This is a genomic window from Saccharothrix isguenensis, from assembly GCF_052936305.1.
Window position 1 is genome coordinate 7091770 of the sequence record NZ_CP193626.1, and the last position, 57433, is coordinate 7149202.

The 57433-nt window shown below is 71.4% G+C and carries 51 protein-coding genes, 3 pseudogenes and 1 riboswitch (1 of these 55 cut by a window edge); of the genes and pseudogenes, 29 read left to right on the top strand and 25 right to left on the bottom strand.

Annotation, left to right across the window (positions count from 1 at the left end):
• The 12 genes and pseudogenes from ACRAKI_RS31775 to ACRAKI_RS31830 form a co-directional block, all read left to right on the top strand.
• Positions 1-164: the end of an SACE_7040 family transcriptional regulator gene (locus tag ACRAKI_RS31775; protein WP_447004179.1), read on the top strand. Its footprint begins 412 nt before the window's first position; only the last 164 of its 576 coding nucleotides appear in the window; the start codon falls outside the window, past its left edge; the stop codon is at positions 162-164.
• A gap of 147 nt (positions 165-311) precedes the next feature.
• Entirely contained in the window at positions 312-2465 is a 2154-nt protein-coding gene (locus tag ACRAKI_RS31780; RefSeq protein ID WP_447004180.1) for a phospholipase A2, read from the top strand.
• 855 nt (positions 2466-3320) lie between these two features.
• Positions 3321-3821 (top strand): hypothetical protein, encoded by a 501-nt coding sequence (locus tag ACRAKI_RS31785; RefSeq protein ID WP_447004181.1) that lies wholly within the window; start codon positions 3321-3323, stop codon positions 3819-3821.
• Between the two features lie 171 nt (positions 3822-3992).
• Positions 3993-5021, top strand: a complete 1029-nt coding sequence (locus ACRAKI_RS31790) for a Gfo/Idh/MocA family protein (RefSeq protein ID WP_447004182.1) — start codon at positions 3993-3995, stop codon at positions 5019-5021.
• A gap of 263 nt (positions 5022-5284) precedes the next feature.
• Entirely contained in the window at positions 5285-5593 is a 309-nt protein-coding gene (locus ACRAKI_RS31795) for a hypothetical protein (protein ID WP_447004183.1), read from the top strand.
• 61 nt (positions 5594-5654) lie between these two features.
• Positions 5655-6008, top strand: a complete 354-nt coding sequence (locus ACRAKI_RS31800; RefSeq protein WP_447004184.1) for an SSI family serine proteinase inhibitor — start codon at positions 5655-5657, stop codon at positions 6006-6008.
• Between the two features lie 501 nt (positions 6009-6509).
• Positions 6510-6923: pseudogene (locus ACRAKI_RS31805) on the top strand (AarF/UbiB family protein); the annotation flags it as partial.
• A gap of 94 nt (positions 6924-7017) precedes the next feature.
• Positions 7018-7686, top strand: coding sequence for an AarF/UbiB family protein (locus ACRAKI_RS31810; protein WP_447004185.1), 669 nt, complete (start codon positions 7018-7020; stop codon positions 7684-7686).
• A gap of 71 nt (positions 7687-7757) precedes the next feature.
• Complete coding sequence (locus ACRAKI_RS31815; protein ID WP_447004186.1) at positions 7758-8537, top strand: hypothetical protein; 780 nt, start codon at positions 7758-7760, stop codon at positions 8535-8537.
• Positions 8530-8844, top strand: a complete 315-nt coding sequence (locus ACRAKI_RS31820) for a winged helix-turn-helix domain-containing protein (protein ID WP_447004187.1) — start codon at positions 8530-8532, stop codon at positions 8842-8844. The genes ACRAKI_RS31815 and ACRAKI_RS31820 overlap by 8 nt, the downstream gene beginning before the upstream one ends.
• Positions 8841-9326 carry a glutathione peroxidase gene (locus ACRAKI_RS31825; RefSeq protein WP_447004188.1) on the top strand — a complete coding sequence of 162 codons (486 nt, stop codon included), beginning with the start codon at positions 8841-8843 and terminating at the stop codon, positions 9324-9326. The genes ACRAKI_RS31820 and ACRAKI_RS31825 overlap by 4 nt, the downstream gene beginning before the upstream one ends.
• Positions 9327-9536: 210 nt before the next feature.
• A complete protein-coding gene (locus ACRAKI_RS31830; RefSeq protein ID WP_447004189.1) occupies positions 9537-10037 on the top strand; it encodes a GNAT family N-acetyltransferase in 501 nt (166 codons plus the stop codon).
• A gap of 106 nt (positions 10038-10143) precedes the next feature.
• Here the strand turns inward: ACRAKI_RS31830 and ACRAKI_RS31835 are convergent, their stop codons facing one another.
• Both ACRAKI_RS31835 and gcvH read right to left on the bottom strand, forming a co-directional pair.
• The gene (locus ACRAKI_RS31835; protein ID WP_447004190.1) at positions 10144-11508 is read right to left on the bottom strand and encodes an L-serine ammonia-lyase; all 1365 of its coding nucleotides are present in this window, start codon (positions 11506-11508) and stop codon (positions 10144-10146) included.
• A gap of 2 nt (positions 11509-11510) precedes the next feature.
• Positions 11511-11891 carry a glycine cleavage system protein GcvH gene (gene gcvH / locus ACRAKI_RS31840; RefSeq protein ID WP_447004191.1) on the bottom strand — a complete coding sequence of 127 codons (381 nt, stop codon included), beginning with the start codon at positions 11889-11891 and terminating at the stop codon, positions 11511-11513.
• Between the two features lie 138 nt (positions 11892-12029).
• A riboswitch (glycine riboswitch) is annotated at positions 12030-12125 on the bottom strand.
• A gap of 193 nt (positions 12126-12318) precedes the next feature.
• On the opposite strand from gcvH, the gene ald reads away from it, so the two are divergent.
• From ald to ACRAKI_RS31870, 6 genes and pseudogenes are all read left to right on the top strand, one after another.
• On the top strand, positions 12319-13425 hold the full coding sequence (ald, locus tag ACRAKI_RS31845) for an alanine dehydrogenase (protein ID WP_447004192.1): 1107 nt from the start codon (positions 12319-12321) through the stop codon (positions 13423-13425).
• Positions 13426-13800: 375 nt separating this feature from the next.
• Positions 13801-13983: a hypothetical protein gene (locus ACRAKI_RS31850; protein WP_447004193.1), complete on the top strand. Its 183-nt coding sequence runs from the start codon at positions 13801-13803 to the stop codon at positions 13981-13983.
• Between the two features lie 5 nt (positions 13984-13988).
• On the top strand, positions 13989-14363 hold the full coding sequence (locus ACRAKI_RS31855; RefSeq protein ID WP_447004194.1) for a hypothetical protein: 375 nt from the start codon (positions 13989-13991) through the stop codon (positions 14361-14363).
• A 48-nt stretch (positions 14364-14411) separates the two neighbouring features.
• Positions 14412-15629, top strand: a pseudogene (locus ACRAKI_RS31860) (ABC transporter ATP-binding protein); the annotation flags it as partial.
• A gap of 42 nt (positions 15630-15671) precedes the next feature.
• Positions 15672-16526: pseudogene (locus ACRAKI_RS31865) on the top strand (hypothetical protein); the annotation flags it as partial.
• Positions 16527-16623: 97 nt separating this feature from the next.
• A complete protein-coding gene (locus tag ACRAKI_RS31870) occupies positions 16624-20376 on the top strand; it encodes an ABC transporter ATP-binding protein (RefSeq protein WP_447004195.1) in 3753 nt (1250 codons plus the stop codon).
• A 116-nt stretch (positions 20377-20492) separates the two neighbouring features.
• On the opposite strand, the gene ACRAKI_RS31875 is transcribed toward ACRAKI_RS31870, so the two are convergent.
• Entirely contained in the window at positions 20493-20978 is a 486-nt protein-coding gene (locus ACRAKI_RS31875; RefSeq protein ID WP_447004196.1) for an SRPBCC family protein, read from the bottom strand.
• Entirely contained in the window at positions 20975-21340 is a 366-nt protein-coding gene (locus ACRAKI_RS31880; RefSeq protein ID WP_447004197.1) for an ArsR/SmtB family transcription factor, read from the bottom strand. The genes ACRAKI_RS31875 and ACRAKI_RS31880 overlap by 4 nt, the downstream gene beginning before the upstream one ends.
• 361 nt (positions 21341-21701) lie before the next feature.
• Between ACRAKI_RS31880 and ACRAKI_RS31885 the strand changes: the two genes are divergently transcribed.
• Both ACRAKI_RS31885 and ACRAKI_RS31890 read left to right on the top strand, forming a co-directional pair.
• On the top strand, positions 21702-25430 hold the full coding sequence (locus ACRAKI_RS31885) for a multifunctional oxoglutarate decarboxylase/oxoglutarate dehydrogenase thiamine pyrophosphate-binding subunit/dihydrolipoyllysine-residue succinyltransferase subunit (RefSeq protein ID WP_447004198.1): 3729 nt from the start codon (positions 21702-21704) through the stop codon (positions 25428-25430).
• Between the two features lie 71 nt (positions 25431-25501).
• On the top strand, positions 25502-25681 hold the full coding sequence (locus ACRAKI_RS31890; RefSeq protein ID WP_447004199.1) for a DUF6104 family protein: 180 nt from the start codon (positions 25502-25504) through the stop codon (positions 25679-25681).
• A 237-nt stretch (positions 25682-25918) separates the two neighbouring features.
• Here ACRAKI_RS31890 and ACRAKI_RS31895 read toward each other — a convergent pair whose 3' ends face one another.
• The gene (locus tag ACRAKI_RS31895; protein WP_447004200.1) at positions 25919-26842 is read right to left on the bottom strand and encodes a LysR family transcriptional regulator; all 924 of its coding nucleotides are present in this window, start codon (positions 26840-26842) and stop codon (positions 25919-25921) included.
• Positions 26843-26913: 71 nt separating this feature from the next.
• On the opposite strand from ACRAKI_RS31895, the gene ACRAKI_RS31900 reads away from it, so the two are divergent.
• Positions 26914-27801 (top strand): dihydrodipicolinate synthase family protein, encoded by an 888-nt coding sequence (locus ACRAKI_RS31900; RefSeq protein WP_447004201.1) that lies wholly within the window; start codon positions 26914-26916, stop codon positions 27799-27801.
• On the opposite strand, the gene hutI is transcribed toward ACRAKI_RS31900, so the two are convergent.
• The 6 genes from hutI to ACRAKI_RS31930 all read right to left on the bottom strand — a co-directional run bounded on the left by hutI (position 27761) and on the right by ACRAKI_RS31930 (position 35741).
• Entirely contained in the window at positions 27761-28909 is a 1149-nt protein-coding gene (gene hutI, locus ACRAKI_RS31905) for an imidazolonepropionase (protein WP_447004202.1), read from the bottom strand. The two genes, ACRAKI_RS31900 and hutI, sit on opposite strands and share 41 nt — an antisense overlap.
• Before the next feature lie 328 nt (positions 28910-29237).
• Positions 29238-30509 (bottom strand): formimidoylglutamate deiminase, encoded by a 1272-nt coding sequence (locus ACRAKI_RS31910; RefSeq protein ID WP_447004203.1) that lies wholly within the window; start codon positions 30507-30509, stop codon positions 29238-29240.
• Positions 30506-31684, bottom strand: coding sequence for an allantoate amidohydrolase (locus ACRAKI_RS31915; RefSeq protein ID WP_447004204.1), 1179 nt, complete (start codon positions 31682-31684; stop codon positions 30506-30508). The genes ACRAKI_RS31910 and ACRAKI_RS31915 overlap by 4 nt, the downstream gene beginning before the upstream one ends.
• Positions 31677-33320 carry a urocanate hydratase gene (hutU, locus tag ACRAKI_RS31920; protein ID WP_447004205.1) on the bottom strand — a complete coding sequence of 548 codons (1644 nt, stop codon included), beginning with the start codon at positions 33318-33320 and terminating at the stop codon, positions 31677-31679. The genes ACRAKI_RS31915 and hutU overlap by 8 nt, the downstream gene beginning before the upstream one ends.
• Complete coding sequence (gene hutH, locus ACRAKI_RS31925) at positions 33320-34822, bottom strand: histidine ammonia-lyase (RefSeq protein ID WP_447004206.1); 1503 nt, start codon at positions 34820-34822, stop codon at positions 33320-33322. The genes hutU and hutH overlap by 1 nt, the downstream gene beginning before the upstream one ends.
• Positions 34823-35051: 229 nt before the next feature.
• Positions 35052-35741, bottom strand: a complete 690-nt coding sequence (locus ACRAKI_RS31930) for a hypothetical protein (protein ID WP_447004207.1) — start codon at positions 35739-35741, stop codon at positions 35052-35054.
• A gap of 88 nt (positions 35742-35829) precedes the next feature.
• Between ACRAKI_RS31930 and ACRAKI_RS31935 the strand changes: the two genes are divergently transcribed.
• Positions 35830-36600 (top strand): IclR family transcriptional regulator, encoded by a 771-nt coding sequence (locus tag ACRAKI_RS31935; RefSeq protein ID WP_447004208.1) that lies wholly within the window; start codon positions 35830-35832, stop codon positions 36598-36600.
• 88 nt (positions 36601-36688) lie between these two features.
• On the opposite strand, the gene ACRAKI_RS31940 is transcribed toward ACRAKI_RS31935, so the two are convergent.
• From ACRAKI_RS31940 to ACRAKI_RS31960, 5 genes are all read right to left on the bottom strand, one after another.
• On the bottom strand, positions 36689-38455 hold the full coding sequence (locus ACRAKI_RS31940) for a cellulose-binding domain-containing protein (RefSeq protein ID WP_447004209.1): 1767 nt from the start codon (positions 38453-38455) through the stop codon (positions 36689-36691).
• A 174-nt stretch (positions 38456-38629) separates the two neighbouring features.
• Positions 38630-39514: an ABC transporter substrate-binding protein gene (locus ACRAKI_RS31945; protein ID WP_447004210.1), complete on the bottom strand. Its 885-nt coding sequence runs from the start codon at positions 39512-39514 to the stop codon at positions 38630-38632.
• Positions 39511-40257, bottom strand: coding sequence for an ABC transporter permease (locus ACRAKI_RS31950; RefSeq protein ID WP_447008570.1), 747 nt, complete (start codon positions 40255-40257; stop codon positions 39511-39513). Before ACRAKI_RS31950 ends, ACRAKI_RS31945 begins: the two co-directional genes overlap by 4 nt.
• Positions 40257-40916: an ABC transporter permease gene (locus ACRAKI_RS31955; RefSeq protein WP_447004211.1), complete on the bottom strand. Its 660-nt coding sequence runs from the start codon at positions 40914-40916 to the stop codon at positions 40257-40259. The genes ACRAKI_RS31950 and ACRAKI_RS31955 overlap by 1 nt, the downstream gene beginning before the upstream one ends.
• Positions 40909-41958 carry an ABC transporter ATP-binding protein gene (locus ACRAKI_RS31960; protein ID WP_447004212.1) on the bottom strand — a complete coding sequence of 350 codons (1050 nt, stop codon included), beginning with the start codon at positions 41956-41958 and terminating at the stop codon, positions 40909-40911. The genes ACRAKI_RS31955 and ACRAKI_RS31960 overlap by 8 nt, the downstream gene beginning before the upstream one ends.
• Before the next feature lie 103 nt (positions 41959-42061).
• On the opposite strand from ACRAKI_RS31960, the gene ACRAKI_RS31965 reads away from it, so the two are divergent.
• On the top strand, positions 42062-43612 hold the full coding sequence (locus ACRAKI_RS31965; RefSeq protein ID WP_447004213.1) for a bis-aminopropyl spermidine synthase family protein: 1551 nt from the start codon (positions 42062-42064) through the stop codon (positions 43610-43612).
• Between the two features lie 346 nt (positions 43613-43958).
• On the opposite strand, the gene ACRAKI_RS31970 is transcribed toward ACRAKI_RS31965, so the two are convergent.
• The 4 genes from ACRAKI_RS31970 to ACRAKI_RS31985 form a co-directional block, all read right to left on the bottom strand.
• A complete protein-coding gene (locus ACRAKI_RS31970) occupies positions 43959-44741 on the bottom strand; it encodes a hypothetical protein (RefSeq protein ID WP_447004214.1) in 783 nt (260 codons plus the stop codon).
• Positions 44738-45265, bottom strand: coding sequence for a YbaB/EbfC family nucleoid-associated protein (locus ACRAKI_RS31975; RefSeq protein WP_447004215.1), 528 nt, complete (start codon positions 45263-45265; stop codon positions 44738-44740). The genes ACRAKI_RS31970 and ACRAKI_RS31975 overlap by 4 nt, the downstream gene beginning before the upstream one ends.
• Positions 45266-45316: 51 nt before the next feature.
• Positions 45317-48505, bottom strand: coding sequence for a sensor domain-containing protein (locus tag ACRAKI_RS31980; protein ID WP_447004216.1), 3189 nt, complete (start codon positions 48503-48505; stop codon positions 45317-45319).
• Between the two features lie 236 nt (positions 48506-48741).
• Positions 48742-49932, bottom strand: a complete 1191-nt coding sequence (locus ACRAKI_RS31985; RefSeq protein WP_447008571.1) for an NAD(P)-dependent malic enzyme — start codon at positions 49930-49932, stop codon at positions 48742-48744.
• A gap of 313 nt (positions 49933-50245) precedes the next feature.
• On the opposite strand from ACRAKI_RS31985, the gene ACRAKI_RS31990 reads away from it, so the two are divergent.
• Entirely contained in the window at positions 50246-50839 is a 594-nt protein-coding gene (locus tag ACRAKI_RS31990; RefSeq protein WP_447004217.1) for a dTDP-4-dehydrorhamnose 3,5-epimerase family protein, read from the top strand.
• Positions 50840-50917: 78 nt separating this feature from the next.
• On the opposite strand, the gene ACRAKI_RS31995 is transcribed toward ACRAKI_RS31990, so the two are convergent.
• Positions 50918-51232 carry a S24 family peptidase gene (locus tag ACRAKI_RS31995; protein ID WP_447004218.1) on the bottom strand — a complete coding sequence of 105 codons (315 nt, stop codon included), beginning with the start codon at positions 51230-51232 and terminating at the stop codon, positions 50918-50920.
• Between the two features lie 78 nt (positions 51233-51310).
• Between ACRAKI_RS31995 and sodN the strand changes: the two genes are divergently transcribed.
• The 4 genes from sodN (at position 51311) to ACRAKI_RS32015 (ending at position 53603) form a co-directional block, all read left to right on the top strand.
• Entirely contained in the window at positions 51311-51730 is a 420-nt protein-coding gene (gene sodN, locus ACRAKI_RS32000; protein WP_033442608.1) for a superoxide dismutase, Ni, read from the top strand.
• A gap of 139 nt (positions 51731-51869) precedes the next feature.
• On the top strand, positions 51870-52295 hold the full coding sequence (locus tag ACRAKI_RS32005; protein ID WP_447004219.1) for a DUF6941 family protein: 426 nt from the start codon (positions 51870-51872) through the stop codon (positions 52293-52295).
• A gap of 224 nt (positions 52296-52519) precedes the next feature.
• Positions 52520-53125: a histidine phosphatase family protein gene (locus tag ACRAKI_RS32010; protein ID WP_447004220.1), complete on the top strand. Its 606-nt coding sequence runs from the start codon at positions 52520-52522 to the stop codon at positions 53123-53125.
• Positions 53118-53603: an N-acetyltransferase family protein gene (locus tag ACRAKI_RS32015; protein WP_447004221.1), complete on the top strand. Its 486-nt coding sequence runs from the start codon at positions 53118-53120 to the stop codon at positions 53601-53603. The genes ACRAKI_RS32010 and ACRAKI_RS32015 overlap by 8 nt, the downstream gene beginning before the upstream one ends.
• On the opposite strand, the gene ACRAKI_RS32020 is transcribed toward ACRAKI_RS32015, so the two are convergent.
• The 4 genes from ACRAKI_RS32020 to ACRAKI_RS32035 form a co-directional block, all read right to left on the bottom strand.
• On the bottom strand, positions 53578-53796 hold the full coding sequence (locus tag ACRAKI_RS32020) for a hypothetical protein (protein ID WP_447004222.1): 219 nt from the start codon (positions 53794-53796) through the stop codon (positions 53578-53580). The genes ACRAKI_RS32015 and ACRAKI_RS32020 overlap by 26 nt on opposite strands.
• Before the next feature lie 14 nt (positions 53797-53810).
• The gene (locus ACRAKI_RS32025) at positions 53811-54623 is read right to left on the bottom strand and encodes an SAM-dependent methyltransferase (protein WP_447004223.1); all 813 of its coding nucleotides are present in this window, start codon (positions 54621-54623) and stop codon (positions 53811-53813) included.
• Positions 54624-54824: 201 nt separating this feature from the next.
• Positions 54825-55574 (bottom strand): S1 family peptidase, encoded by a 750-nt coding sequence (locus tag ACRAKI_RS32030; RefSeq protein WP_447004224.1) that lies wholly within the window; start codon positions 55572-55574, stop codon positions 54825-54827.
• A 175-nt stretch (positions 55575-55749) separates the two neighbouring features.
• Positions 55750-56181, bottom strand: coding sequence for a hypothetical protein (locus ACRAKI_RS32035; RefSeq protein WP_447004225.1), 432 nt, complete (start codon positions 56179-56181; stop codon positions 55750-55752).
• 219 nt (positions 56182-56400) lie between these two features.
• Here ACRAKI_RS32035 and ACRAKI_RS32040 point away from each other — a divergent pair, with 219 nt between their 5' ends.
• Positions 56401-57345 carry a diacylglycerol/lipid kinase family protein gene (locus ACRAKI_RS32040; protein WP_447004226.1) on the top strand — a complete coding sequence of 315 codons (945 nt, stop codon included), beginning with the start codon at positions 56401-56403 and terminating at the stop codon, positions 57343-57345.
• The last annotated feature ends 88 nt before the right edge of the window (positions 57346-57433 follow it).

Here is a 57433-nt window from a genome sequence, read left to right on the forward strand (position 1 = left end):
GCAAGACCTCGCCGGAGGTGGACGAGCCCACCGCCCGTGCCGCCGCGCACGCCGTCTTCGGCCTGATCAACTCGACCCCGCACAGCGCCCACCTGGACCGGGACCAGATGGCGACCCTGCTCTCGCAGATGGCCCTGGCCTCCCTGGCCGGCGCCCTCCCGTAGTGCTCCGAACGTCCGGGCCGCTCGTTCCGAACGTCCGAACCGCCCGTTCCGAGCGTTGAACTCGCGTGTGCCGAGCGCTGGCCTCGGTTGTTCCGACCTTAGGACGCACGCCGTCTGAACGTAGGACTCGCGTAACCTTGGCGGCCGATGAGCGACTTGGCGGTGAACACCACCGGGGGGTGGCCGGGACTCCGGTTGCTCGCCCGCCTGCCCTCCTGGTTCAGGTTCCTGCTCGTCGCCCTGGCCGTTCTCGTGTGCGGGGTGATCGCCTCCCGCCCGGCCGGAGCGACCGACACGACCCCCCTCACCGGTGACGTCGCGACCGCCGCCCGAGCCGTCGAGGCGATGGCGGCCCCCACCGGCGCCAGCCCGCTCACCGCGTTCCCCCCGGACTTCACCGAGGTGGTGAACCGCGCTCCGGTGCTCATCACCGCCCCGGACGGGACCACCCGGGCGATCGACCCGAACGGCGGGTGCTCCGGCCCGGCCGGCGACACCGAATGGGACTTCGGCGCCGGCTGCAAGGCGCACGACCTCGGCTACGACCTCCTGCGCTACGCCGAGCAGAAGGGCCGCCCGCTCGGCCAGGACGCCCGCAAGGCCCTGGACGCCCGCCTCGCCCAGGACATGCACGCCCAGTGCGACCACAACCCGCGCGGCCACGCCACCCGCTGCCACGCCACCGCGCAGCTCTACGCCGTTGGGCTGGAGTTCAACTCCTGGCGGCAGCGCTGGGGCCCGCCCGGCCACGAACCGGTCCTCGCCTGGGGCTTCGGCAGCGCCGTCGTCGTCTTCCTCCTGCTCGCCCGTCTGCCCCGACGTCCGGAACGACGGCAGGAGCGCGACACCGCGCCGCCACCGCGCATGACCGACGACCGCTACGCCACCTTCCTGCGGCTCGGCGCGCTCGGCGTGGTGATCATCAGCCAGTCCGTGCTCACCGTGCTGCACTGGGCGGGCGTGAGCGCGACCTGGCTCTGGCTGCTCACCTGGGCGCTGCAGGCCATCCCGGTCTTCTACTTCGCGGGCGGCCACGCGAACCTCACCAGTTGGCACGCCGTCCAGGCCGACCACGGCGGCTACGGCCGCTACCTGTCCGCCCGCGTCTCGTGGCTGCTCCGCCCGGTGCTGGCGTTCGTGCTGGCCTGGCTGGTCCTGCCGCTTCCCCTCGAACTGCTGGACGTGGACAAGTCCCGGGTGGAGATGTTCGGCCGGTTGATCGCCCACCCGCTGTGGTTCCTCGGCCTCTACGTGGTCGCGGTCGCCGCCACCCCCGTCATGGCCTGGCTGCACCGCCACGCCCGCCTGGTCACGCCGGTCGCGCTGGTCGCCGCCATGGTCGTGGTCGACCTCGCCCGCATCGCGTTCCAGTGGCGCACCGGCGGCTACCTCAACCTGGTGCTCGGCGCCCTCCTGCTCCAGCAGCTCGGCTTCTACTACGCCGACGGCAGCCTGCACCGGATCTCGCGCAAGGTGCTCGGCGCCCTGGCCCTCGCCGCCGTCCCCGCGTTACTCGCGCTGATCACGTTCGGCGGCTACCCGCGCACGATGATGTCGCTGCCCGGTGAGGGCGGTTCGAACCTCAGCCCGCCCACCATCTGCCTGCTGGTGCTCGGCCTGGCCCAGATCTGCCTGGTGCTGCTGCTCCGGTCGCGCGTCACGGCCTGGCTCGAAGGCCACCGCCAGTGGAGCGTGGTCGAGTTCGCCCGGACCACGCCGATGACCGTCTACCTCGGCTACCTCACCGTGCTGGCGACCGTGATCGGCCTGCTGGGGCTGCTCGACCCGCCCGCGGCCTACGCCTGGGTCGCCTCCCGTCCCCGCTGGCCGGCCGTCCTCGTGCTGCTGCTCCTGCCGGTCCTCCTGGCGTTCCACCGCTTCGAGCGCAACGCCGCCCTGAGCCCTTGCCGCACCCGCGAGACGCACCGCACCCGACTCGCCGTCACGCTCGGCGCGGGGTACGGCGTGCTGGGCGTCCTGGGGTTCGTCGTCACGGGTTTCGCGGGCGCGGGCGGCACGCTGGTCGTGTTCAAGGTCGACCCGCTGCAGAACCTGATCCACCTGCTGCTCGCCTGGTACCTGCTGCACACCGCCCGCGCCGGCACCTGCCACGACCGCCGCCCGTGGCTGCTCACCGCGCTGGCCTGCGTCCCGCCGCTGCTGGTGCTGGAGCCGACCGCCGCGATGGTCGCCCTGCACGGCGCGACGATCGTGGCCGCCCTGCTCGCGGCGATACCGAAGCAGGACCAGGCACGCGCAGCCGAACACGGGCAGCCACGTCCCGCGCTCCAACACCCATAGCGCTTCCGAAGGCGGGGTGTGCGGGCCGCGCAGCGGGCCGACCACCGACCCGACCAACGTCGCCACCGGCAACGCGCTCCGGTGCACCAGGAAGATCGTCAACGCCCGCGCGTTCAGCCCCCGCGCCCGGAACGACGGCCGCAGGACCAGCACCACCCCAACCCCAGCAGCACCGGTGTGAACGCCGTCAACACCACGTACACCGCCAGGAACCACAACGGCGTCACGACAGGTACCCGACCGTCGACACCGTCTGCTGCGGCAGCCCGCGCAAGGACAGTCCGGGAGGACAAGGCCCCACACGCCGAGGAGCACCGCCACCGGCAGCACGAGCTTCCGCGCCCGCAGCCACCACGGCGCCGCCGACCGCGCCGCCCCGAACCCGCCGACGAAGAAGAACAAGCCCAACGCCTGGAGCACCCAGCTCACCGGCACCAACCCGGGCATCCACCGCAGCGGGCTGTCCACCACCGTCCCGTCACCCGTCAGCACCACCGCCGTCACCAGCCAGTGCCCCAGCACCACCCCGACGACGGCGACCGCCCGCGTCGCGTAGATCACCGGATCGCGCATCACGGCGCCTCACCGACCCCCTCGAAGACCCGCGTGCGGTCGCGGAGCAGCACGACCAGGAGGAGAGTGCGGATCAGGGCCCCGATGCCAGGCCGCGGGTCGTGCCCGCACATGCCACCGTGGGCTGACCTACCCGGGTAGCACCCGGACCGGAACCCATACCCGAGACCGCACCCGCCGGACAAGCCGTTGCGGCAGGCGAACGCCACCAGGTAGGCAATACGGCAGAGCCGCGAATACGGCAGACCTGTGCGCCCCTACTCCGTGTTGGAAGATGGCTGAATGCACCCGCAGCAAGATCCGGATCGCTGGTCACGGCTCCAAGCCGTGGCCGGCGAGGCCCTGGCCGCCGCCAAGGTCGGGGAAGACGCTGTCGCGGTCGACCTGGTCACGGGCTTCCTCAGTGGTTCGCCCGAGGGCAACGAGGAGATCCGGGAGCTGGTCCTCCTGCTGTTCTCCGAGTGCAGCGCCATGGTCGCCGTCCTCGGTTCGGGCGGCGCGACGCCGGTGAAGATGCAGGTCTTCGACGAGGACGGGCAGGAGGTGCAGATCGACGACGCCGACCCGCCGGTGCGGACCGCGATCCGCACGCTGCTGGCCGAGGTGCACGGCGACCAGGAGGCGGCGGCCGAGCAGATCGAGATCGCGCTGGCCAACGGACAGCCCCAAGAGCTGGCCACGGTCGTGCTCCAGGCCCTCCGGTGGACGGTCAAGCTGGCCGTGGAGTGCGAGTTGCGCGAGCTGCCCGTGGCCGCCTGGATCGCCACCGCCCTGGACGAGTAGGTCGTCCTCACCACCACGGCCCCCCACCACCACGGCAGCAAGGGACCTTGCCAACCGGCAAGCGCTTGCGGGTGCGGCGTGCGGGTGCGGACCAGGAGGTCGCGCCCCGGAACCGGCCGGCGCCATCGGCACGGACCACCGAGACGAAGCCGGACGCCTAGGGTTTCGGCCATGCGCACAGCTCTGATCGGCTACGGACTAGGCGGCGCCGCCTTCCACGCCCCGTTCCTCTCCACCACCCCCGGCCTGACCCTGTCCGCCATCGTCACGTCCAACCCCGACCGCCGCGCCGAAGCGGCATCCCGCTACCCCGGCACCGAACTGATCGCCTCGCTCGACGACGTGTGGCGGCGGGCAGCCGAGTTCGACCTCGTGGTGATCACCACACCGAACCGCTTCCACGCCGCCCACGCCCGCACAGCCCTGGGACACGGCCTGAACGCCGTGGTGGACAAGCCGTTCGCCCCCTCCGCCCCGGAAGCGCGCGACCTGGCCGCGCTCGCGGCGTCACGCGGCCTCCTCCTCGCCCCGTTCCACAACCGCCGGTGGGACGGCGACTTCCGCACCGTCGCGCGGTTGATCGACGAAGGGGCACTGGGCGACGTCCACCGCTTCGAGTCCCGCTTCGAGCGCTGGCGGCCGGAGATCAAGGACAGCTGGAAGGAATCCGGCGACCCGGCCGACCTGGGCAGCATCGCGTTCGACCTGGGCACCCACCTCGTGGACCAGGCAGTGGCGCTCTTCGGCCGGCCGACGACCGTCTACGCCGAGATCCGGACCCTGCGCCCGGGCGCGAGGGCCCACGACGACGCGTTCATCGCCCTGACCCACCCGTCCGGCACCGTCTCGCACCTCTGGGCCTCGGCGCTGGCGGCCTCGCTCGGCCCCCGCTTTCGCGTGCTCGGCAACCGCTCGGCCTACGTGAAGCACGGCATGGACCCCCAGGAGGAAGCCCTGAAGGCGGGGCGGACCCCCGGCGGCGAAGGCTGGGGCGAGGACCCCGTCGACCAGTGGGGTGTGCTCGACACCGAGCCCGTGCCCACCGAGCCAGGCGCCTACCAGCAGTTCTACGCAGCCATCGCCGCCGGCCAGTCCCCCGTCCCGACCGCGGACGCGATCACCGGCCTGGAGATCCTCCAAGCGGCCCTCGAGTCGGCCCGCACCGGCGCCACCGTCTCCCTTGCGCAACGATCCTCTTAGTACCTGAGAGTCTTGACATGGAGGACAGGCGTGTGCGGGCCATCTCGGAGCACAGGGCATCATCGCCCCACCCGAAGGCGACCGGCCAGGTCTTCCACACGATCGTGCAAGAGTGCCACGACTGGGACACCGGGTGACGGTCGTTCGCCGACTACGTGCCGCGGTTCGCCCGCACCTGGCCGGCCCGGACGTGCCGGACGAGATCGACTACCTGCACCTGACCCCGCCGACCCCAGCGGCCGACCGGGCTTCCGCGCCCCCACGTGACGATCCACCACGACGGCACGACGAAGTCCACTGTGGACCTCACCACCTGGCCCCTGCTCACCCTCAAGGAGGCGTGGAAGGCCGACGTCCCGTCGCCGAACGTCCTCGACGTCCGGGAACCGACCGGCGAACTGGCCAAGCGGTACGGCATCGACACCGGGGGCGCCACCCTGGTCCGACCCGACGGCGTGCTCGCTCGGCGCACCACCGAAGGCACCACCCTCGAAGGCCCCACCCCGGCCGCCCGACTGACCACCACCCTGGCCACGCTCACGTCCGAGCCCGTTGACCCCCACCAACACTGACCACTACACGATCAGGTGAGTTCACTGGAGCCAGTGGCGCGAGGCGGTCAGGCTGAGCAGCATGGCACCACTCCCTCTGCTCGCGGCGTTGGCCGCCCTGGTCCCCGCCGTCTCCGCACCCGAGTCGATCCTCATGCTCAGCACGTCGCGCGGCATGACCATGCGCGCGACCACCCTGATGTGCGAACCCGCCGGCGGCATGCACGCCCACGCCGAAGACGCGTGCCGCGCACTCTCCGATGTGGACGGTCAGTTCACCGGCCTGGCCACCGGTCACGCCTTCTGCACGCTGGAGTACGACCCGGTGACCGTTCGCGCGTCGGGCACGTGGCGCGGTGAGACGCGCGTGTTCGAGGCCAGGTTCCCGAACCCGTGCGTGATGCGCGCCGAAACCGGCCCGGTGTTCGACTTCTAGGGTTTCGCAACGGGGGTCCGGCAACGGGTTCCGCCAACGCGTTTCGCGAAAACCCGCAGCGGGGCCCACGACACCGCCGCCGAAGTCATGGGCCCCGCCACGGGGTTCCTGCGAAGGTCCTAGGACCTCTGTTGCCGACCGTAGGGACTCCACTCCGGATCGTCAACAATCTTCACATTCGTGAAACTTTCACATTCGTGAACGGTAGATCCGCCCACCGTCTCAGTCCGTCCGCCCTATCCTCCGCCCGATCCGCTTGCGGGATGACGCATGGGTGATTCCGTGCTGCACACGGTGGGCGTTCCACTGATGTTCCCGCTCCTGGTGCTGGGCCTGGCACTGGCCACCCGGCACATCCTCGGGCTGCACGTCGGCCTGGTCCGCACCGCGCTCGCGTGCACGCTCGGCCTGTCGCTGAGCGAAGTGGCGCTGAGCACCATGCCGACCTCGGACACGATGCCCGCCCTGGCGACCGTGCAGATCGGCATCTCGCTCCTGCTGATGATCGCCCTGCTGACCTCCCCAGCTCGGCCACCAGCACCTCGCGCACGGCGGGCCACGGGGCGGCGGGGACCTTGCCCTGCAACAACATCAGCTCGTCGACGACGTCCGCGGGGAGCAGTTCGGGAGGTGCAGCGGCCGGGCGTGCGGCGGGTCGCCGAGGGCGACCTGGACATCGTGAACCGGCTGGCCTCGACGCTGCACGACAAGACCCGGTGGGGCAAGGCGATCGGCGTGCGCGACCTGGTCGCCGGGTTCTCCACCGCGCTGCGCGAGGAACCGGACTTCCGGGTGGAGGCGCGCAACCTCGCCGCCGTGCGCGCCGCGTCCACCGACTCGGACATCGTGCTGCCGGCCGTGCACCACGAGCTCTGCACGTCACGCGTGCTGGTGATGGAACGGCTGGACGGCGTGCCGATCCGGTCGGCGCCCCTGGACACGACCGGACCGCGACGCGCCGGCCCGCTCACTGCTGGACGCGCTGCTGCGCCAGGTCATGGTCAGCGGCGTGTTCCACGCCGACCCGCACCCCGGCAACATCATGCTGCTGGGCGACGGCCGGCTCGGGATGCTGGACTTCGGCTCGGTCGGCCGGCTCGACGCGCAGCTCCGGTCGGCGCTGGGCAAGATGCTGCCGGCGATCGACCCGGACGTGGAGATGTTCGGCGACCTGTTCACGCTGGTCCACCGGTACGGGTTGAGCGTCCCGCCGGAGGTCGCGGCGGTGTTCCGGGCGTTGGCGACGGTGGAGGGGACGCTGGCCGCGCTGTCGCCGGGGTTCGACATCGTGGTCGAGTCGCGGGTGTTCGCGGACAAGCATTTCAGCGCGCACCTCACGCCGGAGTCGTTGCGGCGGACGGTGACCGAGGAGCTGCACTCGATGCTGCCCATGCTGCGCCGGCTGCCCCGGCGGGCCGAGTGGATCTCCGGCGCGTTGGAGCAGGGTCGGCTGGGCTTGAGCATGCGGCTGTTCGCCGACGAGCGGGACCGGCAGTTCATCGTGTCGCTGCTGCACCAGGTGATGCCGACCGTGCTTGGCGCGACGGCGGGCCTGATGGTGGCACTGCTGCTGGGCGCGGACGGTGGACCGCAGGCGGGCCCGGGCGTCTCGCTGTCCAGGTGCTCGGCTACAACCTGCTGGTCATCAGCGTGCTGCTCGGCATGCGGGTGGTGGTGACGATCTTCCGACCACGCAGTTGACCGGGTTCCGCGGTTGACACCTCAGGTTTGCGGTGCAAACCTGACTGCATGGCAGACTTGTTGGGGGATCTGGACGCACTGCGTCGCAGGGCACGGAAAGACCGCCATGCCTACCCGTTCCCGCTCCTCTTCTTCGGCATCGCGTCGTTCCTCGCGATACCGCTCTACCAGCCGTGGGGCCCGGAGGCGCTCGACTGGGGGTACACGGCAAGGTGGGACCCCCTGCCGTCGCTCGGCACGGGCCACGCCATGCGGTACCCGATGGCGCTCGGCCTGTACTGGCTGACCGTGCTCGTGGTCGGAGCCCTGGTCACCGCGTGGTGGTACCGCCGGCGAGGCCGCCGGGTCGGCATCGAGACGTCCACCGGCGGTTACCTCGCGGCCGTGGCGATCGGCGTCGGCTCACCGCTGGTCAGCGAGACCATGCACCGGTACGTGCCGATGTCCAAGTGGGGGCAGCTCCAGCAGGGGCCGGCCACGGCGGTCGGCCTGATGCTGATCGCGGCGGCCACGGTGCTGTGGCGCTGGAAGGCGCCCCGCGCCCTCACCGCCGTGATGGCGGTGCTCGGCACGGCAACGCTGCAGTACGCCCAGGGCTGGGTCGGCCAGTTCATCGTGATCGGCCTCGGCCTGGTGGTGCTGGCGGCGGTGGAGCGCAGCACCCGGTTCACCACCACCACGGCCGGCTACCTCGTCGCGGTGTGCCTGTCCGCCGGTTTCACACCGGTGCGGGACGGGCCGGCGACCCTGTGGTCGATGGCCTCCGTGGTGCTGTTGCCGGGATTTGTGCTCGTCGTGGGAGGTCTGGTGGGGTTGCGGCGTGAGTGACCACCCGACCGCGTCGCTGGACGACGTGGTGCACCAGAAGCACCGGCTGGGCATCCTGACCATCGCGGCCGAGGCGAAGCGAGTCGAGTTCGGGTACCTGCGGTCGACGTTGGAGCTCACGGCCGGGAACCTGTCGCGGCACATCACCGTGCTGGAGCAGGCCGGGCTGATCGCGGTGGAGAAGGGGTACGACGGCAAGCGGCCCAGGACGTGGGTCAGCGTGACGCCGGACGGGCGGGCCGCGTTGGCGGCGGAGATGAGCGCCCTGCGCGCGCTCGTGGAGCGCCACGTAGCCTCGGGCTCATGAGCATCCACGACATCCCCGTGCACACCTTGTCCGGCGAGCCGTCGAGCCTGGGTTCGTTGGCGGGCAAGGCGTTGCTGGTGGTGAACGTCGCGTCCAAGTGCGGGCTGACGCCGCAGTACAAGGGGTTGGAGCGGCTCCAGGAGCGGTACGCGGCGCAGGGCTTCTCGGTGGTCGGGTTCCCGTGCAACCAGTTCGCCGGGCAGGAGCCGGGCACGGCGGAGGAGATCGCCACCTTCTGCTCCACCACGTACGGCGTGACGTTCCCGCTGTTCCAGAAGATCGACGTGAACGGCCCCGAGCGGCACCCTCTGTACGCGGAGCTGACCGCTTTCGCCGACGCCGACGGCGCGGCCGGCGACGTGCAGTGGAACTTCGAGAAGTTCCTGGTGACCCCCACCGGCGACATCGCGGCCCGATTCCGCCCCGCCACCGACCCGGAGAACGAGGCCGTGGTGAAGGCGATCGAGTCCGTCCTCCCGTAGCGAGTCCGCACTCCCACACCGAAGTCCGCCCTCCCCCGAAGTCCACCGAACTCCACCGAACGACGCGCGGGAGGTAGCCCAACCGAGGGCCGCCTCCCGCACCGCACCCGTCAACCGGTGGAACGACCCGCCAGGACGGCAGGACGCGTGACCGACCAACCCGCCCCCGAACAGCCCGGATCCTGCGCGGCAGGGCAACTGGTCACCTCAGTGCCGGGACTGGTCCTCACCGCGTTGACCGCCGCCGACGCCGAGTCCTACTACGCCGTCCTGGACCGCAACCGCGACCACCTCAACCGCCACGGCGACCACGTCAACGAGGCGCACGCCACCCTCGCCTGGGTCACCGATCACCTGGCCCGACCTGGGCCCGACTGGTACGGGATCCGGCTAGAGGACCGCCTGGTCGGCCGCGTCGACCTCGCCCACGCCGCCCCACCCGGGTACGGCCTCGGCTACTGGCTCAGCCACGACGCCACGGGACACGGCTACGCCACCGCCGCCTGCACGGCCATCGTCCGGCACGCCCGGACCTTCCACGGCGCCACCGACATCTTCGCCGGAGTCACCCACGGCAACCACCGCAGCGTCGCCCTGCTGGGTCGTCTCGGCTTCCGACCCATCACCGAGTTCGAGACCTACACCCGGTTCCACCTGCCGCTGAACCCGCCACCACAGCGCGCCCGCGACGACGTGCCCCTGCTGCCGTAGCCACCGAGGAGTCCGGCCACACCACCGCTGACCCGGTCCACGCCAACGGCAACGGGCTCCACCCCGCGTCAACGAGGTGGAGCCCGTCAGGTGCGGCTCACGGCCGTCAGCACTCGATGACGTTCACGGCGAGGCCGCCGCGTGCCGTCTCCTTGTACTTGCTCTTCATGTCCTTGCCCGTCTCACGCATGGTCTTGATGACCTTGTCCAGGGACACGAAGTGCGACCCGTCCCCGCGCAGCGCCATCCGCGCCGCCGTGATCGCCTTGATCGCCGCCAGCGCGTTCCGCTCGATGCAAGGGATCTGCACCAACCCGCCGATCGGGTCGCACGTCAACCCCAGGTTGTGCTCCATCGCGATCTCGGCCGCGTTCTCGACCTGCTCCGGCGTGCCGCCGAGCACTTCCGCCAGACCACCGGCCGCCATCGAGCACGCCGAGCCGACCTCACCCTGACAACCGACCTCGGCGCCCGAGATCGACGCGTTCTCCTTGAACAGCACGCCGACCGCACCCGCCGTCAACAGGAACCGCACCACCCCGTCGTCGGACGCGCCCGGCACGAACCGCGTGTAGTAGTGCAGCACCGCCGGCACGATCCCGGCCGCTCCGTTGGTCGGCGCGGTCACCACGCGACCGCCTGCGGCGTTCTCCTCGTTCACCGCCAGAGCGAACAGGGTCACCCAGTCCATCACCCGCAACGGGTCGGTGGCGAACTGCTCGGCCGCCAACGACTGCCGCATCTCCGCCGCGCGCCGCCGGACCTTCAGACCTCCCGGCAGCACACCGGTCTCGTTGCACCCGCGCTCGACGCACTCCTGCATGACGTTCCAGATGTGCAGCAGCCCGGACCGGACGTCGGCCTCGCTCCGCCACGACGTCTCGTTCGCCAGCATCACCTCGGAGATCGACGACCCGGTCTCCCTGGTCCGCGCCAGCAGCTCGTCACCGGTCCGGAACGGGTGCGCGAGCGGCGTCTCGTCCGCCTTGATCCGGTCCGTCCCGCTGGCCGTGTCGTCCACGACGAACCCGCCGCCGACCGAGTAGTACACCGCCGAGTCGACCACGGCGTCACCCGAGTGGGCGGTGAAGCTCATGCCGTTGGGGTGCAACGGCAGCGACTTCCGCCGGTGCATGACCAGGTCGGTGTTCTCGCTGAACGCGATCTCCCGCTCACCACCCAACCGCAGCCGCCCGGTGGCACGGATCTCCGCCACCCGCCGCTCGGCCTCGGCCGGGTCGACCTCCTCCGGCCGGTGCCCCTCCAACCCGAGCAGCACCGCCTTCGGGCTCCCGTGCCCGTGCCCGGTCGCGCCGAGCGACCCGAACAGCTCCGCGTGCACCCGGTCGACCGACGCCAGCACCGGACCCAAGCGGCCCGCGAACATCGCCGCCGCCCGCATCGGACCCACGGTGTGCGAACTGGACGGTCCGATCCCGACCGAGAACAGGTCGAACACGCTGATGGCCATGCTCAGTCCCCGGTCAGTTCCGCGTACTTCGCGGCGGTCAGCAACCCGGTCGCGTCCTCCACGGCCACCTTGAACAGCCAACCGCGGCCGTACGGGTCGTTGTTGATCAACGACGGGTCGGCCACCGCCTCCGCGTTGACCTCCACCACCTCGCCGCTGACCGGCGCGTACAGGTCGCTCACCGACTTGGTCGACTCCAGCTCGCCGCACACGTCGCCGGACTTCACGCGGGTGCCCGGTGCGGGCAGCTCCACGAACACGATGTCGCCCAGCGACTCCGCCGCGTACGAGGTGATGCCGATCGCCACGGGGTCCTGGGTACCCGGCGCCCAGTCCACCCATTCGTGCTCGGGCGTGTACAGCAGGTTGTCCGGAAAGGTCATCGCAGCGCTCCCTGGGTGAGGTTCGGATCCCCACTCTGTCCTGGGACCTGAGAGCTTCGCCGGGTCACGACGGCCGACCGTCGAACCGATCCCGGCTTGCACCGTGGGTGCGCGCCGAAGCACGCTTTCCAGAGTTGCCTCACCCGTGCGGTTCTCGCTGCCTGAGAGTGTGCGGGGTGGCTTGCTCCTTCGGCGCCCCGGCACGAACACCGAGGTCTCTCCCGCGCGGGTTCCGGCGCTCGACAACGCGCCGCGGCCGATGTTCAGTTGGTGTGCGCACGCTAAGCCCCGCCCGGACGGGTGTCAACGCGCCGCCATGTTTGTTCGAGGAGCACAACTGGGAACCCTGCCGTTAGTGCCGGCAGCACGATGACACCGAAACCCCGGTACCGGACCTTTGGTGTAACAAAGCCCGAAGGAGCCCACCGTGCGGATCGCCGTTCCCCGCGAGATCAAGAACCACGAGTACCGCGTCGCGCTGACCCCGGCGGGTGCCCATGAGCTGACGCAGCGCGGTCACGACGTGGTGGTCGAGGCCGGCGCGGGCCTCGGCTCCGCCATCACCGACGAGGAGTACCTGGCCGCCGGCGCGAAGGTCCTGGCCACCGCGGACGACGTGTGGGCCGAGGGCGACCTGGTGCTCAAGGTGAAGGAGCCCGTCGCCGAGGAGTACCCGCGGCTGCGCAAGGGCCAGGTCCTGTTCACGTACCTGCACCTGGCCGCCGACCGGCCGTTGACGCAGGCGCTGGTGGACTCCGGCACGACCGCGATCGCCTACGAGACCGTGCAGGCGCCGAACGGCGCGTTGCCGCTGCTGGCCCCGATGTCGGAGGTCGCGGGCCGCCTCGCGCCGCAGGTGGGCGCGTTCGCGTTGATGAAGCCCTCCGGTGGGCGCGGTGTGCTGCCCGGCGGCGTGCCCGGCGTGCACCCGGCGCGCGTGGTCGTCATCGGCGGTGGCGTGGCGGGCCTGAACGCCGCCGCGATCGCCGTCGGCATGGGTGCGGACGTGCAGATCCTGGACACGAACGTGGACCGGCTGCGCCACATCGACGCGCTGTACCAGGGCCGGCTGCGCACCCTCACGTCCAACCGCTTCGCGGTGGAGCAGGCCGTCCGCGAGGCCGACATGGTGATCGGCGCGGTGCTGGTGCCCGGCGCGAAGGCGCCGAAGCTGGTGTCCAACGACCTGGTGGCCCGGATGCAGCCCGGCTCGGTGCTGGTGGACATCGCGATCGACCAGGGCGGCTGTTTCGCCGACTCGCGGCCGACCACGCACGCCGACCCGACGTACGAGGTGCACGACTCGGTCTTCTACTGCGTCGCCAACATGCCCGGCGCGGTGCCGCGCACGTCGACCTACGCGCTGACCAACGTGACGCTGCCGTACGCCGTGGCGCTGGCCGACCAGGGCTGGCAGGCGGCGCTGCGCGCGGACGCGTCGCTGGCGCTGGGCCTGAACGTGCACGAGGGCCTGGTGACCAACCTGCCGGTCGCCGAGGCGCACGACATGCCCCACACCGCGCTCGACCTCTGAGCGCCGCGAACCGCACCTCGCCGCGCGCCGCGAACCCGTCCAACGCAGAGGGCCCCGCTCACAGCACGTGAGCGGGGCCCTTCGACGATAAGACGGCCCGCTCAACCAGCCTGGGGGTCACTGGGAGCGGGCCGCGCTACCAATCTTAGCCGGGAACCACGTTCCCTGCCCAGCGACCCCACCGATTCAGCCGACATTTCCCCGTCACTTGGCAACACACCGTGCGCGTTCTCAAGCGAACGAGTGAATTCGCGTCGTAACAGGTAAGTCACGACGACTGGCCGGCCGATGCACAGGACGGGGCTCCGCGGCTACGCAGCGGGGTCGTCCGCCAGCGCGGCGGCACTCTGCCGCGCCACCCCGATCGGAGCGCAGATGGCTGAACCCCAGGGTTGGATCGACTGCCACGACCCGTTCGGACGGGACCGGTCGATGACCGTCCTCGTCGAGAACGACCGGGTCCTGCTGGTCGCACCACCAGGCGAGTCCGCCGTGATGTCCGTCACACAGACGCGGAGGCTGCACCACCTGCTCGACCAAGCCGCCGACAGGATGTGACCCGGGTGGACGAGGCACTGCGGGCCGCCGTCATGCGTCGGCTGGCGCAGCTTGACGAGGTCGTCGAGAGCGGTGAGGCGGAGGCACTGGTGCCGCTGGCCCGCTCCGAGATCCACCGCCTGGCCGACGGCTGGCGCCTGCTGTTGACCGTGCACCAACCGGATCCGGACGGCCGCTGCGGCGCGTGCCCCGGCATCGTGCGGCACAAGAAGTGGCCGTGCCAGGTGTGGAACATGGCGCACCAGCACCTCATCGGCGAGGGCGTGCCGCACCGCGAGCGCCGCCGCCCGCTGCGCCCGCTGCGCCGCCCGAACGACGCCGGGACGACCGCCGAGATCCCGACCACCGGACCGAAACCCCGACATGCCCTACCCGAGTGAACCGCCTAAGGCAGGATGACGCCCGGTAGGAGTAATCGGGAGGGACGCGTGCACGACGGCACAGGCCGCATCGTGGTGCAGAACTTGACCAAGCAGTTCGGTCCGGTCGCAGCGGTGCAGAATCTCAGCTTCACGGTGGAACCCGGGTCGGTGACCGGGTTCCTCGGCCCCAACGGATCGGGCAAGACGACGACACTGCGCATGCTGCTCGGCCTGGTGACCCCGACCGCGGGCACCGGACTGATCAACGGCACCACGTTCGCGCAGCTCGGCAACCCCGCCAGGGTGGTCGGCGCGGTGCTGGAGGCGCAGGGCTTCCACCCGAAGCGCACGGCGCGCAACCACCTGCGGGTCTACGCCGCCGCCATCGGCGTGCCGGACTCTCGCGCGGAGCAGGTGCTCCAGCTCGTCGGCCTCGGCGCGGCGGGCTCGCGCAGGGCGGGCGGTTTCTCGCTGGGCATGAAGCAGCGCCTGGCCCTGGCCACCGCGCTGCTCGGCGACCCCCAGATCCTGGTGCTGGACGAGCCGGCCAACGGGTTGGACCCGGAGGGCATCGCGTGGCTGCGGTCGTTCCTCCAGTCCTACGCGCGCAGCGGGCGGACGGTGCTGATCTCCAGCCACCTGCTGGCCGAGGTCGAGCAGACGGTCGACCAGGTGGTGATCATCAGCCGCGGCCAGACGATGTACTACGGGCAGCTGGACCACCTGCGCGCCCAGCGGCAGAGCCGGGTGCTGGTGCAGCCGTCCGACGCGGGCGCGCTGGTCGTGGCGCTGCGCGAGGACGGCATCCACGCGATCGAGCAGTTGCCGGACGGCCGGATCGCGGTCACCGGCGCGGAGTCCAAGCAGGTCGCGGACACCGCGTTGAAGGCGGGCGTGTCGATCTACGGCATCCAGGAGGAGAAGGCCGACCTGGAGCAGCTGTTCTTCCAGCTCACCAACGGCCAGTACGCGGCGCCGGGGCAGAACCAGTACGGCCAGCAGCCGGGCTACCAGCAGCAGGCGTACCAACAGCAGGGCTACCAGCAATTGGGCTACCAGCAGCAACAGCCCGGCTACCAGCAGCAGCCCGGTTACCAGACGCCGCCGCAGGGCCCGTACCTCCAGCCGCCGGCCGGGTACGAGCAGCAGCAGTACCAGCCACCGCAGGCCCAGCAGCCACCGCCGGGGTACGAGCAGCAGTACCAACAGCCCCCACAGGGCCATGAACCACCGCCGGGACAACAGCCGCCGCCCCAGGACAACCCGTACGGTCAGCAACACGGAGGGCGGCCACGGGGGCGGTGCGTGATGGGCAACCTGATCAAGTCGGAGTTCCGCAAGACGACGACCACCGGTCTGTGGTGGGGTCTGATGATCCCGACCGTGCTGATGGCGCTGGGCTGGGCGCTGGCCACGGGGGCCATCTCCACCAGCGTCAGCGACGTCATGAGCAGCGCGGAGGCCGAGGACCTGACCCTGATGCTCGGGGTGGACCCGTCGCAGTGGCAGCTGTCGCTCTTCGGGATGGCGCGCAGCATCAACATCGCCACGATTTTCCCGATGATCTTCGGTGGGCTGGCGATCTCGAACGAGATCAACCGCCGGACCATCACCACCACGTTCCTCACCGCGCCGACCAGGGTCTCCGCGATGCTGGCGAAGATGGTCGTCTACATCGCGTGGGGCGCGATCTTCGGCGTCGCGATCGTGGCGTCGGTGAGCATCGGCATCGGGCTGACCTCGGACGCCAGCAACCTGCCGGACGCCGGGGGCTGGCTCGCGCTGGCCGGTGTCGGCATCCTGTCGTCGATCCTGATGACGATGTTCGGCGTGGGCGTGGGCGCGCTGATGACCAGCGTCGTGGGCACCACCGTGGTGCTGCTGCTGTACATGCTGCTGGTGGAGAACGGCCTGCACTACGTGCTGGCCTCGCAGGACCTGCCGGAGATCATCGGCTTCCTGCCCAACGGCTCGGTCAACGGCCTGACGGGCTCGGTGGCGGCGTCGCTGTTCCTGTCGAACGCCGGCGTGGTGCCGGACGAGCTGGTGGAGGTCGTGCGTGCCCTCGCGGGTGCGCTCGGCGCGTTCGACTGGTGGCTGAGCGGCCTGATCTTCCTGGTGTGGACGGCGCTGTTCTTCCTCGGCGGCTGGGCCGCCACGCAGCGCAAGGACATCACCTGATCGCATGGTCTTGAACGCCTGACGAAGGCCGTCCCCGAGCGCGGGGGCGGCCTTCGTCACATCTCTGGGCCCGACGCTGTCGGAGGTCCGTCCTAATGTGGATCCCGTGACCAAGACCGACGGCTGGATCCGCAGACTCGCCACCGCGTGCTGGCAGCACCGTGCGCTGGTGGTGTGGTCGATCCTGGCCGCGGTCGTGGGTGTCGGCCTCCAGGCGGTCGGCCCGCTGCTGATCAAGGTCGCGGTGGACGACGCCATGGCCGGCCGCACGGACCGGTTGACCTGGCTCGCGGTCACGCTCGTCGGCTTGGAGCTGCTGACGTTCGGCACGGCGTTCGTGCGCCGGTTCCTGGGCGGGCGGCTCGCCGTGGACGTCCAGCACGACCTGCGCCAAGGCGTGTTCGGCGCGGTGCAGCGGCTGGACGGGCCGAAGCAGGACGCGATGCGCACCGGCCAGGTGGTGTCCCGCTCGATCACCGACCTGCAGCTGGTCAACAGCCTGCTCTCGATGACTCCCCTGGCGTTCGGCACGGTGGTGTTCGCCGTGGCGGCCGTCGCGGCGATGTTCTGGCTGTCCCCGCTGCTGACCGTGATCGCCCTGGTGATCGTGCCCGCGGTCGGCGTGGTCGCGGCCCGCAGCAGGCTGACGCTGTTCCCGGCGACGTGGTCGGCGCAGCAGCGCGCGGCGGACGTGGCGCAGCACGTCGAGGAGACCGTGACGGGCGTGCGCGTGGTCAAGGGCTTCGGCCAGGAGGCGCGCGAGATCAGCAGGCTGGAGACGCGCGCGAAGCTCCTGTTCGCCGAACGGATGCGCGCGGCCCGCCTCACCGCCCGCCCGTCCGCGACCCTGACCGCCCTGCCGTACCTGGGGCAGGTGGCCGTGCTGGCGCTGGGCGGCTGGCTGGCGCTGCGCGGCGAGGTGACGCTGGGCACGTTCCTGGCGTTCGCGACCTACGTGGCGACGCTGGTCGGCCCGACCCGCCTGCTGTCGAGCCTGATGGTGACCGCCCAGCTGGCCAGGGCGGGCGTCGAGCGGGTGTACGAGCTGATCGACTCGCAACCGGACGTGGTCGACGGCGACCGCGACGTCCCGCCCGGCCCGGTCTCGGTGGAGCTGGGCAACGTGACCTTCGGGTACACCCGGAGCGAACCGGTCCTGTCGGAGGTGTCCCTCCGGGTGGAGCCGGGCGAGACCCTGGCGATCGTCGGCACCGCGGGCTCGGGCAAGTCGACGGTCTCACTGCTCCTGCCCCGGTTCTACGACGTGCACGAAGGAGCGGTGTCCGTCGGCGGCGTCGACGTCCGCGAGCTGCGCCTCTCCTCCTTGCGGCAGACCGTGGGCACGGTGTTCGAGGAGGCGTTCCTGTTCTCCGACACGGTCCGGGCGAACATCGCCTACGGCCTGCCGGACGCCTCGGACGACCAGGTGCGCGCCGCCGCGCGGGCGGCCGAGGCCCACGAGTTCATCGAGGCCCTGCCGAACGGCTACGACACGGTGGTCGGCGAGCGCGGACTGACCCTCTCCGGCGGCCAACGCCAGCGCGTGGCACTGGCCCGCGCGCTGCTGTCCGACCCGCGCGTCCTCGTCCTGGACGACGCCACCTCAGCGGTCGACACCGCGACCGAGGCCGCGATCCACCGCACCCTGGCCGCCGTGACGGCCGAGCGCACCACGCTCCTGGTGGCGCACCGCCGCTCGTCGCTGACCCTGGCCGACCGCATCGCCGTCCTGGACGCGGGCCGCGTGGTCGACGTGGGCACGCACGCCGAGCTGCACGAGCGCTGCCGCCTCTACCGCGAGCTGCTGGCCGGCCCGGGAGAAGCGATCGAGCAGGTGGCGCCCCGCGCCGACGCCCACCTGGAGCCGGGCCCGGACGGCACCACCCCCGAGCTGTGGCCCGAGTCCGACGAGGACGAGCTGGCCGTGCGCGCGGCGAACCGCTCGGTGGGCGCGGGCGTGCCCAAGCCGGCCAAGAGCGGCGGCGGCACGTCAGCCCTGCTGGGCGGCACCCCGCCGACCCCGGAGCTGATGGACCGCGTCCACGCCCTGCCGCCCGCGCAGGACGTCCCCGAACTGCACGGCGAAGACCCGCGGGCGCCGGACCCGGGCTTCCGCCTGCGCACCCTCCTGCGCCCCGTCCGCTGGGCGATGCTGGGCGTGGCCGGCCTGCTGCTGGTCGACACCGCGCTCGCGGTCGCGTCACCGAACCTGGTCCGGCTGGGCATCGACCGGGGCGTGGTGGACGGCGAGGTCGGCTGGCTCTGGGTCGCGGTGGCGATCAGCCTCACCCTCGTGGTGCTGGGCTGGGCCTCCGCCGCCGCCGGCACCGTCGTGACGTCCAGGGTGGGTGAACGCCTGCTGTACCTGTTGCGCGTGCGCAGCTACGCCCACCTGCAACGACTGGGCCTGGACTACTACGAGCGCGAGATGGCCGGCCGGATCATGACCCGGATGACCACCGACGTGGACGCCCTGTCCAGCTTCCTCCAGACCGGCCTGACCACGTTCGTGATCAGCGTTCTCACCGTGGTCGGCATCGCCGCGGCGCTGGTGATCACGGACCCGGGACTGGCACTGGTCGCGTTGAGCGTGCTGCCGATCCTGCTGATCGCGACGGTGATCTTCCAGCGCCTCTCCTCGGCCGCCTACGGGGAGGCGCGGGAACGCATCAGCGCCGTCAACGCAGACCTCCAGGAGAACGTCTCCGGCCTCCGCGTGTCCCAGGCCTACACCCGCGAGGCGCGTTCGGCGGAGGCGTTCGCCGAGCGCAGCAACGCCTACCGCCGGTCCCGCATCCGGGCCCAGCGGTACATCGCCACGTACTTCCCGTTCCTGTCCCTGCTGTCCGGCGTCGCGCAGGCGGGCATCCTCGTGGTCGGCGCCTACCGGGTGGCGGGTGGCACCCTGTCCCCCGGCGTGCTGCTGGCGTTCGTGCTGTACCTGGGCCTGTTCTTCTCGCCGCTGTACCAGCTGTCCGGCGTGTTCGACGGCTACCAGCAGGCCAGGGTCGGCTTGAGCCGCATCGGCGACCTGCTGCGCACCCCCACCACCGTCCCCCCGGCCGAACACCCGCTACCGGTGACGGCGCTGCGCGGCGAGGTGGAGCTGCGGGACGTGACGTTCGCGTACCCGGGCACCACCCGCCCGGCGGTCGAGCGGATCTCGCTGCACGTGTCGCCCGGCGAGACCGTGGCGCTGGTGGGCGCCACCGGCGCGGGCAAGTCGACCCTGGTCAAGCTGGTGGCGAGGTTCTACGACGCCACCGAGGGCACCGTGCTGATCGACGGCGTGGACATCCGCGACTACGACCTCTCGGCCCTGCGCCAGCGCCTCGGCATCGTCCCGCAGGAGGCGCACCTGTTCGGCGGCGACATCGCCGAGAACGTCGCCTACGGCAACCCGGACGCCACCCGCGCCGAGATCGAGGCCGCCGTCCGCGCGGTGGGCGCCATGCCGGTGGTCGCCGCCCTGCCGGCCGCCTTCCACCAGCAGGTGGGCGAACGAGGCCAGGGCCTGTCCGCCGGCCAACGCCAGCTGGTGGCCCTCGCCCGCGCCGAACTGGTCCAGCCGGCCATCCTCCTCCTCGACGAGGCCACCGCCGCCCTGGACCCGGCCACCGAGTCGGCCGTCCTCAAGGCGAGCGACCACCTGGCCGGCGCGAGGACCACCTTCGTCGTAGCCCACCGCCTGGCCACCGCCGCACGGGCGGACCGGATCGTGGTCCTCTCCGAAGGCCGGATCGTCGAACAGGGCACCCACGCCGAGCTGCTGGAGGCGAACGGCCACTACGCCCGCCTCTGGTCCCACGGCGCCGACCTCGGCAAACCCGAACTCACCGCCACCCACTGACCGCGCCGAAGGAGCCTCCCGAGTGGTCCGGGCGCAGTCATCCGGGCGCAGTCATCCGGGCGCAATCGTCCGGGCTGCCCCGCAGCCGGTGTGGTCTGCGGGGCGCGGAGGAGAGCTCAGGCCTCGGCGAGCAGGTCGTCCAGCTGCTCGTACCCCTCGACCACGCCGGTCTCCATCCCGCCGGCCATCGCCGCGTCCCGACCCTCGGTCGTCTCGAACACGCTGACCGCGTGCAAGCGGGTCCGACCGCCGCCCAGGTCCTCGAACGTCAACGTCTCCAGGCAGACGCCATCCGGGTAACCCTCGAAGGTGAAGGTCTGCACGATCCGCTCGCTCGGCCGCACCTCGTGGAACGAGCCGAAGAACCGGTACTCCTCGTCCCCGCGGGTGTGCGCGTACCGGTACGCGCCGCCGGTCGTCGGGTCCCACCGGTCGACCCGCATCGTCACCGAGCGCGGACCCAGCCACTTCACCACCAGCTCGGCGTCGACGTGCGCCCGGAACACCGCGTCCGCCGGCGCGTCGAACTCCCGGATGATGTGGATGGTCGGCAGGGCCGGGTCGGCGCTGATCGTCGTCTCGGGGTGCGTGGTCGTGGTCATGATGCTTCTCCTTCGATGCGCGTCTTCACTTGATCGGGTCCTTCGACCGCCATCTCGGCCAACACGGCGTCCAGCCGCTGGTAGCGCTGCTCCGCCTCCAGCCGATAGCGCTCGATCCACTTCGTCATCAGGTCGAACACCTCCGCTTCCAGGTGGACGGGCCGCCGCTGCGCCTGCTTGCTGCGACTGACGAGCCCGGCGTCCTCCAGGACCTTGAGGTGCTTCGACACGGCCTGCACGGTCACGGCGTACGGCTCGGCCAACTCGTTCACGGTCGCGTCGCCCACCGCCAGCCGCGCCACCATGTCGCGCCGGATCGGGTCGGCCAGAGCCGAGAAGACCCGCGACAACCGGTCGTCCACCGCTTCGCCCCCTTACTCAACCGCTCGGTTGAACACAACCGTACGAAGCGGCCGGCAACATGTCAACCGAAAAGTTGAACACGCAGGTCAGCGGCGCGAGTTCAGCCCGCTGAAACCCTCACGACCACCCACCTGCGGCAGTGCGCACAACTACTCCAGATCGAAGCCGACCGAGACGTGCGCGGGGCTCAACCTCAAGTCATGCTCAAGCACCCATAACGGGACCGGCGACCTGATCGATCCTGTGAGGGAACACTCCTTGCCCGCCCCCTCCTGTGTGTGAACTGCACCAGACGGGGGACTAGCCTGACCATGAGTGAGTCATTACCAAGAGCGAGATGGATAGAGGCGAGCGCCAGCCGTGTCCAGCAGCAGTCCTGCTTCGCAGTTCGGCCCCAATGAGTGGCTGGTCGAGGAGATGTACGAGCAGTTCCTCGCCGATCCGTCGTCGGTAGACCCGGCCTGGCACGACTTCTTCGCCGACTACAAGTCGACGCAGCGGTCGGGCAACGGGGCCGCGACGACGGCCGCGGAGAACGGCACCACGACCGCCACCAAGCCGGCCCCGGCCCAGCAGGCCCCGCAGCAGCCGAACAGGTCGGCGCCCGCCGCATCGACCCCCGCTCAGCAGCCGCAGCAGGCCCAGCAGCCCCCGGCGACACCGTCGAAGACCGCGGCTCCGGCCCAGAAGCCCGCGAGCAAGCCCGCTCCCGCCGAGGCCGCCAAGGCCGCGCCGGTGCAGCCGGCCCAGGGCAAGGAGCAGAAGCAGCTCCGCGGCGCCTCCGCCGCCATCGCGAAGAACATGGAGCTGTCGCTCACCGTTCCGACCGCGACGAGCGTGCGCGCCGTGCCCGCGAAGCTGCTGGCCGACAACCGCATCGTGATCAACAACCACCTCAAGCGCACCCGCGGTGGGAAGGTCTCCTTCACTCACCTGATCGGGTACGCGGTGGTCCGGGCGCTGCGCGCCTACCCGAACATGAACCGGCACTTCGCCGACGTCGACGGCAAGCCGTTCGTGGTCACCCCCGAGCACGTGAACTTCGGCCTGGCGATCGACCTGCCCGGCAAGGACGGTTCGCGCACGCTCGTCGTCGCGTCCATCAAGGGCTGCGAGAACATGACGTTCACGCAGTTCTGGCAGGCCTACGAGGACCTGATCCGCAAGGCGCGGTCGGGCTCGCTGACCAACGACGACTTCTCCGGCACCACCATCTCGCTGACCAACCCGGGCACGATCGGCACGAACCACTCGGTGCCGCGGCTCCAGGCCGGTCAGGGCGCCATCATCGGCGTCGGCGCGATGGAGTACCCGGCGCACTTCCAGGGCACCAGCGAGCAGGCCCTCACGGACATGGGCGTCAGCAAGATCATCACGCTGACCTCCACGTACGACCACCGCATCATCCAGGGTGCCGAGTCGGGCGAGTTCCTGCGCCGCATCCACCAGCTCCTCCTCGGCGAGGACGGCTTCTACGACGACGTGTTCACGTCGCTGCGGCTGCCGTACGAGCCGATCCGCTGGGTCGCCGACATCCCCGAGGGCGCGGTCGACAAGACGGCCCGCGTCATCGAGCTGATCGACGCGTTCCGCACCCGCGGCCACCTGATGGCCGACACGGACCCGCTGAACTACCGGCAGCGCAGCCACCAGGACCTCGACGTCCTGTCGCACGGCCTGACCCTGTGGGACCTCGACCGGGAGTTCCCGGTCGGCGGGTTCGCGGGCCAGGAGCGGATGCGGCTGCGCGACATCCTGGGCGTGCTGCGCAACTCGTACTGCCGCACCGTCGGCGTCGAGTACATGCACATCCTCGACCCGGAGGAGCGCCTCTGGATCCAGGAGCGCGTCGAGGTGCCGCACGAGAAGCCGCCGGCCACCGTGCAGAAGTACATCCTGTCGAAGCTCAACGCCGCCGAGGCGTTCGAGACCTTCCTCCAGACCAAGTACGTCGGCCAGAAGCGGTTCTCGCTCGAAGGCGGCGAGACGGTCATCCCGCTGCTGGACGCGGTGCTGGACAAGGCCGCCGAGCACGAGATCGACGAGGTCGTCATCGGCATGCCGCACCGCGGCCGGCTGAACGTGCTGGCGAACATCGTCGGCAAGCCGATCTCGCAGATCTTCCGCGAGTTCGAGGGCAACCTCGACCCCGGTCAGGCGCACGGCTCCGGTGACGTCAAGTACCACCTGGGCGCCGAGGGCAAGTACTTCCGGATGTTCGGCGACGGCGAGACGAAGGTGTCGCTGACCGCGAACCCGTCGCACCTCGAAGCCGTGGACCCGGTGCTCGAAGGCATCGTCCGGGCCAAGCAGGACATGCTGGACAAGGGCGGCGAGGGCTTCACCGTGCTGCCGGTCGCGCTGCACGGCGACGCCGCGTTCGCGGGCCAGGGCGTGGTAGCCGAGACGCTGAACCTGGCGCTCGTGCGCGGCTACCGCACCGGCGGCACCGTGCACGTGGTGGTCAACAACCAGGTCGGCTTCACCACCGCGCCGGAGCACTCGCGCTCGTCGAAGTACTCGACCGACGTGGCGAAGATGATCGGCTCGCCGGTGTTCCACGTGAACGGCGACGACCCGGAGGCGTGCTACTGGGTCGCCAAGCTGGCCGTGGACTACCGGCAGCGGTTCAACAAGGACGTCGTGATCGACATGGTGTGCTACCGCCGCCGCGGTCACAACGAGGGCGACGACCCGTCGATGACCCAGCCGGCGATGTACGACGTGATCGACACCAAGCGCTCGGTGCGCAAGACCTACACCGAGTCCCTGATCGGCCGCGGTGACATCTCCGTCGAAGAGGCCGAGAAGGCGCTGCAGGACTTCTCGTCGCAGCTGGAGCACGTGTTCAACGAGGTCAGGGAGCTGGAGAAGCACCCGATCAAGACCTCGCCGTCGATCGAGCAGGAACAGCAGATCCCGGCCAAGCTGCCCACCGGGATCGACCGGTCGATCATCGAGAAGATCGCCGACGCGCACGTGAACCTGCCCGAGGGCTTCACCCCGCACCCGCGGGTGAAGCCGGTGCTGGAGCGGCGCGCGAAGATGGCCCGCGAGGGTGGCATCGACTGGGCGTTCGCCGAGCTGCTGGCGTTCGGGTCGCTGGTGCTGGAGGGCCGCACGGTCCGCCTCGCCGGTCAGGACTCGCGACGCGGCACGTTCGTGCAGCGGCACGCCACGCTGGTGGACCGCAAGAGGTCCGAGGAGTACACGCCGCTGCAGAACCTGGCCGAGAACCAGGGCAAGTTCATGGTGTACGACTCGGTGCTGTCCGAGTTCGCGGCGCTGGGCTTCGAGTACGGGTACTCGGTGGCCAACCCGGACGCGCTGGTGCTGTGGGAAGCGCAGTTCGGCGACTTCGTCAACGGCGCGCAGCCGATCATCGACGAGTTCATCTCGTCCGGTGAGGCGAAGTGGGGCCAGCTGTCCGACGTGGTGCTGCTGCTGCCGCACGGCCACGAGGGCCAGGGCCCGGACCACACGTCCGGTCGGATCGAGCGGTTCCTCCAGCTGTGCGCGGAGGGCTCGATGACGATCGCGGTGCCGTCCACGCCGGCGAACTACTTCCACCTGCTGCGGCGGCACGCGCTGGACGGCGTGAACCGGCCGCTGGTGGTGTTCACGCCGAAGTCGATGCTCCGCCTGAAGACCGCGACCAGCCCGGTCGAGGACTTCGTGGAGCACCGGTTCAAGTCGGTGATCGACGACGAGACCGGGTTGGACCAGGGCGCGGTGCGCAAGGTCCTGCTGTGCAGCGGCAAGATCTACTACGAGCTGGCCGCCGAGCAGGAGAAGCGTGCCGCCAAGGACGTCGCCGTGCTGCGGGTGGAACAGCTCTACCCGGTGCCCGCGCGCAAGCTGACCGAGGCCCTGGACCGCTACCCGAACGCCACCGAGGTCCGCTGGGTCCAGGAGGAGCCGGCGAACCAGGGCGCGTGGCCGTTCTTCGGGCTGGCGCTGCCGGAGCTGCTGCCGGAGCGGTTCGCCGTGAAGCGCGTCTCGCGCCGTCCGATGGCCGCGCCGTCGGCGGGTTCGTCCAAGGTGCACGAGGTCGAGCAGCGCGAACTGATCGCGAAGGCGTTCGAGTAGGACCTGATGGGTTGCGCCGAGCCGTCGAGACCTCCGGGTCTCGACGGCTCGGCCGTTCGTGGAGGAAGACCGTGTACTTCACCGATCGTGGCATCGAGGAACTGGAATCCCGCCGGGGCGAGGAGGAGGTGAGCTTCGCCTGGCTGGCCGACAAGCTGCGCGCCTTCGTCGACGCCAACCCCGACTTCGAGACCGCTGTCGAGCGGCTGGCCACCTACCTGGCCCGGGACGACGAGGACTTCGAGGACTGAGCCGCCGGGGCGCTCGGCATGGTCCGGGCGACACCGGTCGACCCTCGACGTCCGGCTCAGCCAGCGCGTCGGCTCCGGCTACGGGTACGGGTACGTCAAGTGCACCGGCGGTCGCCGCGAGCGCTCTCAACAGCAGCGACGGCGGCTCGGTCCACGACGAGCGCGAGATCGAGGTCGTCAACCCGTGACGCGGCGGGGTGGGCGCTCCGATCCGGCGAGCCCACCCCCGGTCGTGGTTCAGGAACCCAGGTACGCGCTGGTCGACGACTCCAGCGCGGCCACGCACGCGGCGACGACGGGATGCGCTCCGGCACCACGCCGGTAGGCGATGCGGGTGCGCCGGTGGACGTCGAGCGGGAGCAGCCGGACGTCCTCGGGCGGGTGCGTCGCACCGAGTTCCGGCACCAGGGCGACCCCCTGGCCCGCCGCGACCAGGGCGAGCACGGCGGTGAAGTCGTCGGCGTGATGGCGCACCCTGGGCGTGTAGCCGGCCGTCTGGCAGACCCTCATCGCCACGGTGTGGCAGAGGGTGCCGGGGCTGCCGACGATCCACGCGGCCTCCCGTGCGCCCTCGATCGGATCGGCTGCCGCGTCGCCTGTCGTCTCGCCTGCCGCGTCGGGCCACGTGTCCGCGGGCACGGCGAGGAACACCGTTTCGTCCAGCAACCGCACCGAGTCCACGCCGGGGTCGCGCTCGACGGGTGCGGTGTCGTAGTCGTGCCACAGCGCCACGTCGAGACGACGATCGCGCAGCGCGTCCGGCATGTCCACGGGATCCAGCTCGGTGACCATGAGGTCGAGCGTCGGGTGGTCTCGCCCCAGCGCGACCAGTGCCGCCGGCAGCAGCGTGGGCACGGCGCTGGGGAACGCGCCGATGCGCACGGTCCCGGACAGGCCCGTGCGAGCGGCGGCCAACGTGGCGGTCGCGGCTTCGAGGGCGGCGAGGACGGTCTCGGCGTGCTGGACCAGCGCCGTGCCGGCGGGCGTGAGGCTGACGCTCCGGCCCGTGTGCTCCAGCAGCGGCACGCCCGCTTCCCGTTGCAGCGCCGTGAGCTGCTGGGACACGGCGGACGGCGTGTAGGCGTGAGCCTGGGCCACCGCCGCGATCGTGCCCAGGCGGGCCAGGTCGCGCAGGAGTCGCAGGCGTCGGACGTCGAGCATCAGTTCAGCTTACGGTTCTCTTGAGAAATGCGCGCTGGTCCTTCACGGTTCGAGCGGGCAAGGTGCGAGTCATGACGCTCTCCGGTTTGTACGTCCCGCTGGTCACGCCGTTCGACCGCTCCGGAGCGGTGGCCCTGGACGCGCTCGAAGCCCTCGCCGACGAGGTCCTGGACGCCGGTGCGCGCGGGCTGGTCGCGCTGGGCACCACGGCGGAGGTCTCGTCGCTGACCACAGCCGAGCAGCAGACGGTGATCGACGTGACGGCCCGCGTGTGCCGAGCGCGCCAGGCCCAGCTGGTGGTCGGCGCGAACACCCCGCAGGCGCTCCAGGCGCTGGGCGATCGGGACGTCGTGGCGGCGCTGAGCGTGGTGCCGCCGTTCGTCCGGCCTGGCGAGGAGGGCGTCCTCGCCTACTTCACCCGGCTCGCCGCCGACAGCCCCGTACCGCTGGTCGTCTACGACATCCCGCACCGGACGGGCCAGTACCTGTCGGCGAGCACCCTGCGTCGCCTGGCCGCCGTGCCCGGTGTGGTGGGCCTGAAGTACTCGCCGGGCGGGATCAACGCCGACACCATCGCGCTGTTCGCCGACGAGCCGTCCGACCTGGCGATCCTCGGCGGCGACGACGCGTTCATCTCGCCCTTGCTGGCGCTGGGGGCCGACGGTGGAATCCTCGCCAGCTCCCACCTGGCCACCGGCGAGTTCGTCCGGCTGATCGAGGCTTGGCACACCGGCGACGTCACCACGGCACGCCGGATCGGCGGGCGGCTGGGGGTCCTGTCGGCCGCGCTGTTCGCCGAGCCGAACCCCACCGTGACCAAGGCCGTCCTGCACGCCCGGGGCCGGATCCCGACCCCGGACGTCCGCCTACCGCTCCTGCCCGCTCACCCGGACTCCACGTCGGTGGCCTTGGACGCCCTCAGCTCTGCCGAACGCCCGCTCGCCACACAGCGTGGGTGAGCGGCACGCCCGGTCGGTAGGCGAGGTGGGTGGTCGAGGGCGCGTCGAGCACGTGGACGTCCGCCCTCGCGCCCGGTGACAGGTGGCCGACATCGGTGCGCCGCAGCGCTTTCGCGCCGTTCAGGGTGGCGGCGGTGACGGCTTCCTCGATGGTCATGCGCATCTGGAGCACGGCCGTGGTGATGCAGTAGGCCATCGACGTGGTGTAGGAGCTGCCGGGGTTGCAGTTGCTGGCCAGGGCGACCGTTGCGCCGGCGTCGAGGAGCCGACGGGCGGGCGGGAGCGCCTGGCGGGTCGACAGGTCGCACGCCGGGAGCAGGGTGGCGACGGTGGACGAGGTCGCCAGCGCGTCGACGTCGGCGGCGGACAGGTAGGTGCAGTGGTCGACGCTGGCCGCGCCCGACTCCACCGCCAGCCGGACGCCCGGACCTTCGCCCAGCTGGTTGCCGTGCACGCGCAGGCCCAGTCCCTTGGCCCGTGCGGCTTCGAGGACGGCCCGCGACTGGTCCTCGTCGAACGCGCCCTGCTCGCAGAACACGTCCGCCCACCGCACGTGCGGCGCGACCGCGTCCAGCATGTCGCCGATCACCAGCGTCACGTACGCGTCCGGGTCGGTGCCCGGCGGCACCAGGTGGGCGCCCAGGAAGGTGACCTCGTCGGCGTGCCGGGCGGCGATTCGAGCCGACCGCACCTCGTCTTCGACGGTCAGCCCGTAGCCGGTCTTGGTCTCGATCGTGGTCGTGCCCTGGGCGACGGCTTCGGCGACGTGCCGACGCAGGGTCGCGGCGAGTTCGTCGTCGGACGCGGCGCGCGTGGCGCCGACCGTGATCGCGATTCCGCCTGCCGCGTACGCCTGACCGGCCATGCGGGCTTCGAACTCGGCGGTCCGGTCACCCGCGAACAGCAGGTGGGTGTGGCTGTCCACCCAACCGGGCAGGACGGCCCGCCCTTCCACGTCGACCCGTGAGTCGGCGGCGGGGGCGGAGGACGCGGGGCCGGCCCACTCGACCCGGTCGTCGGTGAGGACGAGTGCGGCATCGGTGAGGCGACCCAGCTCGGGGTCGTTCGTGGTCAACTCACCGATACCGGTGATGAGGGTGCTGCTCACGGGCGCACCAACCGCTGCCGGGCACGGGCGGGGAACAGGAGGCCGACACCTCGGCGCTCCGAGTCCCGCGCTCCGACGCCCTTCGTCCGTGCTCGGCGATGACCTGCTCGATCAGGGCAGTCCGGCGGCCGAGTCGTCCGCACCGAGCGCTCGGCCGAGCAAGTGGTCGACCGGGGGTCCAGCCCGCCAAGTCCACCAGCGTGATGGCTCCGGTCCGCCCGCCGTGCGCGCCAACGCTTCTCGGCACGCGGGCACGGCTGGGTTCGCGGCAGGCCGGGCACGTCGATGAGCGACACCTCTCGGACCTCTTCCCCTCCCGTCACCCCGATCACGCGAGCACGTCCGTCAGCAGCCGTGCGACGTCGCCCAACTGCTCGTGCACGCCGTCACGTGCCACCACCTTGCCGCCGACCACCACCACCGCCACGTCCGAAGCGGTCGCGGAGAGGATCAGTTGCTCGGGGGCCGTTCCGGCGGTCCGGAAGGAGTTCGTCCGAACGGCCACGAAGTCGGCCGGGGCGCCCGCCTCGATCCGACCGGCCTCGGGCCAGCCGATCGACGCGTGGTTCGTCAGCGCTCCGACGAGTTCCGCCGGCGTGAAGCGACCGCGTTGCCCGCTGCGCAAGCGCTCGTTGTGCTCCAACGCCCGCGCCTCCAGCAACGGGTCGATCACCGCGTGCTGGTCGCTCCCCAACGACAACGACACCCCGGCGTCCGCCAGCTCACGCGCCGGACCGATCCCGTCCGCCAAGTCCGCCTCCGTCGTCGGGCAGAAGCACGCCCCGGTCCGCGTCGCGCCCAGCAGGCCGATGTCCTTCGCGGACAAGTGCGTCCCGTGCACGGCCGTCGTCCGCGGCGTCAGCGCACCGGCCTCGGCCAGCAACTCCGTCGGGGTCACCCCGTACGCCTCCAGGCAGGCCCGGTTCTCGGCCGGCTGCTCGGACAGGTGGACGTGCAGCGGCCGATCGGGGAACGCGCCCGCGACCAGCGCCAACGCCTCGCGCGGCACGGCGCGCACGGAGTGGATCGCCGCGCCGATCCTGGTGTTCTCGTCGCCGCGCAGCTCGGCCACCCGATCCAGCCACCGGTCCCCGGTCCCGTCCGAGAACCGCTCCTGCACCCCCCGCACCGGCTGACCGATCCCACCCGCCAGGTAACAGGCGTCCAGCAGGGTGAGCCGGATCCCGGCGTCGCGAGCGGCCTGGCGCAGGGCCTCGGCCATCTCGTTCCCGCCGTTGTGCAGGTAGTGGAACTCCCCCACCGCCGTCACCCCGGACACGGCCATCTCCGCGTACACGGCGGTGGCCAGCCTGAGGTAGGAGTCGGGCGTCAGGCGCTCCGCCACCGCGTACATCCGGTCACGCCACGTCCAGAACGTGCCGCCCTCCGAATGCGTGCGTCCGCGCAACGCCCGGTGGAACGCGTGCGAGTGCGCGTTGGCGAAACCGGGGAACACCATGCCGTAGAGGCGTTCCACGCCCAACGGGACCGTGTCGACGACGGACACCGACGCGATGACACCGTCCTTGTCCACGCGCACCAGCACCCGCGACGCGATGCCGTCCGGCAGCCAGACCCGCTCGCACCAGTACCCCTTCATCGCGCCAGGTGCTCCAACGTCGTCGCCAGCGCCACGACACCCGCCGCGCAGTCGTCCGACTCGGCGAACTCCTCCGGCGCGTGGCTGATCCCGGTCGGGTTGCGCACGAACAACATGGCCGTCGGCACGTGCGCGGCCAGGATCCCGGCGTCGTGACCGGCTCCCGTCGGCAGGGCCGGGGTGTCCTCGCCGAGGGCGCCGCGGATGTCGGACATGAGGCCGGGGTCGAAGTGCACCGTCCCGCCCCAGCTCTCCTCCGTCACCCGCACCGCGCAGCCCTCGTCCTCCGCCGCCGCACGTGCCGCCGACGTGATCCGGTCGACCACCTCACGGGTGCGCGGCTCGTCCTCGGCGCGAGCGTCCAGCCAGACGTCCACGGACGACGGGATCACGTTCGTCCCGCCGGGGTTCGGCACGAGCCGGCCGACCGTCGCACGGGCACCGGAAGTGGCCGCGCGGCGCGCCGCCAGCACCGTCTGCGCCGCGGGCAGCATCGGGTCGCGGCGGTCCTCGATCAACGTCGCACCGGCGTGGTTGCCCTCACCGGTGAACGTGTACCGCCACCGACCGTGGGCGAGGATCGAGTCGGCCAGGCCCACCGGGACGTCCAAGCCGCGCCCCTGCTCGACGTGCAGCTCGACGAAGGCGCCGATGGACGACAGCGCGCGGTCGTCCCGGCCCATCCGCAACGGGTCGAAGCCCGACGCGTGGGCCGCTTCGCCGAACGTGACGCCGTCCGCGTCGGTCAGTTTGGCGGCGACCTCCGGCGCGATCGCACCGGTCATCAAGCGGGAGCCGAGGCAGGCCACGCCGAAGCGCCCACCCTCCTCCTCCACGAACACCACGATCGCCAACGGCTTCGCCGGCGTGACACCGCGCGCCCGCAACGAGTCCACCGCTTGCAGCGCCGACACCACGCCCAACGGCCCGTCGAACGCCCCACCGCCCGGCACCGAGTCCAGGTGGCTCCCGGTGATCACCGCGCCGGGCCCCGGCTTCCCCCACCACGCCCAGATGTTGCCGTTGCGGTCGGGCCGGACGTCGAGCCCCCGGCGGGTCGCCTCCTCGGTGAACCAGGCGCGCAGTTCCAGCTCCACCCTGTCGAAGCCGTGCCGGGAGTAGCCGCCCCGCTTGCGGTCGCGTCCGACGTCGGCGATGTCCTGGAGGTCAGTCATCGCTGCTCATCGGGATCGGGACGTTCTTCTCGACGGCGACGTCGACGGCCCGCTGGTACCCGGCGTCGACGTGCCGGATCACGCCCATCGCCGGGTCGTTGGTCAGCACCCGTTCGATCTTCTGCGCCGCCAGCGCGGTGCCGTCCGCGACCGTCACCTGGCCGGCGTGGATGGACCGGCCGATGCCGACGCCGCCGCCGTGGTGCAGGGACACCCAGGTGGCGCCGGAAGCGGTGTTGACCAGGGCGTTCAGCAACGGCCAGTCGGCGATCGCGTCGGAGCCGTCGGCCATCGCCTCGGTCTCCCGGTACGGGGACGCCACCGATCCGCAGTCCAGGTGGTCGCGGCCGATGACGATCGGCGCGGACAGCTCGCCGGACGCCACCATCTCGTTGAACTTGAGCCCCGCGAGGTGGCGTTCGCCGTAACCGAGCCAGCAGATGCGGGCGGGCAGGCCCTGGAACTCGACGCGTTCACCGGCCATCTTGATCCAGCGCGCCAACTGCTCGTTCTCCGGGAACAGCTCCAGGATCGCCCGGTCGGTCGCGGCGATGTCGGCCGGGTCGCCGGAGAGCGCGGCCCAGCGGAACGGGCCCTTGCCCTCGCAGAACAGCGGCCGGATGTAGGCGGGGACGAAACCCGGGAACTCGAACGCCCGGTCGTAGCCACCGGTCTTGGCCTCGCCGCGGATGGAGTTGCCGTAGTCGAACACCTCCGCGCCGCGGTCCATGAAGCCCACCATCGCCTCGACGTGGTCGGCCATCGACTCTCGGGCCCGGTCGGTGAACTCGTCCGGCTTGGCGGCGGCGTAGTCGGCCCAGTCCTCCACCGCGACGCCCCTGGGGCAGTACGCGAGCGGGTCGTGCGCTGAGGTCTGGTCGGTGACGATGTCCACCGGCACCTCGCGGCGCAGCAGCTCGGGCAGCACCTCGGCGGCGTTGCCGATCAGGCCCACGGACAGCGCCCGGCCTTCGGACTTCGCCTTCAGCACCCGCGCGATGGCGTCGTCGATGTCGTCCGCGATCTCGTCCAGGTAGCGGGTCTCCACCCGGCGGCGGGCGCGCTGCGGGTCCACCTCGACGCACAGGGCCACACCCTCGTTCATGGTGACCGCAAGCGGTTGCGCGCCGCCCATGCCCCCCAGCCCGGCGGTGACCGTGAGCGTGCCGCGCAGCGTGCCGTTGAACCTCTTGGTGGCGACGGCGGCGAACGTCTCGAAGGTGCCCTGGAGGATGCCCTGGGTGCCGATGTAGATCCACGAGCCGGCCGTCATCTGGCCGTACATGGTCAGGCCCTCGGCTTCGAGGCGGCGGAACTCGGGCCAGTTCGCCCAGTCCGGCACGAGGTTCGAGTTGGCGATCAGCACGCGCGGCGCCCACTCGTGGGTGCGCATGACGCCGACAGGGCGGCCGGACTGGACGAGCAGGGTCTCGTCGTCCTTCAGGTTCGTCAGCTCGCGGGTGATGGCGTGGAAGCTCGGCCAGTCGCGGGCGGCCTTGCCGGTGCCGCCGTAGACGACCAGGTCGTCGGGACGCTCGGCGACGTCCGGGTCGAGGTTGTTGTGGAACATCCGCAGGGCGGCCTCGGTCGGCCAGCTGCGGGCGGTGAGGTCGGTGCCTCGGGCGGCGCGCACCATCAGAGGGCTCCGTTCCGGATCAGTTCTTCGGCGGCGGCGATCTCGGGCGCGAGGTGGCGGTCCGGGCCGGGGCCCTCGACGTGCTCGCGGAGCTTCTCGACGGCCGCCGCGGTGGCGGGGGCGGGCTTGAGCGGTTTGCGCAGGTCCAGGGCACGGGCGGCGGTCAGCAGCTCGATCGCGAGGACGCGCCGCAGGCCGTCGACGGACTGGCGCAGCTTGCGTGCGGCGGACCAACCCATGGAGACGTGGTCCTCCTGCATGGCGCTGCTCGGGATCGAGTCGACCGACGCGGGCGCGGCCAGCCGCTTCAGCTCGCTGACGATCGCGGCCTGGGTGTACTGGGCGATCATGTGGCCGGAGTCGACGCCCGGGTCGTGCGCCAGGAACGGGGGCAGGCCGTGCGAGCGGTTCACGTCGAGCATCCGGTCCGTGCGGCGCTCGGCGATGCTCGCCACGTCGGCGGTCGGGATGGCCAGGAAGTCCAGCACGTAGGCGATCGGCGCGCCGTGGAAGTTGCCGTTCGACTCGACCCGGCCGTCGGCCAGCACCACCGGGTTGTCGATGGACGACGCCAGCTCGCGGTCGGCGACCGTCTCGGCGTAGGCGACGGTGTCACGGGCCGCGCCGTGCACCTGCGGTGAGCAGCGCAGCGAGTAGGCGTCCTGGACGCGCGTGCAGTCCGGGCCGCGGTGGCTCGCCATGATCTCGGAGTCGCGCAGGATCTCCGCCATCCGCTGCGCCGAACGCCCCTGGCCGGGGTGCGGGCGCAGGGCCTGGAGGTCGGCGGCGAACACGCGGTCCGTGCCGAGCAGGGCTTCCACGCTCATCGCGGCGGTCAGGTCGGCGACGTCCAGCAGGTGGTGCAGGTCCTTGATGGCGAGGATGAGCATGCCGAGCATGCCGTCCGTGCCGTTGATCAGCGCCAGCCCCTCCTTCTCGGCCAGGCGGACGGGCTGGATGCCCGCCTCGGCGAGGGCCTGCGCGGCCGGGACCAGGGCGCCGTCCGCGTCGTGCACGTCGCCCTCGCCGGTGAGGGCCAGGGCGGCGGCGGACAGCGGGGCCAGGTCGCCCGAGCAGCCGAGCGAGCCGAACTCGTGCACGACCGGGGTGATGCCCGCGTTCAGCATCGCGGCCATCGCCTCGGCCGTCTCCAGCCGGATGCCGGTGTGACCGCTGGTCAGGGTCTTGAGGCGGAGCAGGACGAGGGCGCGGACCACCTCGCGCTCGACCGCGGGGCCCGCGCCCGCCGCGTGCGAGCGGACCAGGGACTGCTGGAGGGCGGCACGGCGGTCCGGCGGGATGTGCCGCACGGCCAGCGCGCCGAACCCCGTGGAGATGCCGTAGGTGGGCTTCTCGGCGGTGGCCAGGCGTTCGATGTGCGCCCTGGCGGTGGTGACCGCCTCGCGCGCCGCGTCCGTGATCTCCACGCGCGCGTCGCCTCGGGCCACGGCGTGGACGTCATCGCGGGTCAGGGGTTTCGGACCCAGCTGCACGGGTTGCATGCACCCATCTCAACCCGGCAGCCGGATCCGCACGACCCGACGTCCGCCGATCGTGTCTGGTATCCCAGACCATGTCGGGTTGGGGGTGTGCGTCGGCGCGACGTGGTTCGCGGCGACGGTGGCGGCGGGGGCGAGCTTCAACCGCATGGTCCGCCGGGGGCGGCGTGACGGGACGGTCGAACTCGGCGCGTGAGGTGGGCACACCCCCGGTTCACCCCACCACGTCACGTCAGCCCGTCAGCCAGGCCGGGGCGGTGTCGACCGTGACGGCCTCGGCCACCGCGATCAGCTCCTGCGCCGACGCGAGGGTCGGGCCCCGACCGAAGACCAGCAGGTGCAGGTTCCGGCCGAGGTCGACGCGCAGGTAGCCGCCCCGCGCACCCAGGTACTCGGCGGACGCGCCGCGAGCGGTGACGGCGACCGGCTCGACGCGCGTGGAGCCGGTGTTCACGACGAAGCTGCCCAGGTTCGCCCCGTAGGAGGTCCCGTTGACCTCGCCGGTCGTGGACAATTGCCGGCCCTGGTCGGTCACCTGGGCCTGGTGGGCGACCGCGCCGCCGATCGACACGGGGCCGCGCACCGACGTCGGGTCCGGTTGCAGCGACTCGGCGATCCGGATGGCGTCGCCGCGCGCCTCCACCGCGTTCGACAGGACCAGTTGGAGGTAGCGGTCCGGTGCGGGGTTGAGGATGACCTTCGCGTCCGGCGGCGTCCCGTCCGGCCCCTCGTCCTCGTCGGGCCCGGGCGTGCCGCTCTTCGTCGGATCCACCACCAGGGCGGCCCTGCCGTTGATCGTCGCCTTGTCGGCCGCGGAACAGGAGGCGATCTGCCGGCGCAGCGCGTCCTGTCCCTGCGCGTCCTTGGGCACCAGCAGCTCGAAGCTCGGCGCGTGCACGTACCCGCTGCTGTGCTTCCACACGCGCTGGGTGCTCCCGGCCTCGTCCACGGACCGGTGCCGTCATGACCCTCCAATGCGCCCCGGCCCGGTTCTGTCGAGAATGGGTTCCGTGGGAGGCAGCAGCGAGGTGCCGGCGTTGCGCCGAGGGCTCGCGGTGCTGCGCCTGCTGGCCGGCAGGCCCGGTCCCGTGTCTGCGGCGGCGGTGGCGCGCGAGCTGTCCCTGCCCAGGTCGACGACGTACCACCTGCTGGCGGAGCTGACGGCGGCAGGCTTCGCGACCCACTTCCCAGAGGAGCGACGCTACGGGCTGGGTGTGGCGGCGTTCGAACTCGGCTCGGCGTACCTGCGGCACGACCCGCTGGAACGGCTGGCGCGGCCGTTGCTGCGGCGGTTGGTCGACTCGGTGGGGCGGACGGCCCACCTCGGTGTGCTGCACGGCTCGGAGGCGCTCTACCTGGTGCGGGAGCAGCCTCGCCAGCCGACGACGATCGTGTCGGACGTGGGCGTGCGGCTGCCGGCGCACCTGACCGCTTCGGGGCGGGCCATGTTGGCGCGGCTGCCGGCGGCGCAGGTGCGGGCGTTGGTGCCGGGCACGTTCGTGGACCGGACCGGGCGGGGGCCGCGGAACCTGCCCGCGTTGCGGCGGTTGCTGGCGGTGGAACGGCGGCGCGGGTGGTCGGTGGAGGACGGGTACGTGACGGCCGGGTTCGCGTCGGTGGCGGCGCCGGTCTTCGACCACGGCGAACGGCCGATCGCGGCGATCACGGTGACGTTCCGGCACGTCTGCGAGGTGGAGTGCGGCGAGACGTGGCCGGAGCTGGCGGTGGAGATCCGACGTGCGGCGGACGAGCTGACCGCGCGGATCGGCGGCCGGGGCTGAGCGCGGTGCGACCGAACGGGTGGGAACCCGCGGACGGGCCGCGGGTTCCCACCCGGGACGGTCGGGTCGGACGGTCGGGTCGGGACGGTCAGTTCGGCGCGTGGATCTGGTCGGCGGCGTTCGCCGCGTAGTCCCTCGTGGCGCCGCGCACGAACATCTGCACCGGCGCGTGGTTGCCCGAGAAGTGCTGCTGGATCGAGCCGGTGAACGGTGCGGTCGACGCGTTGCGGCCGTACACGTCGGTGTAGACGGTGGCCGGCCCGGTGTTGCGGACGGTGAACCCACCCGGCCGGAACTCGCGCAGCGTCCCCTTGAACGGCGAGCGCGGGTCGTCCCACGCCACCCGCTGTCCGGTCTGCTGCGTGATCCGGCGGACGGTGTCGCAGTAGTCGCCGCGGATGCCGTCGTAGCAGAGGTCGACCTGGCGGGCGAGCCGGTTCGGCTTCGAGGCGTCGTAGTAGCGGCTGGGGTTGAGCACGTAGAACAGCGGCTGGATGGTGAACGTCAGCTGCGAGGTGGTGACGGAGACGTTCGAGAACCAGAACTCGTGCAAGTCGTTGGTGTCGAACGGGACCTCAGTGCCGGTGATCACCTCGAAGTGCGTCTTGCCCTCCCGGATCGCCTGCACGCAGCTCGCGTCGGTGATGAGGCGGCCGAGCGAGCGGGTGTCCGACGGCGAGTCCGCGGGCACGGCCGGGCCCACGGTGGTGAACTTGTTGTTGAACGGCCCGGGGCAGTCCGTGGCGCCGAAACCGCCCGGCCGGCCGCTGGGGATCAAGGCGGTGAACCGCGCTTCGCTGATCTGGCCGTTGTCGTTGTGCGAGCAGCGGTTGTAGTAGATCAGCTCGTGCGCGTTGTTGGTGAACGCGTCGGGCGAGTGGGTGCCCTGGTGGAACTTCAGCAGGACGTCGCACACGGCGGTCGTGGCGCCGCTCGGCGGGAAGAAGCTGGTGCCGTCGTCACCCTGCTTGACGTTGGAGTTGTTGACCGCGAGGACCTTGTGGCCGACGTGGTCCTCGTGCCGGTGCGCGCCACCGGGGTTGGCCGCCATCATCACTTCGCTGGTGTAGCCGAAGGGCGCCCACTTCGCGGTGGCGAAGAGGTCCGACGTGCGCGGGTCGTCGCCGTGCTCGTGCCCGAAGGCGCAGCCGCTCGCGTCACGCGGCGGGTGCCAGGTCGGGTAGACCTTGCCGTCCGGCCCGTAGGTCCAGTACCGCGCGTGGACCTCGCGCGAGCACTCGTTGGCGCGCGGGGTGTAGCCGTTCCCGTTGGCCGACACGACGATGTCGTAGGCCATGCTGGTCTGCGCGTCCGCCGGCGGCAGCGACCTGCCCCAGGCGGGGTTGTCGCTCGGCGGGACGGACGTGGTCGACGTCGGGGTGGTGGTCGACGTCGGGGTCGACGTCGTGGACCCACCGGACGTCGTCGTGGTGGTCGTCGACGGTGCGCCCGTGCAGGTGGTGCCGTTGAGGGCGAAGGAAGTCGGCGCGGGGTTGCTGCCGTTCCACGAGCCGTTGAAGCCGAACGACGCGGTGGCGCCGGTCGCCAGGCTGCCGTTGTAGGTGGCGTTGCGGGCGGTGACCTGGCTGCCGCTCTGCGACGTGGTGGCGCTCCACGCCTGGGAGACCTGCTGGCCCGAGGCGAAGCTCCACGTCAAGGTCCACGACGAGACCGGGTCACCCAGGTTGGTGACGGTCACGTTCGCGGTGAAGCCGCCCTGCCACTGCGACGGGACGGCGTACGTGACGGAACACCCGGTGGTGGCGGCCTGCGCCACGACCACCCCGCTGCCGGCGATCGCCGCGGCGACTGCCGCGACCGCTAAGAATCGTGACCGGTGTCGACGAATGTGCATTCTGCCCTCCACAAGAGGAATGGCGGCGGAATGGCGGTTCCGGACCGGAAGAGGCCGAGGACGGCGATGCGCACAGTGTTCGACCGACCGCGATCGGTTGTCAACGATTCTCGTAACGTTGCGAAAATGCCCGAGGGCCGGGGTGAGCACCCCCGGCCCTCGCGACTCGGACGATCAGAAGCCGACGGTCTTCAGGAACTCCGCCGCCACGTTCGCCACGGTCTTCTTGTCGACGTCCACCTGCTTGACCAGGTCGGCCAGGTTCTCGGTGGTGAGCGCCGCGGAGACCTTGTCCAGCGCCTCCTTGCCCTTCGCGTCGACCGCGTCGGAACGCAGCAGCGGCACGATGTTCTGGGCCGGGTACATCGTCTTCGGGTCTTCCAGCTCCACGAAGTCGTTCGCCTTGATGTCGGCGGACGTGGTGTAGAGGTTGATCACCTGCACGGTGCCGTTCTTCAGCGCGTCCACGGTGATCGGACCGCCGGCGTCGGTGGTCTTGATCTCGGTGAACGTCACCCCGTACAGGTCCTTGATCTTGGCTTCCCAGCGCTGCTGCCACTCACCGGCCGCGCCGAGCGCGTACTTGCCGGAACCGAGGTCGGCGATCGACTTCACGCCGCTGTCCGCGGTGGCCTTGGTGACCACCAGGACGTCCTTGTCCTCCGCGTCCGACTTCTCCAGCACTTCGAGGCCTTCCGGCGTCTTGGACTTCAACGCCGCGTAGACGGCCTCCGCCTCGGTCGTGGTGTTGGTCTTGTCGAAGTAGTTCAGCAGGTTGCCGGTGTACTCCGGCACCACGCCGAGCGACTTGTCCTGCAACGCCTTCACGACCAGTTCGCGGGCGCCGATGCCGGGCCGGACCGACACCGTGGCGCCGGTCGTCTTCAACGCGCCGGCGTAGATCTCGGCCAGGATCTTGTTCTCGGTGAAGTCGGCCGAACCGACCACGACCTCACCCGACGCGGCGTCCTGCCCGGTCCCGCCCAGGTCCTCTTTGGACCCGCAGGCGGAGACGACCAGGGTGGCCGCGGCGACGATGACGGCCAACGTGCGCTTCATGCCGGACTTCCTCCAGGTTCGACGGGCGCCGGTGTATTCCGGCGCCTCGACTGCATCCTTCTCGAGCGCGTCCTCCCCGCTTGCGCGGACAGCCGCACGCCTTGGGGCACGACGAGCTTGCCGACGCCCGCGAGCACCGCGTCCAGCGCGACCGCGAGCAGCGCGATGAGGATCGCGCCGCCCACGAACTGCGCGTAGTCCAGCACCCGCACGCCGTCCAGGAGAGGGCGCCCCAACGTCTCGATGCCCACGTACGCCGCCACCGACGCGGTGGCGACGACCTGGAGCGTCGCGTTGCGCAGGCCGCCGATGAGCAGCGGCAGCGCGTTCGGCACCTCGACCCGCCACAACCGCTGCGTCCCGGTCATGCCCATGCCGCTCGCCGCGTCGACCACACCGCGGTCCACGTCCTGGATGCCCGCGTAGGTGCCCGCCAGGATCGGCGGCACGGCGAGCACCACCAGGGCGATCAGCACACCGGCCGTGCCGCCGCCCGTGATCAGGTACAGGAACGTGACCAGGCCCAGCGTCGGCAACGCGCGCAACGCGTTGCTGCCGCCCACCAGCACCACCGCACCGCGCCCGGTGTGGCCCACGAACAGGCCGAGCGGCACCGCGATCAGCGCCGCGCCGAGCACCGCGGCGACGCAGAACAGCAGGTGGACGCCGACCCGCACCGGGATCGACTTGCCGCCCGACCAGTTCACCGGGTCGACCAGCCACGCGAACGCCTCGGCGAAGATCACGGCTTGCCCCCCTGCGCCCACGGGGTCAGGACGTTGCGGAGCAGCACCAGCAGCAGGTCGACCACCAGCGCCAGCACCATGGTCAGCACGATGCCGACGATGATCGGCGCCAGGTAGCGCTGCTGGAAGCCGTCGGTGAACAGCGTGCCGAGACCGCCGGTGCCGATCAGCGCGCCCACGCTGACCAGGCTGATGTTGCTCACCGAACCGACCCGGACGCCCGCCGCGAGCACCGGCACGGCCAGCGGCAGCTCCACCGTGAGGAACCGGCGTGAGCGCCGGAAGCCCATCGCGGTGGCCGCGGCGGTGATGTGCGACGGCACCGCGTCCAGCGCCTCGGCGACCGGTCGGACCAGCAGCGCGGTGGTGTAGAGGGTCAACGCGCTGATCACGTTGACCGGGTCGAGCACCCTCGTGCCGATCAACGCCGGGATGATCGCGAACAGGGCCAGCGACGGGATCGTGTAGAGGACGTTCGACAACGCGATCAGCGCCGCGTTGACCGGGCGGAACCGGTGGCACAGCAGGCCGAGCACGATCGCCAGCACCACGGACACGACCAGCGGCACCAGTGACAGGTAGACGTGTTCGAGCAGCCTGTCCAGCAGCGCCGCCCTCGTGCCGGCGTCACTGAGGTACCTCACCACGTCACCCACGGCGGCTCTCGATCACGTCCAGCACCTGCCGTGCCGTGACGACGCCGGCCAGCCGCCCCTCGGCGTCCACCGCCACGCCCAATCCGGACGGCGAGGACAGCGCGGAGTCCAGCGCGCCCCGGATCGCCGCGCCCACCTCGTACAGCGAGCCGCCCGGCACGACCGCGGCGTCCGGCGCGACCCAGCCCTGCGGGCGCTCGTCCGCGTCCACCACCAGCCGCCAGTCCGAAGAGGACTCCGGCGCGGAACCTTCGGCGACGGTGGGCACCTCGGCCACTTCGACACCTGACGAGTCCACAAAGGACAGGCTGCGGTAGCCGCGGTCCTTGCCGACGAAGTTCGCCACGAAGTCGTCGGCCGGCCTGGTCAGCAGCACGGACGGCGGCGCGTACTGGGCGAGGAAGCCGCCGGTGCGCATCACCGCGACCTTGTCGCCGATGCGGATGGCCTCGTCGATGTCGTGCGTGACGAACACGATGGTCTTGTCGAGGTCGGCCTGGAGCCGCAGCAACTCGTCCTGCAGTCCTTCCCGCACGACCGGGTCGACCGCGCTGAACGGCTCGTCCATCAGCAGCACCGGCGGGTCCGCGGCCAGCGCCCGCGCCACGCCCACGCGCTGCTGCTGACCGCCGGACAGCTGCACCGGGTAGCGGCGGCCGAGTTCGGCGGGCAGGCCGACCAGCTCCAACAGCTCGGCGGCACGCTCACGCGCCCTGCGCCTGGTCCACCCGATGAGCAGCGGCACCGTGGCCACGTTGTCCAGCACCGTCCGGTGCGGGAACAGCCCGGCCTGCTGGATCACGTACCCGATACCGCGCCGCAGTGTGGGCGGATCCACACCGAGCACGTCCTTGCCGTCCACCAGGATCGTGCCGGACGTCGGGTCGAGCATCCTGTTCACCATGCGGAGGGACGTGGTCTTGCCGCACCCGGACGGGCCGACGAAGACCGTGATCGTGCCCGCCTCGACCACCAGGTCCAGGCCGTTCACCGCGGTGGTCCCGTCGTCGAACCGCTTGGTCACGTCGCGGAACTCGATCACCCGTGGTCCTCCTGCCGATGGGTATCAAGCGTCGCCCGACCCTAGCCCGTCGATCCGACCGTGGCACGACGTTTCACCGTTCGGTCAGTAGGCTGCAACGTTTGTGGCCCCAGAACCAGTACGCGCCCTCCTGACCGAACGCGGTGCGCACGCCCGCAAGCTGCGGCGCGTGCTCGACCTGCTCGCCGGCGACTGGCACACGCTGGCCGAGCTCGTCCGCCTCCCCGCCGTGCCGCGGCGCACCGTGCAGGAGCTGCTGACCGCGATCGGCGACGATTTGGAGACCAGCGGCGACCGGTACCGGCTGGCGTCGGCCAAGGCAGCCGACTACGCGGAGTTCGCCGTCGCCGAGGACCTGGTCGACCCGGTGGACGCGCTGGTGTCCCGGCACACGTCGGAACTGCGGTCGATCCTGGCCGACATCGCGGACGTGCCGCCGCCGTTGTCCGCACTGGACCACGTGCAGGCGACCGCGGAGACGGCGTTGAAGCGCGCGCTGTGGTTGGACACGACGTACGACTTGGCCGGGCGGACGCTGCTGTGCCTCGGCGACCACGACCTGACGTCCCTCGCGGTGTGCGTGGTGAACCCGGACGTCGACGTCGTCGTGGTGGACGTGGACGACCGGCTGCTGGAGTACGTCTCGACGCGCGCCGCGTCACGCGGGCGGTCGGTGCGGACGGTGCACGCGGACTTCCGGTTCGGCCTGCCGCCCGCGCTCTCGGAGTCGGCGGACCTGGTGTTCAGCGATCCGCCCTACACGCCGGAGGGCGTCGGGCTGTTCGCCTCGCGGGCGGTCGAGTGCCTGGCCGACCTGTCGTCGGGGCGGGTGCTGCTGGCGTACGGGTTCAGCGACCGGACGCCCGCGCTGGGGTTGAAGGTGCAGCAGGAGTTGCAGCGGCTCGGGTTGGTGTTCGAGGCGATCCTCCCCGCGTTCCACCGGTTCGACGGCGCCCAGGCGATCGGCAGCGCGGCCGACCTGTACGTGTGCCGGCCCACGTCCCGCCGTGCGACGTCGGTGTCTTCGAAGACCTCCATCTACACGCACGGGCCGCAGTCCGTGGAGGCGACCGGGCCGGGCTCGACGGCGTTGGCGGCGTTGGTCGACCTCGCCCCGCGCCCGGAGTCGTCACCGCCGCCGAAGCCTCGTGCGCCGGGGTGGTCGGACCCGATCGGCAAGGGCGCGGCGTCGTTGGCGGTGGACCTGTCGGGTGATCCGGGGCCGTGGCTGCTGCGCACGCTGCTGGCGTGCTCGCCGGGTCGGATGGCGGCGCTGGTGCCGAACAACCACCCCGACGTCGCGTCGGCGGCGGGTCAGCACGGGCTGACTTCGTTGGTGGACACCAGGTTCGCGCTGCGGTTCCTGCGGTCCACTCCGGACGGGAAGCACTGCGTGGTGGTGGCGGATCAGGTGCCGGCGGGGACGTTGGACGTCGGCGGGTTGGCCGTGCGGGAGGTGTTGATGCGGGCGCACGGGAAGTTGGGGAACGTGTGGCGGGAGGCGCTGGTCACCGTGACGCACGGCGCGTTGACGAAGCGGGAGGCGCGGGAGCGGATCGGGGACGACGACGACCTGGAGTTGCGGCTGATCGACCTGCCCCGGCACCGGATCGCCGCCCTGCTGCCCCTGATCCGCGCGTCGGCGGTGCTGTAGCAGCGAGATGCGGTGAGATCCCGGCGTGCGGGCTGAGGTCGGCGGTAGCTCGCGGTCGAAGCCGGAGGCACGCGCAAACAACCCCCCGGCGGCCGGCAGCAGCGGCCCGGCCCACCGCGACCCGGCCGGCCACAGTCGGTCCGCCGCAACCGGTCCAGCAGCCACATCCCGGTCAGCCGCACCCAGGCCTGCAACACCCCCGGTCAGCGACACCCCGGGCAGCCGTCGTACCCGGACCCTCAGGGTCCGCCACCGGTCCGAGGCCAGTCGTGCTGAGTCGGCGAACAGGGCTGAGTCGGCATCGGGGCCGAGTCGCGCAGCAGGGCTGAGCCACCGGCGGGCCGGGTCACCCGGCCAACGCCTCCAGGCGACCGAGGATCCGGGTCAGCGCGTGCAGCAGCCGCATGATCTGACCGGTGATCCGCTCCAGCACCGCCGCCGCGCGCCCCACCGCCCAGCCGGTGAACGCCGCGACCGACGCGCCGCCGCTCGCCTCCGCCGTGGCCAGCGCGACGGCGGCGTTGCGGACCACCTCACCCACGAACATCCCGATCAGGTCCCGGACCATGCCGCGCACGGCCGCCGTGATCGTCCCGGCGGTCGACAGCTGCGCGGCGACCGCGGCACACCGGCGGCTCGCGGCACGGGTGTCGTCGGCCGTAGGGCCGTGGGGCTCGTCGCGAGCCAGGCGGTCGAGGTCGACGGCCGCCTGGCGCCAGCTGCCGACCGCCTCCCTGATCCGGGCGCCGTCGCCCGCCAACCAGTCCAGCGGCGCGTTCAGGAACCGGACGTGCTCGACCAGCCACCCGACGTCGGCCAGCGGCGTCAACGGGTCGAGCGAGAGACCGAGCGTGTCCAGCCACGCGGACGCCAGGGCCAGGTCGGGGTCCGGCGCCCAGGGCTCGTCGGCTTCCCGTCCCGTGCCGTCCGCCGGTGACGGCACGTCGACGCCGTCCGACACCGGCCGGCGGATGTCCTCGGCGACCCGACCGGCCAGGTCGCACGTGCCCTCGGCGAAGAACCGGGCCAACAGCCCGAACGCGTCCGGCTCGACACCGACCAGCCCGTCCGCGATCGTCCGGCGCCGCTCGTCCGCCGTCGCACGCGGCCTCGCCCCGATCCCGCTCACTGCTGCGACGGCCCGCCGGCTTCCACCGGGCACCACAGGCTGCGCGGCAGCTCCAGCTCGGGCTCCGCCGAACCCGAAGACGCCGCCGAACCCGAACCCGAAGACGGCGCGGAAACCGAAGGCAGCGCGGAAACCGAAGGCAGCGCGGATTCCGAAGGCAGCGCCGGTGCCACGTTTACCGGGGCAGGCGTCGAGGGCTCGAACGCCGTCATGAACTCCATCGCCGCGGTGCCGCCGAACTCGGGCTCCACCACCTCCGCCACCTGCCGGGCCACCTGCGCCCGCGCCCGCTGCACGGTCGCCATCACGACCTCGCCCAAGGCCGCGTCGGACAGCCCTTCGGCGGGCAGCGAGAACGAGATGTCCCGCAACGCCCCGTTGGGCGCGACCGTCGCGGTCACCCAGCCGTCGGGCGACCGCACCGCGGCCTCCGCGGCACGGATGCCGTCCTGCACCTGCTGCGCCCGCCGGGCCAGGTCACGAGCCTTGACCTCCAGGTCGGTGATCATGCGTGCCGGATCCACCCGATCGTCTCCCTACCTCAAGACCTTCACCCGATCGGGGAGTATTGCGGATCACCCGGCACGAGGGATGTGCAACGGGCCAAGTGCCAGCACCGCGCGGAACTCCTTGGGCGGCACCGGGCGGGAGAACAGCCACCCCTGGTAGGCGTCCACGCCGACACCGCGCAGCACGTGGAACTGCGTCGCCGTCTCCACGCCCTCCGCCACGCACTTGCGGCCCATCGCCCGCGCCATGTCAACCACCGCCTTCGCCACCGCGAAGTCCGACGAGTCGTTGCCCACCCCGGAGACGAACCGGCGGTCGACCTTGATGATCTGCGCCGGGAGGTCCTTGAGCCGGGCCAGCGACGAGTAGCCGGTGCCGAAGTCGTCCACCGCGAACCGGATGCCCCGCGCAGCCAGCTCGTCCATCGTCGCGCGCACCCGTGACGGCAGGTCCACCAGCGCCGTCTCCACCAGCTCCAGCACCACCCGGTCCCACGGGATGCCCGCCTCGGCGATCGTGTTGGCCACGATGTCCACGAACTCCGGGTCCCCCGGCACCAGGCCGGCCAGGTTCACCGCGACCGACACCGGGTGCCCACCGGGCTCCGGCCAGGTCGAGGCCTCCTTCAACGCCGTCCGCAGCACCCACCGGTCCAGCTCCCGCAGCAGGTCGCCCTGCTCGGCCACGGGCAGGAAGACGTCCGGCGGCAGCAGGCCCCGGTCCGGGTGCGGCCAGCGCACCAGCGCCTCCGCGGTCTGGACCACGCCGTCCACGCCGACCACCGGCTGGAAGTGCAGCGTCAGCCCGTCGTTCGCCAACGCGTCCCGCAGCTGGCCCTCCAGGTGCACCTGCCGGTCTGCCGACGCGATCAGCGCCGCGCTCGCCAGTGACACCCGGCCCGCGCCGGACCGCTTGGCCTCGAACATCGCCGCGTCGGCGAACCGCAGCAGGTCGTTGCCGGTGGCGCGCGACCCGTTCGGCACCGCCGCGCCGATCGACGCCGAGACCCGGACCAACTGGCCGTGCACCGGCACCGCCGTGCGCAGCAGCCCGGCGACCCTGGTGGCCAGCGCGTCCACGCCGCCGACCTGGTCGATGTTCTCGCAGATGATCACGTACTCGTCACCGGACAGGCGGGCCGCCGTGCAGCTCTCCGGCAGGCCGCCTTCGAGCCGCCGCGCCAGCGCCACCAGCAGCTCGTCGCCCGCGTCGTGCCCGAGCGAGTCGTTGACCCGCTTGAAGTTGTCGATGTCGCAGAACAGCACCGCGACCTTGGACCGCTCCGGCGACTCCAGCAGCTCGCCCAGCATCTCCTTGACCAGCGCCCGGTTCGGCAGGCCCGTCAGCTCGTCGTGGGTGGCCTGGTGGCGCAGCGCCTCGGCGGTGCGGCGGCGCTCGGTGATGTCCTGGAACACGATCAGCCAGAACCGGCGGCCGTCGTCCTGCACGGACAGCGCGATGTGCAGCTCGCAGTACACCTGCACGCCGTCGCGGCGGACCAGGATGCGCTGCGGGATCTTGTGCGTGCGCTCGGCGTCCGGCGCGGACATGGCGCTGATCGACGGCAGCGGGTTGCCGTGGTCGTCCGGGTGGGTGAGCTGGCCCGCGGTCATGCCGCGCAGCTGCTCCAGGTCCATGCCCAGCAGGTCGCACAGCGCGTCGTTGGCGTCGACCAGCCGCTCGCCCTCGTCGAACAGGCCGATGCCGACCGGCGTCAACGACACCAGGTCCGCGAAGCGCTGGCTGGACCGCTTCATCCGCGTCTCGGCGGCCCGCTGCTCGGTGATGTCCTGCGCGGTGCCGACCGCGAGCGGACGGCCGTCCGGGCCCTTGACCACGACGCCGTAGGAGCGGAACACGCGCACCTTGCCGTCGCGGCGCACGATCCGGTGCTCCAGCTGGATCGGTACCTCCTCCGTGGCCAGCTGCTGCCACAGGTCGTCCACCCAGCCGCGGTCGTCGGGGTGCACGAGGTCGAGGTACGTCTGGTAGCGGGTGTGCTCCTCGCGCGGCACGCGGAACAGCTCGGTCAACATGTCCGACCACACCACGTCGCCGGTCTGCAGGTTCCACTCCCAGACGCCGAGCTGGGCGGCCTTCTGCGCGTCGGCGAGCCGGCGGCGATCGTCGCGGAGCTGGCGTTCCAGCGCACGCGCCTCGGTGACGTCCTGGATGGTGCCGTGCAGCCGGCTGATCTTGCCGCACTCGAACCCGGCCCGCGCCCGGCACACGTAGACGCGCTCGCCGGACGCGCTGCGCACCTCGGCCTCGAACGTCTGGTCGTCCTCGCCCTCCTTGGCGTCCAGCAGCTTGCGCCGCAGCTCCACCAGCAGGGGCCGGTCGTCCGGGTGCACGCCGCACAGCAGGTCGTCGTCCGGGACGACGCCCATCTCGGCGTACATCTCCAGCAGCACCTCGCTGCGGTGCACCGCGCCGGTCCCGATCTCGAAGCTCCAGCTGCCCATGCGCGCGATGCGCTGCGCCTCCAGCAGCCGGCCGCGCTCGGTCTCCAGCGCGAGGTCGGACCGCCACTGGTCGGTGATGTCGCGGATGTAGCCGGTGATGAACTGGGTCCGGCCGTCCGACCTGAGCTTCGCCTCGGCCACGCCGCGGATCCAGCGCAGCTGGCCGTCCGGGCGGGTGATGCGGTAGACGATGTCGATCGGGTTGCCGTCGAGTTCCCGGTTCGCCCAGTAGCTGGCGACCATCTCGTAGTCGTCGGGGTGCACCACGTCCAGCACGGCCTGCGCGCCCGGGACCACCTCGCCGGGCCGCACGCCCATCATCTCGTAGTGCGACTCGGACCAGACCGTGACGCCGGTGTCCGGGTCGTACTCCCACGAGCCGATCTGGGCGACGTTCTGCACGGTGCGCAACCTGCGTTGTTCGTCACGCAGGTCCTCGGCCGCCTGCGCCAGGTCCGACACGTCCACCAGCAGCACGGCGTGCAGCCCGGTGCCCGGCACGTGCGTGCGCACCACGCGGACCGGCAGCAGCGAGCCGTCGGCCTGGTGCAGGCGCAGGTCGTCACCGGTGCCGAGCAGCAGCTCGCCGAGGGACCGGCCGACGAGGTCGTCGGCCGACCGGGTCCTGGTCAGCGCCACCGCCGCGGCGCTCGCCCGCATGACGACGCCCTTGGGGTCGCACAGGAGCGAGGGAGCCTCGGGCAGCGCGATGCCGTCCAGCTCCACCTCGCCGTTCCGCGGACGCGCAGGGTCGAGCACCACCGGAGCGCGTCCTACCCGCTTGGGCACGGTCCCACCTTCCCGTGTCTACGGCAGGGATGACCGGCCCGACCGCACCCGAGAGCGGGCCCCAGGTGGGGCATCCCCCTCCAAGGGCGAATATTCACCCTAGGAGGGGGACGTTATCGCTTCGGAGCGTCATCGCCCACCCCTCAACGGGCTAACGAAACACCACGTTCGCGGTTTCGCTGGTCGCCGAAGGGGACGGGCGGATGCGGCCGGAGCTCTCCCAACTCCGACGGGAGTCAGGCTACTCCGTCCTGCCGGGCTGCCAAGGCCACCGCGGCCGCCACTTCCGGTCCGACCCGCGGATCCAGGGCGCTGGGCACGATCCGGTCCACCGCCAGGTCGTCCGCGGCGACCGCCGCGATGGCCTCCGCCGCAGCCAGCTTCATGCCCTCGGTGATCTTCGTCGCACCCGCGTCCAGCGCGCCGCGGAAGATGCCGGGGAACGCGAGGACGTTGTTGATCTGGTTCGGGAAGTCGCTGCGGCCGGTGGCGACGACGGCGGCGTGCCGCCCGGCCACCTCCGGGTGCACCTCGGGGTCCGGGTTGGACAGAGCGAACACGATGGAGTCACGAGACATGCTCGCGATCAGCTCTTCGGGGACCCGGGACGACGAGACGCCGACGAACACGTCGGCGCCCCGCAGCGCCTCGGCGATGCCGCCGCGCAGCCCGCTGCCGTTGGTGACCTCGGCCAGCTCCGCCTTCACCGGGTTCAGCGCCTCCCGGCCCGCGTGCACGATGCCGCGCGAGTCGACCACGGTGACCTCGCCGATGCCGGCGGCCAGCAGGATCTTCGCGCAGGCCACACCCGCGGCCCCCGCGCCGGAGACGACCACGCGCTGGTTCGCCATGTCCTTGCCCAGCACCGTGTTCGCGCCGCGCAGCGCGGCCAGCACCACGACCGCCGTGCCGTGCTGGTCGTCGTGCATGACCGGCACGTCGAGGGCCTCGATGAGCCGGGCCTCCAGCTCGAAGCAGCGCGGCGCCGCGACGTCCTCCAGGTTGACCGCGCCGAACGACGGGCGCAGCCGGACCAGCGTCTCCACGATCTCGTCCACGTCCGTGGTGTTCAGCACCAGCGGGATGGAGTCGAGGCCGCCGAACGTCTTGAACAGCGCGGCCTTGCCCTCCATCACGGGCAGCGACGCGCTCGGGCCGATGTCGCCGAGGCCGAGCACGGCCGTGCCGTCGCTGACCACCGCGACCAGCCGGTGCGCCCAGGTGTACTTGGCGGCGAGGCCCGGGTCGTCGGCGATGGCGCGGCTGACCCTCGCCACACCGGGCGTGTACGCGATGGCCAGCGCGCGCGGGTCGGCCAGGGACGCGGTCGCGCCGATGGCCAACTTGCCGCCTTCGTGCGCTCGGAAGATCTCTTCGTCGGTCAATTCGGTGGACGTCTGAGTCGAATTCACCGGTTTGTGATCCATCCGGGGTGGGTCGTTCACTGCGGTCACGGAAGTCCTCCTGCGGTGCGCGATACCTGCGGCGCACCGGGACCGGCGTTTGTCACGCGGGTCGACGGGGCCTGCTGCGGACACGTCCACGCGGTCTGCGGGACGGTCCTGGGGGCGGTGTGCGGGCCACTATGGCAGCGCCGGGGACGGCTGTCTGCGGTGCGGATCACAGTTTTTTCGCAGGTCAGAGGCAGTTTCACAGAACGTACGTCCGGTTTTCTGGACCGACCGGTCAGTTTCCGCAGGCAGGATCGGTCCAGAGCCGGCGCGTTCTAGGGTGTTCGTCATGCAGGCACGTGAGCTGAAAATTTCCGGCGCATTCGAGTTCACCCCTTCGGTGTTCCCCGACGACCGCGGTCTGTTCGTCGCGCCGTTCCAGGAAACCGCGTTCGTCGCCGCCGTCGGTCATCCGCTCCGGGTCGCGCAGACCAACCACAGCGAGTCCCGCCGGGGCGTGGTGCGGGGCGTGCATTTCGCCGACACCCCGCCGGGACAGGCCAAGTTCGTGTACTGCCCGCGCGGACGGCTGCTGGACGTCGTGGTGGACCTGCGGGTGGGGTCGCCGACGTTCGGCGAGTGGGACGTGGTCGAGCTGTCGTCGGACAAGTTCAACTCGATGTACCTGGCCGAGGGGCTGGGCCACGCGCTGATGGCGTTGGAGGACGGGACGATCACGGCGTACATGTGCTCGGAAGGGTTCAACCCGAAGGCCGAGCGGGCCGTGCACCCGATGTCGCTGGGCCTGCCGTGGCCGGCGGACGTGACGCCGCTGCTGTCCCCGAAGGACACCGCCGCGCCGACGCTGCAGGAGGCGCGCGAGGCCGGGCTGCTGCCGTCGTACGACGAGTGCGTGGCCTGGTACGAGAAGCTGCGGCACTGACTGCGGCAACTAGCTGGCCGCGGTGCTGGACGGCGGTGCTGGACGGCGGTGCTGGACGGCGGTGCTGGACGGCGGCGCTCAGCGAAGGCGTCGCGGGCGCGGCCAGAGTCGGACCCGGACCACGCCGAGCACGTCGGCTGCGCCCAGCGTGCGGGAATCGGTGGAGGCGAACGGGTTGTCCCCCACCACGTGCCAGCCCTCGCCGTCCCGCCGCACGGCCCGCTTGACCGACAGCTGATCGGGCCGCGCCGGCCACCTGACCAGCACAAGATCGTCCGGTCGGGGCACGCCGCCGTAGTGGACGAGGACGACGTCGCCGGTCCTGAGCGTGGGGACCATGGAGGGTCCGACCACCCGAACCAGCGGCAACGGGTTGGCCTCTTGCCGTGCCAACGATCACCTCCACCTGCTCGCCCCGACGCCCCGGAGTAGGGTTCGTCACGTCGGAGCATCCACTGTCAGGGAGGAAAGATGCGACTTCTGTCGCGCATCCGTTCACTCCGCCGCCCGCTCCTGGAGGCCACCGCGCACTGCGACCTCCCGTGCGGTGTTTACGACCCGGCCCAGGCCCGGATCGAGGCCGAGTCCGTCAAGGCGATTCAGGAGAAGTACCAGGCGAACGAGGACCCGGAGTTCCGCGAGCGGGCCGTGCTGATCAAGGAACAGCGCAGCGAGCTCGTCAAGCACCACCTGTGGGTGCTGTGGACCGACTACTTCAAGCCGCCGCACTTCGAGAAGTACCCGGAGCTGCACGACCTGTTCAACAAGGCCACCAAGGCCGCGGGCGCGTCGGGCACGAAGGGTTCCATGGACCCCGCGAAGGGCCAGGAGCTGCTCGACCTGATCGCCCAGATCGACAAGATCTTCTGGGAGACCAAGGCGGCAGCCTGACCGCCTGTTCTACCCGGCGCTGACCAGCGGAAGTCATTTCGGCTGGTCAGCGCCGCTTTTCTAGTGGCGATGAGAGGCGTGACCAGGACATGGCAGCTACCGGTGACTTCACGACCGCCCGCACGGGCAGCGCGACCTGATGGCCTCCCCGGTCGAAGCCCAGGTGCTCCTCTGCGACGCCGCCGTGAGCGACCCCTCGGGGAAGCTCCACATGCTCGGGGCGGGTTGGACCACCATCCGGACCCCGCTGTCCCCGCACGCCGTCGCGGTCCTCTTCCGCATCCCGTGGGACCGGGCCAACCAGAAGATCGACTTCTCGCTGAAGCTGCTCGACTCCGACGGGCACCCGATCCACGTGCCGACCCCGACCGGGCCGCAGGAGCTCGGCGAGGAAGGCCAGATCGAGGTGGGACGCCCGCCCGGCGTCACGCCCGGCAGCCCGCTCGGCGGCGCCCTCGCCCTGTCGATCCCCCCGCTCCCGCTGCCCGCCGGCCGGTACGAGTGGCGACTCCACGTCGCCCAGACCGACATCGGCACGTCGTTCGAGGTGCTGGGCGAAGTCTGACCGCGAGGTGCCGGGCGAAGTCCCACTTCGAGAACGTCCGGCGACCCGAATCGGGCGTGCACGATTGCTTTCATGCCGTACCGAAACGGGCCATTCCTTGAGGTTCCCTCAGTCTTCCGCGCGGTCTCGCGGCCTCTCCGAACCGCGATCACGGCGCGCGCGGCGACCGGCGACACCGGTGCCCCGCCCCGTGCCCGGACGGCGGCCTCCGTAAGCTCGGGCCCGTGACCTCACACGTCTACCTGCTCCGGCACGGCCGAACCGAGTGGTCCGAGAGCGGGCGGCACACCGGGTTTACCGACGTCCCGCTGACTGAGGCCGGAGTGCAGCAGGCACGGCGCGCGGGGGCCGTGCTGGCCCGGCTGCGCGGGACCGACCTGCCGCCCGCGCTGGTGCTCGCGAGCCCTCGGCAGCGCGCCTGGCGGACGGCCGAACTGGCCGGCCTGCACGACGTCGAGCGGACCGAAGAGCTGGCCGAGTGGAACTACGGCGACTACGAGGGCCTGACCACGCCGCAGATCCGGGAGACCGATCCGGGCTGGACGGTCTGGACGCACGCCGTGCCGAAGGGCGAGACGCACGACGAGGTGCACGCGCGCGCCGCCAAGGTGCTGGACCGCGCCCGGCACGCGTTGCAGAGCGGTGACGTGGTGCTGGTCGGCCACGGGCACTTCAGCCGCGTGCTGATCGCCACCTGGCTGAACCTGCCGCCGCGCGAGGGCGTCCACTTCGGACTCGACCCGGCGGGCACCACGGTGCTCGGGGACGAGCGCGGCGACCCGCAGGTGCGCCGGCTGAACGTGCCGGCCTGGGAAGTAGACGTTGACTGACCCTCGCGTCCGCCGCATCCGCGAGGAGGACGTGCCCGTCGTCATCGAGCTGGTCGAGGAACTGGCCGGGTACGAACGGGCCCGGCACGAGTGCCACATGACCGCCGGGCAGCTGCACGAGGCGCTGTTCCGCCCGTCCCCCGCCCTCTTCGGCCACGTGGCGGAGGTGGACGGCCGGGTGGTCGGCACGGCACTGTGGTTCCTCAACTTCTCCACGTGGCGCGGCACGCACGGCATCTACCTCGAAGACCTGTTCGTGCAGCCGTCGCAGCGCGGCAGCGGCCTGGGGCGGGCGCTCCTGCAAGCCCTCGCCGAGGAGTGCGTCGCCCACGGCTACGCGCGGCTGGAGTGGTCGGTGCTCGACTGGAACACCCCGGCGATCGGCTTCTACAAGTCGCTCGGCGCGATCCCGACGGACGAGTGGACCACCTTCCGCCTCACCGACGACTCCCTCACCCGACTGGGACGGGACGGCTGACTGTCCGCCGCGCCGACTCGGGCAGCAGGCCGCCCACGCCCTGCTCGGCGCCGAGGTCGAACACCAGGAACGCCGCCGCCGGGAGCACGCCCTGCCACACCGGGCTGGGCCAGTGCCGGGACGCGAACGCGGTGGAGTTGTCGCAGCGCAGCCGTTCGCAGACCCGGTTGCTCGGCGCGGACGGCAAGCCCACCCCCCGGGGGTGGATTACCTGTTCGGCCGCTTGACGCCGACCGCGCCGTACGCCACCGCTTCCGCGCCGGTCTCCGGCTCGCCCTCGCCCTCGCCGCGCCACGACGTCGCCAGCACGAGCCCGGGCTCCACCAGGTCGAACCCGGCGACCAGCTCCTCGACCTCCGCCTTGGACCGGGCCACGATCGGCGTCATCGCCTCGGCGGCCACGCCCACCAGCCGCTCCACCATCTCCGGGTGCTCGTCGGCGGTCAGGTGGCTGACCACGAGGTAGCTGCCGTCTGCCATCGCGTCGCGGTAGCGGGCGACCACCTCGACCGGGCGCCGCTCGTCCGGGATGTACGGCAGGATCGCGACCATCAGCACCGCGATCGGGCGGGACAGGTCGAGCAGGCCGCGCACCTCGGGGGTGGCCAGCACCGCGTCCACGTCCGTGATGTCGGCCTCGGCGATGGCCGCGTCCGCGTTGTCCCGGAGCATGGTGCGCGAGTGCGCGACGGTGACGGGCTCGTTGTCCACGTACACCACGCGGCACGTCGGGTCGGCCTGCTGGGCGACCTCGTGCACGTTGCCGGCGGTCGGGATGCCGGAGCCGAGGTCGAGGAACTGGCGGATGCCCCGCGCCACGCACAGCCGCACCGCCCGGCGCATGAACGAGCGGGTGTGCTGGACCATCGCCGCAGCCGGGGCCTTCTTCATCGACTTCTCGGCGAACTCGCGGTCGACCGCGAAGTTGTGCGCCCCGCCCAGGTAGTAGTCGAACAACCGGGCCACGTTGGGGCGCTCGACATCACCGTTGGTCGACACCCACCTCGGGGGGTTCTGCACTGCGCACCTCACCCTGCCTGCACCCGGAGCGGCGCGAACGCCTGCCAGACCGTATCTGGCTACTCCGTTCGTGTCCATCCGCCAACCGTGAACACGCAGGGTGATTGTGACTGGTGAGTGGCCCGGATTCAAACCGTGGTACCCCGGCCGAGGGGGCGACGCAGGGGAAGTTGTTCAAGCCCCCACGGCCGGGGAGTCGGGTCACACGCCGGCGTAGGAGGCGATCCAGCTCCGGTAGCGGGTGACGGCGGTGTAGTTCGAGCGGGTCGAGCGGTCACTCGTGGAGGCGACGCCCACCTGGTAGCGGCGGCCGTCGACCGGGCTGGTGGCGAACATCGGGCCGCCCGAGTCGCCGCCGGCCGCGATCCCGTCGATCCGGGACACCGAGATGGCGACGCCACCGCGGTAGTCGCGCCCGTTGACCGAGGTCACCCGGGTGTTGGCGTACTTCAGGTAGCGCGACTGGCAGTTGATCTCCGGCTGGTTGGTGCAGGTGGCACCCCAGCCGTAGAGCTGCACGGTCTGGCCGACCTGCACCGCGGTGGTCGTGCCGAGCGGCGCGTAGGTGCCCGCGACGGACCGGTCGAGCCGCGCCAGCGCCAGGTCGGCGGACGGGTGCTGGATGATCTGGACGGCCGTGGCCATCGTGCCACCGCTGGTCTGGTCCAGGCTGCCGATGCGGAACGTGTAGGTGCCCGCGCTCGCCACGCAGTGCTGGGCGGTCAGGACCCAGGTCGGGGCGATGATCGTGGCCGAGCAGTTCTGCTGGCCGTTGCGGAACAGGCGGGCCGCCCACGGCGCGTTGCTCGCCGTGCCGCCGCCGATGATGTACGGCTGGACGTCGGACTCGGGGGTGGCGGAGGCCGTCGGTGCCAGCGCGGCGAGAGCGATCGCCGACAGCAGGGCGGTCGTGGCTCCGAGCACCGTGGACAGGGCGCGAGTGAGTCGCATGGAGTTGTCACCTCAACGAACGCAGGGAGTGGTGAATTCACCACTTACAGCGTCACCTGTTGGCGTGACGCTGGCTACCCTCCGTTAGTCGGCGAGCACCCAGCCGATGGTCGGCGACCAAACGTCCTACCGGCGGACGGTATGGCCCCGCGGTATGGCCCCGGGATGGCCCCGGTCAGCCGTCTTCCTCGTCCACGCCCAGCGCCCACCGGCGCACGGGGTTGGTGAACAGCAGCACGAGCGTGACCACGACGTACACGCCGAGGAGCGAGCCCCACAGCTGCTGGCCGGACGGCCCGTACGCGTACCAGGCGACACCCAGCAGGAGGAGCTGCACGACGATCGCCGGCGTCCGCCCCCAGTGCCGGCCGAGCACCAGCCCGCCACCGGCGGCGAGCACACCGGCCGACAGCACCACGAAGTAGGCGGCTTCGCCGAGCACGCCGCCGGCCTCCTCCGCGCTGAACGACCGCAGCACCAGCGCGACCGCGAAGGCCAAGCCGGCCAGACCCTGCACGGACGTGAGAGCGCCGGCTGCCCGAACCGCCGGTGGGACCTTGCCCTGGGTCGACACGCTGGCCCTTTCCTCACGGTGCGTACTCGTCACGCATCGTAGGCCACCCGGTTGGCGTGTCCCTTTCGGCCGCCCCAGGGGCGAAGATCACAGGAGTCTTCGGCGAGCCGGCGGTCGGGTCGGGGTGCACTTGTCGAGACGCACGGCGATGCGGTGTGGAAAGGAGATGTGGACCACTTTCGTGCAGTCGGAGCCCGCCTAACGGGTGACGCGCGACCGGCCCAAGGTCACGCGCTGTCTTACCCTGCAGTGGTGCGCGCACTTCTGGTGGTCAACCCGCAGGCGACGGCGACCACGCCTGCCGGTCGAGATGTGCTGGCGCACGCGCTGGCCAGCGATGTGAAGCTCGACATCGTCGAGACGGATTACCGCGGGCACGCGGCGGATGCGGCCGCGCGTGCGGTCGTGGACGGTTACGACCTGGTCGTGGCCCACGGCGGCGACGGAACCGTCAACGAGGTCGTCAACGGCGTGCTGCGCGAGGGCGCGGTGCCCGGCCTGCCGATGCTGGGCGTGGTGCCCGGCGGCTCGGCGAACGTCTTCGCGGGCGCGCTCGGCCTGCCGCGCGACCCGGTCGAGGCCACTTACCGCCTGCTCCAGGCCATCGAGCACGGGACCAGCCGCAAGGTCAGCCTCGGGCACGTCGCGGCCACCGGCGCCGGGGCGGACCACGCCCGCTGGTTCACCTTCAACGCGGGCGTCGGCTGGGACGCCGACGTGGTGGCGGGGGTCGAGCAGCAGCGCGCCAAGGGCCGCCAAGCGTCACCCGGCCTCTACGCGCAAACCGCGCTGACCAGCTACTTCAGCCAGCGCAGGCGGCGTTCCACGCTCACCGTGAAGATCCCGGACGAGCCGGCGTTCGAGGACGTCCGGCTGGCATTCATCTCGAACACCGATCCGTGGACGTACCTCGGCGACAAGGCCATTCGGCTGAACCCGAGCACCTCGTTCGACGGCGGCCTGGGCCTGTTCGCGTTGCACGGGGTCGGATTGCCGACAGTTCTTCGCTATGTGACGCATCTTCTCGCCACGGACGGGAACCCCAAAGGTGGGAACCTCCTGCGAAGGGATGACGTTGAGTACGTCCGGGTGACGAGCCCCGAGCCCGTCAACCTGCAAGTGGACGGCGACTTGCTCGGCACCTGCACGGAAGTGGAGTTCACAGGTGTAACGGGTGCACTCACCGTGGCCGTGTAACCGTGGTGTGACCGCCCCGGTACCGATCCGCGATGTTGCGACCTGCTGTGACACCGCTGCGTGCACGAACACGTGAACCCAGTCGATC

Coding starts and splice junctions, on each gene's coding strand:
- ACRAKI_RS31780 (WP_447004180.1), top strand. CDS start 312: ATGAGCGACTTGGCGGTGAACACCACCGGGGGGTGGCCGGGACTCCGG.
- ACRAKI_RS31785 (WP_447004181.1), top strand. CDS start 3,321: ATGCACCCGCAGCAAGATCCGGATCGCTGGTCACGGCTCCAAGCCGTG.
- ACRAKI_RS31790 (WP_447004182.1), top strand. CDS start 3,993: ATGCGCACAGCTCTGATCGGCTACGGACTAGGCGGCGCCGCCTTCCAC.
- ACRAKI_RS31800 (WP_447004184.1), top strand. CDS start 5,655: ATGGCACCACTCCCTCTGCTCGCGGCGTTGGCCGCCCTGGTCCCCGCC.
- ACRAKI_RS31815 (WP_447004186.1), top strand. CDS start 7,758: ATGGCAGACTTGTTGGGGGATCTGGACGCACTGCGTCGCAGGGCACGG.
- ACRAKI_RS31825 (WP_447004188.1), top strand. CDS start 8,841: ATGAGCATCCACGACATCCCCGTGCACACCTTGTCCGGCGAGCCGTCG.
- ACRAKI_RS31835 (WP_447004190.1), bottom strand. CDS start 11,508: ATGGCCATCAGCGTGTTCGACCTGTTCTCGGTCGGGATCGGACCGTCC.
- gcvH (WP_447004191.1), bottom strand. CDS start 11,891: ATGACCTTTCCGGACAACCTGCTGTACACGCCCGAGCACGAATGGGTG.
- ACRAKI_RS31850 (WP_447004193.1), top strand. CDS start 13,801: ATGGCTGAACCCCAGGGTTGGATCGACTGCCACGACCCGTTCGGACGG.
- ACRAKI_RS31875 (WP_447004196.1), bottom strand. CDS start 20,978: ATGACCACGACCACGCACCCCGAGACGACGATCAGCGCCGACCCGGCC.
- ACRAKI_RS31895 (WP_447004200.1), bottom strand. CDS start 26,842: ATGCTCGACGTCCGACGCCTGCGACTCCTGCGCGACCTGGCCCGCCTG.
- ACRAKI_RS31900 (WP_447004201.1), top strand. CDS start 26,914: ATGACGCTCTCCGGTTTGTACGTCCCGCTGGTCACGCCGTTCGACCGC.
- ACRAKI_RS31910 (WP_447004203.1), bottom strand. CDS start 30,509: ATGAAGGGGTACTGGTGCGAGCGGGTCTGGCTGCCGGACGGCATCGCG.
- ACRAKI_RS31915 (WP_447004204.1), bottom strand. CDS start 31,684: ATGACTGACCTCCAGGACATCGCCGACGTCGGACGCGACCGCAAGCGG.
- hutU (WP_447004205.1), bottom strand. CDS start 33,320: ATGGTGCGCGCCGCCCGAGGCACCGACCTCACCGCCCGCAGCTGGCCG.
- hutH (WP_447004206.1), bottom strand. CDS start 34,822: ATGCAACCCGTGCAGCTGGGTCCGAAACCCCTGACCCGCGATGACGTC.
- ACRAKI_RS31940 (WP_447004209.1), bottom strand. CDS start 38,455: ATGCACATTCGTCGACACCGGTCACGATTCTTAGCGGTCGCGGCAGTC.
- ACRAKI_RS31945 (WP_447004210.1), bottom strand. CDS start 39,514: ATGAAGCGCACGTTGGCCGTCATCGTCGCCGCGGCCACCCTGGTCGTC.
- ACRAKI_RS31985 (WP_447008571.1), bottom strand. CDS start 49,932: ATGGATCACAAACCGGTGAATTCGACTCAGACGTCCACCGAATTGACC.
- ACRAKI_RS31990 (WP_447004217.1), top strand. CDS start 50,246: ATGCAGGCACGTGAGCTGAAAATTTCCGGCGCATTCGAGTTCACCCCT.
- sodN (WP_033442608.1), top strand. CDS start 51,311: ATGCGACTTCTGTCGCGCATCCGTTCACTCCGCCGCCCGCTCCTGGAG.
- ACRAKI_RS32005 (WP_447004219.1), top strand. CDS start 51,870: ATGGCCTCCCCGGTCGAAGCCCAGGTGCTCCTCTGCGACGCCGCCGTG.
- ACRAKI_RS32030 (WP_447004224.1), bottom strand. CDS start 55,574: ATGCGACTCACTCGCGCCCTGTCCACGGTGCTCGGAGCCACGACCGCC.